The organism is Litorimonas sp. (genome assembly GCA_029936425.1).
Lineage (GTDB): Bacteria > Pseudomonadota > Alphaproteobacteria > Caulobacterales > Maricaulaceae > Litorimonas.
The window spans coordinates 1-57,671 of the sequence record JAPYSU010000012.1 but is presented as its reverse complement, the minus strand read 5'-3'; the positions used below and the strand labels follow the sequence as shown (position 1 = coordinate 57,671).

Here is a 57,671-nt window from a genome sequence, read left to right as displayed (position 1 = left end):
GCTCGAGCGGCTCGAGGCGTTTAAAATGGCGGGAGAGAGAATGTTCTGGCCCATCATGTCGTCAACGGCGACGACCCTCGCCGCGTTTCTCCCTCTGCTTTTCTGGGATACGCTCACGGGTAAATTCATGGCCTATTTTCCGCGCACCATGATTTATGTCCTCTCGGCCTCGACCCTTATGGCGCTTATTTTTCTTCCGACATTGGGCGCCAAAATCGGCTTCAGACCGAAGCAGAAGAAAAATCAAAACGCCGCGCTTCTGGCCGCTGGCGAAGGCGACCCAGGAAAGCTGACAGGGATTACAGGCGTCTATGTTAGAATTATTCAAAAACTTGTGCGGTTTCCGCTTGCCGTTTTCGGAGGCATGATCGCAACGGCGGTGCTTATCGTTTTTGCCTTTGGCGCCAGCATGCAGGGCCCGCCGCCCAAACCCGTCGAGTTTTTTACTCAGACCCCCTCCGATCAGCTCTTTATTCTGGCCCGGGCCCGCGGAAATACGACACCTCAACAAGTGCTGACCATCGGCAAAGATATTGAAAACCGGATCAAGGACATTCCGGGAATCGAGTCCGTTTACACGGTTGCCGGAGACGGCGCGATTGGACGCGGGGGCGGAAGCGCCCTGACCGGACCCGCCAATGTGCCCTCCGATACGGTCGTGAAAGTCTACACAGAACTCCTGCCCTTTGCAGAGCGGCGCAGCGTCACCGACATCGTCAATGATCTGGAACGCGCCACCACGGGCATTCCGGGCGTCATTACCGAAGTCACCGCTATTGATCAGGGCCCGCCCATCGGGAAAGATATCGGCATTCAGATTTCTACTGAAGATAAACAAGCTCTCGTCGAAGTGACCAAACAGGTTCGCGAAAAACTGGAAAGCATTGAAGGCGTTGTCGATATCGAAGACAGTTTGCCTTTGCCCGGCGTTGACTGGGAAATTGTTGTAGATCGGGCAGAAGCGGGGCGCTTAGGTCTGGATATAGGGCGCATTGGCGCCGCCGTTCAATTCATAACCGAAGGCGCCCTTGTCGGACAATATCGTCCTTTGGACGCCGAAGAAGAGGTCGATATCCGCCTGCGCTACCCGGCATCTGAAAGAGATCTCTCGGCCTTGGACACTCTTCGGATACAAACGCCGGCGGGGGCATTGCCACTTTCGACCGTGGTGACCCGCGTCGCAAAACAGAGGCAGGACCAGATCGAACGCCGGGATTTGCTACCCTTCTATGTCGTGCAGGGAAACACCCAGTCAGGCTACGCCACCAATATTCAGGTCGAAGAGCTCACGCGCTGGTTTGAGGAAGAAGCGGATTTGCCGCCAAATGTGAAATGGAAATTCCTGGGACAACAGGAAGAAAACGCCGAAGCCGGGCAATTCGCGGCCGCCGCTATGCTCGCCATTCTATTCATGATGAGCGTTATTCTTCTGCTGCAGTTTAATAGTTTCTACCATGTGTTCCTGACGCTCATGGCCGTTATTCTTTCTGTTTTCGGCGTGCTTTTGGGACTTATCTTCTATCCGTACATTTCCATGATCCTGACCCTGACGGGCGTCATCGCTCTGGCCGGAATCGTTGTGAATAATAACATTGTTCTGATTGATGCTTATCAGCGCTTTCGAGAGCACGGTTATGAACCTGTCGATGCCGCCGTCCGCACGGCGGCTCAACGTCTGCGGCCTGTCTTTCTCACGACTCTGACCACCGTCGTAGGCCTTATGCCGCTTATCCTGGGCTGGGGCGCAAATATTTTCACGGGCGAACTGGATACAAGAGGGACGAGCACCTCTGAAATCTGGGCGCCCATTTCCTTCGTTGTGGCCAGTGGATTAGGGTTTGCGACTATCCTGACGCTTGTTGTCACGCCCGTCCTCCTGGCGGCGCCCAGCGTATTGAGCGAGAGAGCCGAGCGGATTTACAAGCGATATAAATCAGGGCTGCGCCCAGAAACCTCCGCAGAAGCCGCCGAATAGCGGTCTTATTCCTCGGGAGGAAGAAGCGCGGCCGCTTCCCGAGGCGCAAAGATTACAGTGTTCTGAGCTCCGCCGCCCAGCAAAGCCCGGCGGATCTGCCACCGAAACGGCTCAAACCTGACCCTGGGAATATTGGCCTGATCCATCTCGACGGGTGGAAGGCGTTCAAACGGAACTGTCACTTGTACGCGTTCAGCGTCTGGACGGATTAGTTCGGCCCTTACATCATACTCCCCCATTGGTAGCATACGGCCCGCGATGAAATTCCAGCGCCCGCCGGCTCCGACACGCGTTTCGCCAATAGCCGCTTCGCCTGCATAAAGACGGACGCGGCCGGCTTCACTGGTTGTGCCTGAAAATATAACGCCCCCGGCATCATCATAGTCGATTGGCCCCATAGTAAGAGGCCCTTCTGTCGGACTACCGCCGAAAGGCGATGTCACAATGCGGGTCGGCCCGCCCGGAACGCTGACCATGATAAGGGTCGGTCTGGCCTTGGGTTCTTTTTCAGGGGGCTCGGCGTCTTCTTCGTTCTCTGTTTCGTTAGTTTCGATGTTTTCCTCAGGCGCTTCGGGCAGAACAATTCGATAAATGGTTTCATCCCCGCGAACCGTCACATCAGAGTCGGTATATAGAACGGCTTCCAGCACCATGGGCTGCTCATCCACGGCGTCCAGTGTCACCATCCAATTTCCATTCGCATCGGATTTTATCTGGCGCTCTCTTTGCCCGCGATTAGAAATAATCACGACCGTATTGGGCTGAGCCGTGCCGGACAGGCGCAGTTTCTTGACGCCGTTTTGTTCATATTCGCTGATATCCTGAAACAAGGTCGGAGCGAGTCCAAGCGGGTCGGCCGTTTCGGCTATTACAGGCGGAGGGTTTTGCGCATCGCCGCCTTCGAGACGCGAGAGAACGTCCAGCATCTGTAGAATGACCACAAGCGCCACGGCCAGAAGCAGTCCTCCTACTATGATCCAGATGATACGGGCCTTGAACATGATTTTTTACAAATCTCCTTTTGCGAGCGCTTGATTGGCGCTTCATTCAAGGCATAAGGGGAGGTGATGACAAATAAAACTGAAAAATCCGACAGCGCTGAAAAAACGGGCGCTCTAACTCTCTGCGTCTTTTGCGGCGCAAGTCCGGGTAAGGATCCGAGACATATGGTTCTGGCCAGAAATCTGGGAACTGAAATCGCCCGCAGGGGCCACAAACTTGTTTATGGGGGCGGCGGGTTAGGCCTGATGGGAGCTGTCGCAAGAGCCGCGCATCAGGGCGGCGCCCCGGTCACAGGGGTCATGCCAAATTTTCTAAAGGAAGCAGAGAAGACCGTTTCTGGCGTAGAACATGAATTCGTCGAGACCATGCATGAGCGCAAAATCTCCATGTTTGAGCAGGCCGATGCTTTCATCGTTCTGCCCGGCGGAATCGGCACTCTGGAAGAAGCTGTCGAGATATTATCGTGGCTGCGTCTGAACCTTCATGTGAAGCCCGTTATTTTTTTGAGTGATACGGGATATTGGGAAACTCTCCTTGCAACATTTCACCATGTCGTCGATTCCGGATTTGCGAGTGAGTCGACCCGGGATGACCTTCTCTCGGCCTCTTCGATAGAAGAAGCTTTTACTATCGCCGAGAGAGAAATAACGGAGCCTCGTTATCGGGAGCCGCTTAAATTGAGTAAGACGGAAGAGTTGAAAAAACGGGTTTAATTGCTGTCTATATGTGCAAAATAGCCGCGATGGCTTCCAAGCCTTTTTGATCTTCCGCATCGAATGAATTGAGCGATGTGCTGTCCACATCCAAAACAGCCGCAAGCTCGCCGTCTTTATCAAGAACGGGAACGACAATTTCGGAATTGGTTTGACTGTCACAGGCAATGTGGCCGGGAAAGGCATGAACATCCTCGACTATGATTGTCTTTTTCTGTGTCGCACAAGCCCCGCACACACCCCGCGAAAACGGAATCCGCAGGCAACCCAATGTGCCTTGATAAGGCCCCACGACAAGCTCATCATTTTTGAGCGGATCAACCTCGTAAAACCCGGTCCAGAAAAAGTAATCAAAGCGTTGCGCCAACAGGCAAGACGCCGTGGCATATCGAGCGGTCATAGACGTTTCGCCCTCTATCACGGCTTTGATTTCTTCCAGTACTTCCTGGTATGTTTGTGCTTTGGTCATGACGGCGCAGATAGGCCTTTGGCCGCAGACTTACAAGGCGCGCTATCCTTCTTTTTGAAGAATGTGATCGGCCACAGCAAAACCTGACAGAGCGGCGCCCTCGACGCGGCCGCCTTGGCACCAATCGCCGATCACGAAAAGCTTCTTGTCAGGATCACATAAAAACAGTTTTTCAGGAGAATTTGCGACACTCGCATAGAGCCAGCGGTGCAGGCTGACATGCTCCGGCTGAGTTAAATCGAGGCGGGTGAGAGCCGCGGTGATTTCCATCATAGTCGCTTGCACCTCATCCCGGTTGGAGTCGATATTATTGTTAGACCACTCGCCAGACGCGTGGGCCACAATAGTCCCCATATTATCTGCCCTGTTCGGCTTGGCGCTGTTTACCGCCAGCCACGTGACAGGCAGGTCACTCACGCGCAGGCTCTCCCATCCGGGATCAATTGGGCCCGTTAGCCCGATCATCAGAGCATAGCACGCCTCCATTTTGGCGGCTTTCAAACTCTCAATATCTGCAAAATCATTGGGTAAGAGAGCCAAAGCCTGCTTTGGCGGGGTCGTGCAAATGACGCTGTCAAACCCACTTCTATCCTGGGAAGTCCCGTTTTCACTTTCTTCAAAGCCCAGAGTCCATAATCCATCATCGTCGCGCTTCAATGACGATACCCTGTGATGAGTGACAATATTCAAGCCATCGGCGAGGAATTTCGCAAAACTGTTCATACGGGGCGTTCCGACCCACCTTTCTCCTCCCGTATCTGAGGTCAACAGTCCTGTTTTCAAATAGAGGGCGCGCCCCGCCCACCGGGAAACGGCGCCATTTGTTTCAGCTTTATCTACGAGAGCACGAAAGCGATCATCTTTCACCGTAAAATATTGCGCTCCGTGGTCATATTCGTAAGGGCCGGCGTATCGTGTCGATAAACGGCCCCCAACCCCTCGGGATTTTTCAAACAGCGTCACACTGTAGCCAGCTTTATTTAGTTCCTGCGCCGCGCACAGTCCTGAGACGCCGGCTCCGATAATTGCAATTCTCATTTTATCCCTCTTCCAGAAGCCAGTCAGAATTTAAATGTCACAACACAAGCACATTTTTTAATCGTTTCGCCTTTTTTCAAGGCAAAGACATAAAAGCGCTCATTTCTTCAACGCCCGTTCGACTCTTCCCGCGCTTCAAGACTTACTACAATGGAACTAGCCTTGACATATTTGACCTCATATAGTGGAACAAAATACAGTTTCGGACATAAAATCCATTCAATTGCTGACAGCGCTGTCAGGACAATATATTGCGTGCAATAACGAATCTGAAAATTTTATCACGATTTCGCACCTAAAAAGGAAATAGTATGACCACTCGCCTCGCTATCAACGGTTTTGGACGCATTGGCCGCAATGTGCTGCGCGCCCTGTATGAGCAAGGCCGCGATGACCTTCAGGTTGTTGCCATTAACGATCTGTCTTCAACCGATAATCTAGCGCATCTATTGAAATATGACTCAGTTCACGGGCGTTTTCCCGGCACGATAAAAGCTTCGGAAGACAGCCTGGACATAGGTCACGGCCCGATACAGGTTACGTCTGTCCGTAATCTGGAAGATCAGAACTGGGCGGATAATCAGGTAGATATCGTTCTGGAATGTACAGGAATTTTTACCTCACGAGACGCCGCGGCTAAACATCTAGACGCCGGAGCCAAGCGCGTTCTGATTTCAGCGCCGGGCGCCAATGCGGATAAAACCATTGTTTACGGCGTAAATCACGACACCCTTACAAAAGACGATGTCGTTGTCTCAAACGGCTCCTGCACAACCAATGCGTTAGCCCCCCTCGCTAAAACGCTTAATGACGCTTTCGGGATTGAATCCGGCTTCATGACGACAGTACATGCCTATACTGGGGATCAGCCGACGCTGGATACGATACATCGCAAAGATTATAATCGCGGACGCGCGGCGGCCCTGTCTATGATCCCGACTTCTACTGGCGCAGCAAAAGCGATAGGTCTGGTTATGCCGGAACTGGAAGGGAAACTCGACGGCAAAGCCATACGCGTTCCGACCCCGAATGTATCCGTTGTCGATTTGGTCGTGAATACAACCAAGTCTGCCTCTGTTGACGACGTAAACGCCGCCTTTGCCAAAGCCGCCAATGGCGCGTTGAAGGGCGTTATGCAAGTTATAGAGGACCAGACTGTTTCAATTGACTTTAACCACGATCCACATTCCTCCAGCTTTTTGAACGGCGAAACCGTCGTCATGCATGACAAAATGATCCGCGTGCTTAGCTGGTATGACAATGAATGGGGCTTTTCCAACCGCATGCTCGATACAGCCGCGGAAATCGCCAAACACTTATAGGACTTATGACAATTACACGCGCAATTAAATCCGATGAACTTCTGGAACGTCTGCAAAAGCGGCTTTCAGAACATAAAAAAGATATGGATCAGGATCCGCAGGCCAATGCGGTCAAGGTGCTGGCTTATGATATTTCCAAAGATGTGGAGGAACGTAAACTCGCCTTCCGCCATATCGAAGAACTTGTCAAACAGCTTTCAGACAGAGGCGCTATAGAGCGTATTCGGCGCCTGCGGCGGCGCTCGGGGCTGGAACAGGTTGAAGCGCTTGAAGCCAAAGTTACCGAGATTGCCAAGGCGCAAGCCAGTAAAGGCTGGGAAAGTTTTAAAGCCTGGGCGGAGACACCTGGCTTGGGAATTGTGCTGACCGCCCATCCCACTTTTTCCCTCTCCCGCGATATCCGAAATTGTCTTGGAGCCTTGGCTTCAAAAAAAGACGGTGAGTTTGACGAAGAAGCTGAAGAACTAAAATCCTATCCCTATCTGCCGAAACGCGCGCCAACTCTGTTGGAAGAGCATGAGGATACACAAGCGACATTGGAGCGCATTCAAGAGTCTTTAAATCGTATAAACACCAAAATACTCGATGTGGCTCAGAAAAACTTTGAAAAGAACTGGACAGAGCTGACACCTCATCTCGCCGATGCCTATAGCTGGGTGGGATATGATATTGATGGCCGAACCGATATTTCCTGGGGAGACGCCCTCCGTCTTCGCCTGACCGAAAAGCATATGCAATTGGGGCGCTATCTCAAAACGGCGCAGGCTCTGCAAACCAAAGGAAACCTCGAAGCCAAAAGTGAAGAGGCTCTAGAGACGCTGATTGACAAGCTTTCCGATGCCCAATCCAGCGCTAAACGCGATCTGACGCTGTTCGAAAAAGATATTACCCAGCCCGAAAATTTGGTCGCTGCAGCAAATAATCTAACGCGGGATTCCACACGGCGTTTCACAAATCTCGACTTGGCAATTGAGCTCATTGGCAAAGCCATTGAGGGGGCAGATGAAAGTCTGACATCCAGTCTGATTGTTTTACGGGCGCAAATGGTCGCTTTTGGCTTGGGGACCGCGCGGATTCACTTCCGCTTGAATGCCCGTCATGTTCTGTCCGCAATTCGTCCTATTTTCGGCATGGATCAGCAATCTTCCGACAATCGGACCTTACTCAATAAAGCGACCAAGCTGACGAAATCGGTGAAAGCCCAGCCGGTAAATTTTGCGTCTCTCGCTCTGGAAAAAAGCACTGCGCATGAGAAAATGATCCTTTCGGCGCAAATGCATAAATATATCGACGACAAGACTCCTATACGCTTATTGATCGCAGAGACCGAAGACAGCCTTGTTCCGCTTGGCGTACTTTATCTGGCGCGTCTCTACGGGCTGGAAAACCATCTGGATATTTCTCCGCTGTTTGAGACGGCAGACGCGCTCAATAATGGCGGGCGGATTATCGGTAAAATGCTGAGCAATCCGGTTTATAAGGACTATGTGAAATCCCGCGGCGTGTTCGCCATACAGACCGGCTTCTCCGATGCCGGGCGTTTTATGGGACAAATTCCGGCCACGCTCGCCATTGAGCGACTTCATTCTCATTTCGCCCATCAGATGGAAAAGAATGAAATGCAGGACGTGACCGCGCTTGTTTTTAACACTCACGGCGAAGGGCTAGGACGCGGAGGTCACCCCGGGAATATTCAGGAACGCGTTGATTACGCGATGAGCCCCTGGGCGATTCATCAATTTGAAAAACGCGGCGTACATTTATGCCATGAAGTGAGTTTTCAGGGCGGAGACGGATTTCTCTGGTTCCAGACGCCTTCCCTTTCTGGTGCCACCACTCACTCTTTGGTCGCGGCGCGATATGCGGACCGAAGCGAGGCGGAAGATGACAGCTTTTACACTGAGAATGATTTCTCCTGGGATATTTTCCGAACTATCGGGTCAGAACAGGACAGCCTTTATAGAGACCCGAATTATATCACCCTCCTAGGCGGATTTGGTCAGAACCTCTTGATCCCAACCGGGTCACGCGCCGTTAAACGGGCGTCCCCTGGCAGCGGCGCGGATATGTTCAATCCCCGGCAGCTACGCGCTATCCCTCACAATGCAATTTTGCAGCAATTCGGAACGCCGGCGAATATCATCTTCGGTATCGGCCGAGCCGCGGCGATTGATAGCGAAAAATTCGAGAATTTGCTCGAAACCTCGGCCAGAGCGCGCAGTATTTTCCGCCTCGCGGCTACCTCTATGGGCCGGACCCAGTTTTCAGCCCTGACGGCTTATGGCCGATTGTTTGATCCGGGATTCTGGATCAGCCGCGCCCTTTCTGGGAATGAGCCTGTCTTGGCGGAGCGTTCTTTAATTGTCGCGGACACACTCAGCCAGTCCAATTGGCGTTCCCAAATTATGGATTTGGCAAACCGCCTTCGCATGGATCAGTATAATGCACAGGCGACATTGGGCCAAAGTGATCTGGCCTGTACGGATTGTGACCCGGAGACTCTCAAGATTTTACATGCGCTGCGTCTCGCAATCGTGATGAAAATGATGATTATTGTCACGGACCTTCCCGCCATCGGCGACGAAAATACGTCGCAGATGAATGTTCTGCAGAGACTTCAGACCTTTCAGATTGATTCTATTCTGGAAGATTTGCGCCAGCGTTATCCGGAGAAACGCGACGCTCTCAGCTGGACAGAAGATCTGGTGGAAAAATCAGGTGTGAAAGTGGGCGGCTCAGGCGGATATCCGCATATTTCAGGCACCATCATCAAACCTCTTCAAAGGGCGTCTGAATTGGTCCGCCAAATCACCATCGCGATTACACACCATTACGACGCCTACGGGTAGGTTATTCTAATAAGGTAGGTTTTTCTAAAATGCGTCTTTCCAAGCGTTTGATTTGCTTGGAAGGGCGTGTCAGATATTTGCGTGTCTGAAATTTTACAAAGGCCTGATATGTCAGTTTCCCGTCGCACCCTCCTTCAAACCTCTGCGGCGGCCGCCGCAACCTCTGCCTTGGCCTTTACCGGATGCGCCACGCAATCCACTGGAGCGGCGCCGCAGTCCGATATGGATTTGATGGATCAGGCGACAGACCTTCTTCTGAACGCCTACCCCGAGACAGCGTCGAGCGCCGGAATTGATACGGGTAAATATCGTTATCTTAAATCTCAATTGACCGACAGGTCGCCCGCCGGACAAGCGGCGATTGAAAGTGATGTGCGGGCTATGCTCGCCAAATTGAATCAAGTCGATACGGCGGCGATGCCCGAAGATGAGGCGCTGACTTTTGATGTGGTTCGGTCCGTTTTTGAGACGGCAGCAGAAGGGTTTGATCTGCCATATGGCGACGTCGCTTTGCTGAATTCAAACTGGTCTTATCGAAATAGTCCTTATGTTGTTGCGCAAAATACCGGGGCCTTTGTCGAAATTCCCAGCTTTTTGGACTCGTCCCATTCTATCGAAGAGCATTCGGATGCCGACAGCTACCTTCTGCGGATGGAAGCCTATGCCCGGCAACTTGACGGAGAAACCGCGCGCGTGCGCGAAAATGGGGAGAAAGGCGTTATCCTGCCGGACTTCCTCATGGAAAAAACACTCGGTCAGTTGAAGGGCGCGGATGCAAAACCTGCAGAAGACTGGGGTATTGTCAAAACGCTTGCGACGAAAACCGCAGAATTCGGCACGCCCTTCGGGGAAAGAGCAGCGCTTTTGGCAGAGCAAAAAATCCGGCCCGCTATCAAACGCCAAATCGCGGCTCTGGAAACACTTGCCCCGCGTGCAACATCCAATGCGGGCGTTTGGGCTCTTCCGGAGGGTGACGCCTATTATGACTGGGCGCTGAAAGCCGGGACCACCACCAATATGTCGCCTGACGATGTGCATCAAATGGGCTTGGACGAGCTTGCAGATCTCCATGCGGAGATGGACCCCATTCTTCGTTCTGCGGGTTACACCAACGGGTCAGTTGGAGAGAGAATGACGGCCTTGTCCAAAGACCCGCGTTACCAATTTTCCGAAGGCGATAAGGGCCGGGCCGAAATCATGGCCTTTATTGAAGAAACGCTTACGGACATTCGCGGACGTATGCCGCAAGCTTTCGAAACCCTTGTTCCGGGTTTTCTGGAGGTCACGCGGATTGCCCCCGAAGTCGAAGCCGGCGCGCCGGGCGCTTACGGCGGCGCCGGATCAATTGACGGAAAAAGCCCCGGTCATTTCTGGATCAATCTGCGCACGACAGATCTGCACAGCAAATTCAGCCTACCCGATTTGACCTATCATGAAGCTATTCCCGGCCATGTCTGGCAGGGCGAATATACGTTCAAACAGCCGCTCATTCGATCTCTCCTGGCCTTTAATGCCTATTCCGAAGGTTGGGCGCTTTACGCCGAACAAATTGCTGATGAGCTTGGCGTATATGAGGACTTCCCGATTGGAAGACTTGGCTATCTGCAGTCGCTGGCCTTCCGGGCTTGCCGCCTAGTGGTTGATACAGGCCTTCATGCCAAACGCTGGACACGGGAAGAAGCCATTGAGTGGTTTGTCACAAATAATGGATCAAACCCCGAAGAAGTCCGGAGCGAAGTCGATCGTTACTGCGCGTGGCCGGGGCAAGCCTGCGGGTACAAAGTCGGGCATAGCGCTATTGTCGGGCTACGCGCCAAAGCAAAAGCCGAATTGCGCGACAAGTTTGACTATAGACGTTTCAATGATGCGGTCGTGCTGGGCGGCAGTGTCCCGATGACCGTGCTCGGCGAAGTCATCGATAAATATATTGAACGGGAAAAGCGCGCTTAATTCATTCAGCGCGTCAGATCCCGACAATCTTTTGCACAACTTTCGGGATCCAGCTTTTCATGACCAGCGGACCTTCTGTCATCACAAGACAGATGCAGTCTTCACCTTCATCAATGTGAGGGGCATGGGTGACTGTGTCGTCTTCGATATGCAGGTCCCCGCGGCGATAGGTTTTATCCCCGATAGTATAGCTCCCGGTCAGGATCAGAGACCACTCATCCCCTTTATGAGAATGCTCCGGCATCTTCATCCCGCCCTTGGCTTTGAGAAGGTAAAGCCTTTCGCCTTCTTCGTAACGGCGATTTCCCAGAACGTCATGAACGGCGACACCCGGAACCATGGAGCGCCATTTCATATCTTGCAGGCCATGCCCTAAAACAGATCTCAGGGTTTTCGGAGCCAAGCCCTGACCAAAAGGCCGAGCGTCTTCATCGCTCTCGTCTTGTGGTAGCTTTTCCAACACGCCCCCCAAAAAGTGAGGTGATAAAGAAACAGATTCTGTTTCATCCAAAAAGGTTGTGGCAATTTCTTCCTGAAAAGAAACTGCGTCAGCAACCTTTTCGGAGATCTCGCTTTGGCAAGCCATTATTATATGTTTAGCGGGGCTGAGATTACCCAAGGCATAATCCGTAATGGATGCCTCGGAAGTCACCACGTCATTTTCCAAATGCAAGCTCATCGCATATTCCCTATCTGTCGAGCCATATTCGATTTTAAAAGTTGAATAGCGCTTCGGATACGTGTTTTCACAGTACCCAGCGGGATACCGATTTCCGACGCAATCTCTTTATGTGTCTTAAATTCCATATAGGCCATACGGATGGCTGTTTGTTGTGGTTTAGACAAACGCGCAATTTGTTCTCTTAAAATGTCTGAATTTTCCTGTGACATGAAGTTTTGTTCCGCTGACGGAACTTCATCATCTGCGATAATCTTCATGAGTTCAGGGTCACGAACATCCATGCGCCCATGTTTGCGTTTGTGATCTATCCAACGATTTCGGGTCATTCTGTAAACCCAAGTCGCAAAACTGGCTTTGGAAGGGTCAAATTTATGGGCTTTCGTCCAAACCTTTATCATGATGTCCTGAACAATATCCTCAGCTGTGCCGTCTCCAACGCCTCTGGCCATAAGCCAGCCTTTGAGTTTGGGGCCATAAATTTCGAACAGGTCTGAAAGAGCTTTCGCGTCTTTTCTTTCGGCAATATTATGCAGCCACTGTGCATCCCGGCGCGCAGCGCTGATACTCTTTTTAGAAACTGTCCGGCCATAATTCTGGCCGGGTCCGGGGGTGGGCATGTAAGTCTCTTCTGCCTTTGGTGGTTCTGAAGTCTTATCTTCCACAATCGACAAAGTCATGACAAATCCAAGCTGACAAATTGAAACACTCTACAATATTACGCTTGGCATTGGTGTGTGGATTTTTCTTTTTGTGTCCTATTTCAAATTTATTGACCTCCGAGCCGCATATAGCCACCTTGCCAAAGCTGTCTCCATAGCCATATTGGAGCCATGGCGAATGTCACCCAGCTCCATCCGGAACAAAATCTGTCCATGTGGCAGCCCCACCGTCCCGACAGACCGGATAAATCCGAAGGCGGGAAGCGGTTTCGGCTTGTCTCAGAGTATGAACCCAAGGGCGATCAACCGAAAGCGATTGAAGAGCTCTGCGATGGGTTGAACTCGATAGAACGGGATCAGGTTCTGCTCGGCGTCACGGGCTCCGGTAAAACCTTCACCATGGCCAAGATTATTGAGGCGACCCAGCGCCCTGCCCTGATCATGGCGCCGAATAAAACGCTTGCGGCCCAGCTTTATTCCGAATTTAAGAGTTTTTTCCCGGATAATGCGGTCGAATATTTCGTCTCATACTATGATTACTATCAGCCCGAGGCCTATGTCCCGCGCACCGACACATTTATTGAGAAAGATAGTTCCGTAAACGAACAAATCGACCGGATGCGCCACGCCGCGACCCGCGCCATTTTGGAACGCGATGACTGTATCATCGTCGCCTCGGTCTCCTGTATTTACGGTATTGGGTCGGTTGAGACCTATACAGCGATGACAGTGGATCTGAAAAAGGGCGACGAAATGGATCCCCGCACTCTCATGGCGCAATTTGTCGAGCTGCAATATCAGCGCAATGATCTGGCCTTCCAGCGCGGCTCGTTCCGCGTTCGGGGCGATACGATTGAACTTTTCCCGGCTCACTATGATGATACGGCCTGGCGGTTCGACTTCTTCGGAGACGAAATAGACACCATAATGGAGTTTGATCCTCTGACGGGGAAAACCAAGCGCGACATTAACAATGTCCGTGTTTATGCCAATTCGCATTATGTGACCCCCCGCCCGACCGTGCAAAGCGCGATGAAGGGTATCAAGAAGGAACTCGGCGAAACGCTCAAGAGATTTGAGGCCGAGGGAAAATTACTCGAAGCCCAGCGTATTGCCCAGCGCACCGAATTTGATCTGGAAATGATGGCGGCCAGCGGATTTTGCAACGGCATTGAAAACTACTCCCGTTATCTCACAGGCCGCGCGCCGGGCGAGCCGCCGCCCACATTATTTGAATATCTCCCCGAAGACGCGCTATTGTTCATGGATGAAAGCCATGTCTCCGTGCCGCAAATCGGCGCGATGAGTAAGGGCGACTTCAGCCGAAAATCCACATTGGCCGAACATGGTTTCCGCCTGCCAAGCTGTATCGATAACCGCCCGCTGAAATTCGAAGAATGGGACGCAATGCGCCCTCAGACCGTGCATGTGTCCGCCACGCCAAGCGATTGGGAAATGGAACGCACAGGCGGCGTGTTTGTCGAACAGGTTATTCGCCCCACCGGATTGATTGATCCACCCGTTGAAATTCGCCCTGTTGCCAAAGACGGCGCCAATCAGGTCGATGACGTGATTGATGAAGTTCAGAAGGTCGCCGCCCGCGGTTATCGGTCTCTGGTCACAACCCTCACCAAGAAAATGGCCGAAGACCTGACCGAATATATGAACGACCAGGGCATCCGCGTCCGATACATGCATAGCGATGTGGATACGCTTGAGCGGATCGAAATTATCCGCGATCTGCGCCTCGGCAAATTTGATGTGCTCATCGGTATCAACCTCCTCCGCGAGGGGCTCGACATTCCCGAATGTGCCTTTGTCGGTATTTTGGATGCAGATAAGGAAGGCTTTCTTCGATCCGAGACATCTCTTATCCAGACCATTGGCCGGGCCGCGCGGAACAGCGAAGCCAAGGTCGTCCTCTATGCGGATAAAATTACCGGCTCTATGGAACGGGCGATTAATGAGACGGATCGCCGTCGGGACATCCAAGTCGCTCATAATGAGAAACACGGAATTGTTCCGAAAACCGTTCTTCGCGGTGTGGCCGATATAGTCGGTGACAGTGAAGCCGCCGGAAAAATCAAGGATGACGCCAATAAATACACGCCGAGTGGCCAGATTAAAAAGAAATATCTCGAAGCGGCCGAGGGCGAGCAGGAAGCCTATATGGGCGGTAATATGACCGCCGTTATGGCCGACCTCGAAAAACGCATGTTTGAAGCCGCCGAGAACTTGGAATTTGAAGAAGCGGCGAGATTGCGGGATGAAATGGCGCAGTTGAAAAAGGCAGTCGACGCGGCGGAATAATGTTCAGATTTACACTATCGATATTCTTCGGCGTCTTCCTGTCCTCCTTTTCCGAATTTTCGGTAGCCGAAGAAAAGGAGAATAAGGCGCTTCACAAAGCGCATGTGTCTATCGTGAAGGATCACCGCACTGTTCGGCACATCGGCGTAAAGTCGGCCGCAGAGTTAGATACCAAGGACACCTTATTCTTTGATGTTCGGGAGAAAAAAGAATTTGATGTCAGCCATATTATCAATAGCAAACACGTCGACCCCGAGCTGTCCGCTTCGGATTTCATGGCGCAATTTGATCAGGACTGGACTGGTAAAACGCTCGTCTTTTACTGCTCGGTTGGCCGTCGGTCTTCTATTTTAGCTGAAAAAGTTCAAGCCGAATTAAAAGCAGCCGGCGCAAAAGACGTCTATAATCTGAAAGAAGGAGTATTTGCCTGGCATAATGCGGGGCTTCCCCTCGAGAACGCCGCAGGTCCAACGGAGCTCGTGCATCCCTTCAACGCCTTTTGGGGCCGTATGATTAACCGCAAGGATTTGGTGGCTTATAAAGCGGCGGATTAAACCAACCCCTTATCCGTCCCGCAGACCTTATCCCAGAATCGGAAATATAATCCGTAATTCCCTTTGAATTTTGTGTGATGCAGATTGTGGTGACTGGCCGTGATGATGTGACGGCCCCACCACCCTTTGACCCATTTATCCGGATAGACTTCCCACCCTGCGTGATTGAACACGGCGTTGATCGTCATCACCATGAGCAGAGCGAGCGCAACGCCCACATGAAGCGGGATAAACAGCGCCATCACAGGAAGCAGCCACGCTGCGCTGACCGCCTCAATCGGGTCGAACGAAAAGCTTGCCCAGGGCGTCGGCTGGACAGAGCGGTGATGGCCTTCATGCGTGTATTTAAATAATTTGCGATGGTGCATCAGACGGTGGGTGAAATAAAACCACGTGTCCTGCGCGAAGAGATAAATCGCGGCGGAGACAAAGATATAGCTCCACCCCAAGACACTTTCCGGCATGGCGCTATAGAGCGCCGTCCCGCCGGCTTTCCACATCTCTAGAACGATGGCGGCGGGCAGCGCATAAATAAAGGCGCTGATCGTCGAGAGCCGAATCTCATTGCGGACCGTCGCGCGGGTCGGCTCTCGTTTTGACAGGCGGCGCGCCTTTCTCGGCGCGCGTTTCCACAGCGCCCAGTGGATAGGGCCAACAATGATGAAATACCGCGCAATAATAATGGCCGTGAACGCCAAATAGGTTACAAGGGTTTGCCCCAAAGGTATCGGCCATCCATCCATACAATCGGTATAGGCGGAGTTTCTCGGGGTGGCTATATCACTTTTATTCTGTCATTCCGCACAAGTCCGTAGGACGCAGATGCGGAAGGCCGAGAGGTTGAAAACCTTCGTCCAGATTTCTCACAAACTCTCGACCTTCCGCGTCTTCGCGCGGAATGACAGGAATAGAGTTCTTTGTCTTATAAATTGACCTGAGCCCCCTCGCCTCATTACACTTACCCAATGAGCACAGTTATCCTCTCCATAGACCAAGGCACGACGTCTTCCCGGACTCTTGTCTTTTCTCCGCGTGGACGCATCCTATTCACAGCGCAGGAAGAATTTCCGCAAATCTATCCTCAAGACGGTTGGGTGGAGCATGATCCGGAAACCATTTGGGATACGGTGTTCAAAACCCTAAAAAAAGCCTGGCAGTTTGCCGAGGAAAATGACCATGACATTGCGGGTATCGGCATCACCAATCAAAGGGAGACAACCCTCGTCTGGAATAAGGAAACCGGGGACTGTCTTTATAACGCCATTGTCTGGCAGGATCGGCGAACGGCGGCGGCCTGTCGTGAAATGGCAAAAAAAATGCCCGCCGAGGAGCTCAACGCCAAATCCGGCCTCATCCATGATCCCTATTTCAGCGGAAGCAAGATCGCCTGGATATTGGACAATGTGGACGGCGCGCGGGATCTCGCCAAAGCAGAGAAGCTTGCTTTTGGGACTGTGGATTGCTTCCTCATCTGGCGCCTGACGGAAGGAAAAACCCACGCTACAGACGCTACAAATGCCAGCCGGACTAATTTATTCAATATCCATACGCAGGAATGGGATGAGGCCCTGTTAGAGCTTTTCGACGTGCCGCGCTCCGGCCTTCCAGAGGTGAAAGACTGCGTCGATGACTTCGGGACCTGTTCTCTTTTAGGCAAAGACATTCCGATTTTGGGTGTCGCAGGCGATCAACAGGCCGCCGCTATAGGGCAGGCCTGTTTTGAAGAAGGCGATATAAAATCCACCTATGGCACAGGGTGTTTTGTTATCCTGAATACGGGGGAAACCTGCGTCACGTCAGAGAATCGCTTGCTGTCCACTATTTGCTATCGGCTCGACGGGAAAGTCACCTACGCCTTGGAGGGCTCCATATTTATCGCGGGGGCCGCCGTTCAATGGCTTCGTGATGAAGTCAAAATCATTGACCACGCCAAAGACACGGAAAAGCTCTGCAGGAGCCTGGATAGCAATAAAGGGGTCTATCTTGTCCCGGCCTTTACGGGGTTGGGCGCGCCGCATTGGGATCCGGACGCGCGCGGCGGGTTATTTGGCCTGACCCGCGATACGGGCCGGGCCGAGATTGTCCGCGCGACGATTGAGAGCGTTTGTTACCAGACCTATGATTTGTTCAAAGCCATGGCGCAGGACGGGGTCAAACCAAAAATCCTTCGGGTAGATGGCGGCATGGTCGCCAATGACTGGATGGTGCAATATCTTGCGGGCGTGCTGAACATTCCGGTGGAACGGCCCAAAGTTTTGGAGACGACCGCATTCGGCGCTGCCGCCCTCGCCGCTATCGGCGCCGGATTATTTCCGTCTCTGGAAACTATCAAAGATGTCTGGACGCTGGATACTGATTTCGAACCTGACATGGATACGAAAACCCGAGAATCTGTTTTGGCGGGGTGGAAAGCCTCCGTGCAAAAAGTCCTGACAGATTGAGTAAAGAGGCTTTTCACAACGGTTCTCTATCGTTATAGCGGACGCCCTATGGACAAGTGTGAAATGGGGGGATAGCTCAGTTGGTTAGAGCCACCCGCTCATAACGGGTTGGTCGGGGGTTCAAGTCCCTCTCCCCCTACCATTTCACGCCCATTCGACTGAATCCTCCGGGGCGCTATTTCCGGAAGACAGAAATAAGAGGGATGAATTTGCCGCTGCGGTTTAGTACTTTTCGACATTCTCTTCTCGGTTCAGAGAAGCTCTCCCATCGGAAGTCTTTTTCAGGGTAAAACATTGAAGCCATATTAAAACTCCAAACGTAAAATTCTTCAGAAAAATCCTTTCTTGGCCAGATGAGATTCTGGTTATGGCTGGTTCTGCAATCATTTTAATTATCGTTGAGATTTGGTTGAAATGGAAGGTTCTTTTCTCCAATAGTTTTATCTTGGACGATGCCTTCATGTTTGAAAGAGCCTTATATGATAGGCCATTCAACGATCTCTCAAAATTCCTTTCCTCCTTTCAAAATACAAATTTTGACGGATATCTGGTTACAGCGGTTTACCGGTCACTCGTCGTTATGGCCGGTGATATCGTAACTTTGCGTCTGATTTTTCTGGTACTCTTCGCCGTAGCCACAGCTTTATTTTCGCTTCTGATCTACAGGGTCACAAAGGATCGCATCTTTAGTATCTTGGCGGGGACTTTCTCATTACTTACCCCCTTTTCCCTATTCTTCGTTCTTTTCACGAGTGGATCTTATTATTTAACTTTTTTCATCATTTTTGCTGCCGGCCTAATTTGCGGCACTTATATCGATCCCCACAGGCCCTTCTCTCAAACAGGGCCTCTAATCGTGGCGATGACCAGCTTATTTGCTCTCTCAGCTGCTCTGTTGGGAACAGGATCACTGCTTTGTCTCTCCGCCTTAATATGGATTTTTTATCATACCAGGTCATTCACCAAACCAAACCTTAGACGACTTTTCTATCTATGCGGCGTAATATTGGTAGCTCAGACAGTATGGACTATTTTAACTCTGCGTTCGCCCTATGAGGATATTCCAGGACGGGTCAATTACGATTTTTTCTCAATGTTTATAAATGGATTGAGAATTATTAATCGTTCAGTTTCAAGTTATCTTTTTCCAAACATTTCAACTGGAACACTGACGCGCCAGCCTAGCTTGTGGATCGCCGGGACCTTCATAATATTCATTTTAGGTCTGCATTTTTGGTTGATAAAAAAATTTATGAGAGAACGCATCAGGCTTTTATCCCTGCCCATAGAATATAGTCTTTCGCTTTTTTTAGGCGTGTCTGCCGTCTTGGCAATTGGGCCTTATTCGTTATTAACCCATACCCACCCTTGGCACTATTTTTCTCCGCTTATCTTTTTAGGCAGCATGACTTTTCTATTAATCTATTTGGCTTTGGGAAAGCGGATTGCCTGTTTTACAATCTTTCTGGCGGCTGTTTTCACGATTGAAAGTCATTCAAACAAAACCCCTGATTTTGTGGAAGCGAGCAAACAACAAGCTCAATTCGCGAATTTCATACGGGCAGAAAGTGAACTATGGAGCTCCAGTGACCGGATTTATCTCATATTGACTCAGGCACCGGCTTTGCAGGGATTTAATGTGCCTTTTAGGAGTACAGGCTTCAATAGATATATATCTGAAAACCCTAATGCTCCTTATTTGAGTATATGCTATAAAACTATACCCGAAGGGGAACTCAATACTACAGAGCCTGGCGCCGTATTTCTTTATGAAATGAATAAATCCGGCGATTACAAACGCATTAATTAACCCTATCAGAATTTGTCTGGCTCTTATAAATGCTTTCAACGATAACGTCCGGCCGCCTTTTGACTTCACGAAAAACTTGAAGCAGATAAAACCCTATTACGCCTAGAGCCAGTAGAATAACCCCTCCGATGGCACCAATAGCTGTCAAAATTACATATATATCGTCAGCTTGCTTCCCTTGGCTCACCGATTTTAACGCGAGATAGACACCAGAAAAGAAGGAGCTGAACGAGATTATTGCACCAGAATAAAGAATAGCTCTTAGCGGAAAATCAGAAAATCTGATGAATGAACCCAAGGCCAATTCAACGCGGTTTCGAAAGCTGTAAGACGTTTTTCCCTTATCCCCTTTTTTTCTAACAAGCGTTACTTGCTTGAAACCGGAATAAGCAAATAGACCCGGAAGGAAACTCACCTGCTCTGAATATCCCGTCAGAACGTCAACAAAGCGCCGCGTCATAAGCCGAGCAACCATCGCATTGGGAACCACTTTTAAGTCGGATGCCCGATTGAATAGCTTATAAAATATGGCGCCCGTCGCTCTTTCGAAGAACTTTCCTTTTCGAATATCTTGCACCGCGCAAACGACATCGGCTTCTTCCTTTTGCATCTTTTCGTAAAATGCACCGAGCCAGGCAGGATCTTCTTCCAAGTCTGAATCAAGTACAAAGACAAAGTCTCCGCGAGAATAGGCCAGCCCTTTCATCAGTGCTTTGTGATGACCAAAATTTCGGGATAAATTAATAATTGTAATGTCTTGCTGCTCGGCGGCTAGCTCACACGTTTTTTTTAAAGTGTTATCAGTCGATCCGTCATTAACTATGATGATTTCATAGTCTCCCCCAAACTGATTGGCTTGCTTGCGTACTCTAGAGATAAAATTCTCTACATAGTCTTGGGATTGATAAAAGGACGAGACAACTGAGAGCTTCACCATCACAAGAAACCTAAAGCATCATCAGTTAAAGGAGACGATTTGAACGTCCAATATTTTTGAACCAAAAAGGAAATCAAAACGACAAATGGCATTGTGAGGCAGTAACTAGATATTTCCGAAACGCCCAAACTAACAAATATCCCAATAAACGCAGTCGCGACAATAAATTGCAGGCTGATAACCACGAAGTAACGCCACGACTCTGATGTCATTGTTCTGTTACTTCTCTTAAATACAAACTTTCGATTGAGTATATAACCTATTGTAACGCTCGTTATAAAGGCTGCAAAATTAGCTTCCCAGAAGGATGTAAAGAATACCAGTATGAACACTCCATATGTGCCAAGACAAATCGCCGTATTTATTACCCCCACAAGTAGATAGGCAAATAATTGCTTTCCCTCAACGACGCAGCTCCGCGGCCCGATTGTTTTTTCGAGTATCAACATAGTCATAAATATTGGGCTTTAATTGTCGGAGGTTTTAACCAGATATGGTGAATATCCTGCCTGTCAACCAACTGCCACCCCATTCTTTTATAACAATTGCAAGCAAGCTTGTTCTTACTCTGAGTTGTTATACGGGCCGTTTTCACCCCTCTTTGTTTCAACCAGGACATACATGACAGAACGAAGCTTCGGCCCAGTCCCTGTCCCGTCATTTTTTTATCTACTGCCATTAAGGTTGGTACGCCTATTCCATCAGCATCAATGCGTCCCGCCCCAATTCCGGCGATTTCTCCTTCCTTGTCGCGAGTTACGAAAACAACATCTGCCATATCTTTTGCCAGAGAGGCCCGCATCCACATTTTATATAACGCAATGGCCGCCTGTTCTGGAAAATTAGGGTCCGTAAAAAATCGGGAATGCCCGCCCGCGATAATAGCCAAGGCTTCAAGCCTATCATTACTCTCCGAACTCTCATAAATTTCTATGGACTCAGGCCCACTTGCAAGCTTTTTTAAATCAGAGGCTTCCAGATCAAATTCAAAGATATGACGTCTATCAGCTAAAACCGTTACTTCATCACACAGAAATTGAGTGTGAGCCGGGGTCGTATAAACCAAGAGGCAGACCTCTTCGTCTTTCGCCGAATCTATAGCTGATTTCAGTACTTCCCCGTCAAAATCTGTTTGTCTGTATTCAGCAACTTTAAAGCCGAAAAAATGACTGTCCCAGTCTTTGATCTCTATCATATCCAGATTACTGCCAATGCTCTAAACAAAGTTCGGAGTGCATACGCAAAAACTCACAATATTATCAGAAATATGGATCGTTTTTCGCATTGTCTTTGGCGCCCCTATCTTTGGTTTACTATCGAATATGCTATTGTTTTTGGCAAGAGCTTACTCTAACAGTTTCCCCGGATTAACTGGCGCAACCTTTGAAATTCCTTTTTACTATAAATTTCAAAGACATCCAATTTTGGCTTTCTGTCGGTTTTCTTTCGGGTATTATCTGACGAGTGAAACTCGTCATGGTTTATCCGGCAGATAGAGATGGATGAGTAAGTTCCTTTGGGGGAAGGCATGTTTCAAGATATTGAAAATCAGAACTTCATATCAGCCCCAATATGGATAAAATTCATATATATCTGTCGACATCTTGCGAACACCCAAAACATTTTTTTAGAATGGGAAAGACGCTGTCTCTCCAAACTGCATGAAAAATATCAAGATTTACCGGACGGTGAAACCCTAGATATTCCAGAGTTTACAGTTGAAAATTTTGATTATGACGCATTCAAAGCGGCCGGACGAGACATCAGGCCTTTCGTCATAAGGAATTTTTGTGATCCCTCTATTTTAAGCTGGGATTCTCTAAAGTCCGAGTATGGCGGGACACGCGTTCCCACCCACCCAAACGCTGAGCCCAACAAAGATTTCACATATCACACAGTCCAATATACGACACTCCGTGACACAATTGAAAAAATGGAAAGAGATGACCCTGCTTACGTCATTGGATCAAGTCAGCTCTTTCTGGATCACCCTGAGTTGGCAGATAGTTTTCCGTCCGGCAAAATAAGTAAATTCTTCAAACGAGAAATTATCCGGAAAGAGGTCTTTATCGGCGGGCCAAAGGTGGGGTCGAGCTTTCATTGTGCAGGAGGCGACAATATATTTTTTATGGCGCATGGACGTAAAAAGTGGTTATTTGTGAGCCCCAAAAATTATATGGCAATGTATCCGACATATGGGCGCGATCGAGAATCCTATGTACACACCTCTGAACTAGATTCTCATAATTATGACGCATTACAAAAGGAAAGATTTCCCCTGTTTTCCAAAATCAACAAATATAGTGTGACGCTTGAGCCTGGCGATTTGCTTTTCAATCCGACAATGTGGTGGCATGAGGTTCGTAATCTAGACCGAACGATAGGCGTCCCGCACAGAACAATTTCGACTGCAGGAAGAAATGAACTTCCTTCCTGGCTCAATCTTGCTAAGAAAAATGCTCTGGAATTTCTTGTTACAAGTCTTGTTGGACGTTTTACAGGGAAAACGGCTTCTATTGATAATTCAGATGAAATGATTATCGCGACCTATGGCGGCTCTCGGAAAGTCGTGTCGATCAAATGAATCCAATTATTCCCTTTAATCGCCCATTTATGTCAGGGGGAGAAACTGACAATTTAGAGCGCGCTTACAGGAATGGCGTACTGTCTGGGGAGGGGATGTTTTCCAAACAGTGTCAAAAGTGGCTGGAAAACACTCATAATGTCCCTAAAGCTTTGCTGACCCATTCCTGTTCAGGGGCCTTGGACATGGCAGCTTTGTTAATTGACCTGAAACCAGGCGATGAAGTTATCATGCCGTCATTTACCTTCGTTTCAACGGCAAATTCTGTGGTCTTACGTGGCGGTGTTCCTGTTTTTGTTGATATAAAATCTGCTACGCAGAACATTGATGAAAACCTCATTGAAGATGCAATCACGCCTAAAACCAGGGCCATTTGTGTCGTTCATTATGGCGGGGTCGCCTGTGAAATGGATGAAATTTTGGCGATCGCCAGAAAGCATAAGTTGCTTGTCATAGAAGATGCCGCGCATTCCATAGGTGCATCTTTCAAACGACATCCATTGGGAGGTCTTGGAGACATAGGAACTTTGAGTTTTCATGAAACCAAAAATGTGAGCTGCGGACATGGCGGTGCCCTATTAATCCGTGATCCAGACCGAATTTCTCTGGCTAATATGATTCATAATAAAGGTACGGACAGGGTTAAGTTTGCAAACGGGGAAGTTGATAAATATACTTGGCAAACCCTAGGTTCTTCTTTTTTACTCGGAGAATTGTCAGCCGCCATACTCGCGGCTCAGTTTGAAGCCATAGATTTTATAAATTCCAAACGAATGGCTCTCTGGAGTTTATATCACCAAGCTTTAGAGCCTCTTGAAGCTAAGGGACTGATAAAACGGCCTCACATCCCTGAATATTGTCAACATAACGCCCACCTTTATTATATTATTCTTTCTTCTGAGCACGACAGAAAGAAGGTATTAGAAAAACTCAAAATGGCAGGCATTTATGCCGTTTTCCACTACGTTCCTTTACATTCCTCTCCGGCCGGTAAACGTTTCGGGAGGTCCAGCGGAAACTTATCCGTGACAGATAACAGCGCGGCAAATCTGATCCGCTTGCCTTTATGGACAGAATTAAAGTCTCAGCAAGTAGAGCGCGTTATAAAAGTTCTCCAGAACGCTTTGCGGCAGTAAACCTAGTGACGAATCGAACATGGGCAGACGAAATGGAAGTTTTCCGACCCAAGAACTGTCCAAGCGATCAATTTTTTAATACATGGATATCAGAGGCCTTATTCGGATGGGCAGAAATTTCTCCATTTACAGGCAACCAATCAAGAGGGCTCGAAATCGGCGCCGGGTCGGGTTTGCTTGCGGCACGAATGAGTAAAAGTCTCGAAGAAATTATTGCGCTAGAACCAACTTCAGACACATTCTCAATAAACGAAACCATTTTAAATAAGATCAAAGAGGCCTCTTATAATAACTTGATAATAAGTCGAATGCCGCTCGAGGACTTTGAAGATGAAACAGGGTTTGATCTGATCTGGTCTATCAATGTTTTTGAGCATCTCAATGACTGGAAAGCCGGATTGCTGAAAACGCATTCCTTGTTACGCCCAGGAGGACGCGCCATCATATTATGTCCCAATTATGACATTCCTTATGAGTCTCATTTTGGACTACCTGTCTTGGGCACTAAAAAAATTACGCAAAGAGTTTTTAAGAAGAAAATAGACAAATTTGAACGTAAATACTCCTGTGTCGGGTTATGGAAAACTCTGAATTTCATTCGCATTTCGCAAATCATAAAATTTGCTCATGAAAACAATCTAGAAATAAAAACTGATAAAACCATAACGGATCGTTTGTTTGACCGTGTAACCACAGATATGGAATTTGCTAAAAGACATGAATATATAAGCCCAGTTATCAGGTTAGTGCGGAAAACCAGACTACTGAATATATGGACTCGCTTGCCCGCCAAAGTGCAGCCATATATTGCACTTCACATATTCGCCGACAAGAAAGCTTAAAATTTTATGGCGCTCCGGAAGCTATTCACGGCCTAGCATAAACTTCTAACCTCCCAAGTCCGAGAAGGTTAAAAAAGAGTAATTTTAACTTTGCTTTTTTTGAAAAACTTGTCACGATACAGCTATCTTTTTTATGAGGGCTGACGGCGTTTCTTGGCTGTTGGATGCAATTGGGGCAAATAAGATGAATTCAAAGCGTAATTTCGGATGGGAATTTTTTAGAAAATCTCTCACTTTTTTCGCCCTCCTGCTCGCCGCATCAGGAATTGCAACTAGCGCTTCTGCTCAAGTCGGGTTTTCCAAAAGCTTTTCCCCGAATACAGTGGGACCGAATAGCACTGCAAAATTAATCTTTACAATTGATAACTCTACTGGTGGAACCAGTGCAACTTCCCTGAATTTTACCGATAACCTTCCTGCCACGCCAGGAGCCATGACCATAGCGACACCTGCGAATGCCGTTACAACCTGCTCTGGCGGCGTGTTATCTGCACCATCCGGAGGCACAAGCATCAGCTATTCGGCAGGAAGCCTTGGAGCCGGATCCAGCTGTACTATCAGTGTTGATGTAACAACTGACGCAACAGGAACCTATACAAATATATCTGGAGATTTGACATCATCGACTGGCAACAGCGGAACTGCAAACGCAGATTTGAATGTTGTGGCGACACTTCCCGGTTTTTCAAAATCTTTTTCCCCTTCAACTGTTTCCTTCGGATCTCCGTCTACGCTGACTTATGTCATTGATAATTCGGCCAACACTCAAAATATTGGAAATTTAGATTTTTCAGAAAGTTTTGCCACAGGCATCGAAATTGCTACGCCGTCCAATGCCAGCACAAGCTGTATTGGTAATTTCAATGATACAGTTTTAACCGCCCCTGAGGGCGGAACCACCATAACTCTGGATGCCAACGGAGCTAATTTTAGTGGATTTCAGGTTCTGGATGCCGGAGCAAGCTGCACTGTAACTGTTGATGTCATTGGCCAAGCCGTAGGCGCTCTGACAACTACTTCTGATGATCTTCTTGTAGATTTCACAAGAGCAGGTACAGCAACAGCAACGCTTAATGTCACAACCACTCCTCTCTTGCTGACTAAGAGCTTCACAACCGATCCGGCAACGCCTGGTGGAACTGTTGATCTTGAATTTACCATTCGAAATCAAAATAGATCACAGCAAGCCACGAATATTAGTTTTACTGATGATCTCGACGCAGTGTTGAGTGGGTTAACTGCAACAACTATGCCCTCTTCAAATATTTGTGGCGCTGGCTCTACACTATCTGGAACAAACGTATTGACTCTGGCAGGCGGATCTCTTGGACCAGGAGCCTCTTGTACATTTTCCGCGACGCTTCAAATCCCTTCAGGAGCTTCAACTGGTACATACCGAAATTCAACCAGCTCGGTTACAGCAAGCATTGGAGGCAATCCGTCTACAGGAGCTCCGGCAGCGGATAATTTACGGATAGAAGCGGATCTACCAAGTTTTACAAAGAGCTTCACGAATGATCCCGTCGGTACAGGGAGTACAGTCTCTTTGGAATATACTATTTCAAATACGAGTGGGGGAAGTGCTCTGACGAACCTCTCCTTTCGAGATGAATTCTCATTTTTACCGGCACCTATCACTTTCGCAGGAAATACAACGGATGTTTGCGGAAGCGGCTCGAGCCTTAATTTAAATTCGGGGTCCAATACCTCCGGAGGATTTGGAAACCCAGGCTTTATTACTCTATCCGGTGGCAATCTTGCATCATCTACTTTCTGTACATTTACTGTCGACATAACAATACCTGACGATGTACCGGGAGGTACTTATTCAAGCACATCAGGCACTTTATCGGGCGCGTCAGGAGGATCAAATTTTTCTGGTCCCACAGCTAGTGATAATCTCCAGGTTACGGATGGCGGATCAGTTTTATTTACAAAAGAATTTATAGATGACCCGGTTTCTAGTGGTGATGCCGTAACTTTGGAATTCACAATTACCAATCCGTCAGAGTCCACAGCCACTTTAACAAGCCTGGCTTTTACGGATGATTTAAATGCGGTCTTACCCGGCCTTACAGCGACAGGCCTCCCCCTCTCAAATGTTTGTGGAGCGGGCTCTATGATATCCGGGACAACCAATTTGTCATTTTCTGGAGGCAGCCTTGCTTCGGGCGAGAGTTGTAATTTTAGTGTTTCCACACAAGTTCCTGCCGCTGCCAATCCCGGTACATATACGAATACTACAAGCAATTTGACAGGGTCGGCTTCCGGAACATCTTTTTCCACGACAGGTGCGAGTAATGACCTTGTAGTTAGTGGTTTAGAATTCTCAAAAGAGTTTTCCGATGATCCGGTTTCTCCTGGTGAGGATGTTACCCTGCGATATACAATCGCTAATACTGGCTCATCAGATGCAACGATTTCATTTTTTAGCGACAATCTAAACTCTACCCTCTCAGGACTTTCGGCATCCGGTGGCGCATTAACCAACACTTGCGGCGGAACTTTATCCGGCACCTCTAATCTAACTTATTCCGGCGGCAGTTTAATGGCAGGAAACTCATGCGAAATAGAAACACTCGTAAGTGTTCCTAGTGGGGCAGCGCCCGGAACCTACGCCAGTTCAAGCAGTAATTTATCTGCCAATTATGGCGGAAACGCGATTACAGTCCCCCCTGCGTCCGACGCCCTGTCGATAGAGTCTGCGACAGCCAATGTAATTTTATCTAAAGACTTCCCAGACGGTTCAGTTGAACCTGGTCAAACAACGACCCTCGAATTCACAATCGAGAACTCAGGGACGTTGACGGCCACTAACATCAATTTCCTAGACGATTTGGACGCAATGCTGTCAGGCGCACAGCTTTCAGCAACGAATTCCAATAGCTGTAACGCGACAATATCAGGGACCAGCCTTATCAATATATCCAACATCACTTTGGCGGCGACGAGTGTGTGTACTATAAATGTGGACATCAGCGTTCCTTCTGGAGCAACGCCCGGCACCTACGCCAATACAACATCTAATGGCTTCGCAACAGTCAATGGCGTTTCAGCTCCTTTAAATACAGCCTCGGCGGACCTCGTTGTTACGGCTGGCTCGGCAACATTCACAAAAGCCTTTACAGCTCCCGGAGGGCCTGGTGGGACAACTTCTCTTGAATTCACAATTACTAACACGAGTAGCGGTGCGCTAAGTAATCTACGATTTACAGATGATTTAAATGCGGCCCTCCCAGGGTTGGTCGCTTCTGGTCTGCCTACAAACAACATTTGCGGAACAGGCTCACAGATTTCTGGCACAAGCAATTTGACTTTCTCAGGCGGCAATCTGGGCGTTGGGGAGAGTTGTAATTTTTCAGTTATTATTGATATCCCCGGCTCTGCTTCCCCCGGGAGTTATGCAAACACAACTACCAATCTTGTTTCGGGCGTTTCTGTTATCTCGCCTCCCGCTACAGCTAATCTCGAAATTGAAGTGCCTCCCAGCTTTGCAAAAGTTTTTGCTCCAAATCCGGTCAGTGTTTCTACTCCTTCCACACTGACCTTTACGATAGACAATAGCGCCTCTGCTCTGAGCGCAACGTCTTTGGACTTTACGGATAATTTACCCGCCGGTCTCATCATTGCAACGCCTCCAAATGTCAGTACGACCTGTATAGGCGGAACACTTACAGCTGTCGCTGGTTCTGGAGTTTTTTCTTATTCAGGCGGCTCTGTTGCCGCTGGCGCAAGCTGTACAGCTACAGTTGATACAGTTGCCTCAGCTCCTGCGTCTTACACGAATGTATCGGGTAATTTGACATCCTCCTCAGGTAATAGCGGTACGGCTTCGGACACTTTGACAGTCAATGCCGCAGCCGATTTGTCCATCACGCTTACTGATGGAAATGATCCGGCCAATGTTGGCAGTAGTTTGACCTATACAGCAGAAATTGAAAACCTTGGTCCGAGCGCGGCAACATCTGTTGTAGCGACAACAGCTTTACCTGCAGGGGTAACTTTTGTGTCCACATCAGGATGTGCCGAAGACCCTACGGGCGTTCCAACTTGTTCATTAGGCACAATTGCGTCAGGGAACACAGCTTCCTTTACAATAAACGTGACAATTGACCCAGGTACGAGCGGTACATTGACGAACAACGTTTCTATCACAAGTGCCGTTCCTGATGGAATAGCTGCAAATAATAGTGCCAGTGAAAATACAATCGTTAACAGGCTTCCTACAGCAAATGCCGGTCCTGACCAAACGGCTATTGCCGAAGCTACAGTCGTCACGCTAGACGGCTCGGGCTCTTCCGACCCTGACGGCACTCCGTTAACATATGCCTGGACCCAAACCTCTGGAACCGCCGTAACCCTCTCAGATGCTAGTGCCGTTTCACCTACTTTTACAGCTCCGACTTTGAGTTCGAACACAGATGAAACCTTGACATTTTCCCTTACTGTTAATGACGGAACAGCCGACTCCGCGGCGGACAGTGTTGATATTATTATTACCAATGTGAACAGCGCTCCCGTTGCAGATGCTGGTCCTGATCAACCTGCTGTAGCGGAAGGAAGCACCATCACTCTTGATGGAAGCGGCTCGTCCGATGCTGATGGTGATACTCTGACTTATGCTTGGGCTCAAACGGACGGCATCACGGTGACTCTTTCAGATCCATCAGCTGTTTCTCCTACTTTCACAGCTCCTGCTCTCAGCTCCAACGCCTCGGAAACTCTAACGTTCTCTCTTATCGTCAATGACGGTACGACCAACTCAACCGCTGACATGGTTGACATTACAGTTTCCAATCAGAACGTCATGCCTGTCGCCAATGCCGGACCGGATCAGCCTTCTGTCTCAGAAGGGGCAACCGTTTCTCTGGACGGTTCTGCGTCGTCCGATCCTGACGCTGACATATTGACTTATGCCTGGAGTCAGACGTCAGGGAGGAGCGTAACACTCTCTGACGCCTCGGCCGTCTCTCCGACCTTTACGGCACCAGAGCTGAATTCAAACACGTCTGAGACGCTTACATTTTCGCTTATCGTTAATGATGGCAGTGTTGATTCTCTCGCGGATACTGTCGACATCACAATAACCAATGTAAACTCTGCGCCCATCGCAGACGCAGGGCCAGACCAGACTAATGTCACAGAAGAAACAGTTGTCACGCTTGATGGTTCAGCATCGACCGATTCCGACGCCGACACTCTGACATATATTTGGACGCAAACCTCAGGTACAAATGTTGCACTTTCCGACGCCACGTCAGTTTCACCCAGCTTTACTGCGCCCGCGCTTAATAGTAGCGCGCCCGAAACTTTGACATTCTCTTTGATTGTCAATGACGGGACTTTGGACTCCGCTGCTGATGCAGTCAGCGTGACAATTACAAATGTAAATGAAATGCCAATTGCAGAAGCGGGCCCAAATCAGTCGGACGTCATTGAAACATCTTCTGTAACTCTAAATGGAAGTGGCTCTTTTGACCCAGATGGAGATGCTCTGACCTATAGCTGGACACAGACAGCCGGAACAAATGTCACACTCTCGGACGCCTCAGCTGTTTCGCCGAGCTTCACTGCTCCTACGCTAGACTCCAACACACCCGAGTCTCTGACCTTCTCGCTCATCGTCAATGACGGCACGGTGGACTCTGCGGCCGACACAGTCGAGGTGACTGTGGCCAATGTAAACGGCACACCTCTTGCGGATGCGGGGCCGGATCAAACGGCTGTCATTGAAAATACATCCATCACGCTTGACGGCTCTGCCTCCAGCGACCCTGACGGCGACACACTCACCTATAGCTGGACACAGACAGCCGGAACAAATGTTACACTCTCGGACGCCTCAGCTGTTTCGCCGAGCTTCACTGCTCCAACGCTAGACTCCAACACTCCAGAGACTCTGACCTTCTCGCTCATCGTCAATGACGGCACGGTGGATTCTGTTGCTGATACAGTCGATGTAATTGTAACCAATGTAAATAAAGCACCCGTTGCCAATGCCGGGTCGGATCAATCTGATATTATCCACGGAACTACCGTTATCTTAAATGCTGAAAATTCATCAGATCCCGATGGAGATGAATTGAGCTTTAGATGGACTCAGTCAGCCGGCCCAATTGTTACTCTATCTGACACAACGGCAATATCTCCATCCTTCACCGCACCTGACTTGCAAGAAACCACTATTCTTACTTTCAACTTGGTCGCGAATGATGGTCAAGTTGATTCAGAGACGGATCAAGTTGATATAATTGTTTTGGAAAACGCCCCTCCAACTCTTACCATTTCAGGTGTGCCGGAAACTATCGACGGACCGTTCACAGTCACCTTCAACTTTAGCGAAGAAGTCATAGGCTTTACTCTGGAGGACATTACCGTAACCAATGGAACAGCTTCCAACCTACAAAACACAAGTGGAGGGAACGGGGCTGCTAAATCCGGTGAACCGAAACAAGAAACAATGGAGACTCCATCAATTTACACGGCTTTGATTTCGCCAGTAGGAGAAGGTAGACTGACTATAACTGTTTCCGCCGGGGTTTTGACTGACATGGCCGGCAATCCAATTGAAGCCACAACAGTTGCTGCGACTGTCATTGATACGACTAGCCCATCGGTTTCTATTGCGGCTTTGCCAGAAGAGGTAAGAGGCCCCTTTACAATTCAAGTCAATTTTAGTGAAGCTGTCACAGGCTTTACGGCGAATGATTTAACGCTTGATAACGCATCAGCCTCCGAATTTATTTCCCTTAATGCACAGAGCTATTCAGTTCTCATTACGCCTCTCATTCAGGGCACAGTTTCCATCGATATCAATGCGAATGTGGCTCAGGATGGCGCCGGAAACGGAAACACAGCGGCTGATACAGCTACCACAGAATTTATTGATGAGGATTTTGTGCGTACCCGGACAATGGCCGCCATCAGTAACTTCCTGATTCGCCGGGCGGATCAAATTACTCTCAATGATCCAGACCTTGCCTTTAGACTCTTAAATAGCAGAACCGAAGGAAAAATAACCGGCTCTGCAGATGACAACAGAGCGCAGGTAAACTTCAATGCTTCTGCAAGCGGTGAAGACGCAAATCTCTACAAGATTGTAGGGGCTGATGCCGCCGCTCGAATTAATCTTTGGACAGAAGTCAACTTCTCCCGACTCAAGTCCGAAACCGCCCAAAATAGCATGGCGCTTGCTTTTGCGGGTATTGATTACCGGTTGAATGAAAAGACAATTCTCGGATTTATGGGTCAGTATGATTGGGCAGATGAAGAAGATGATCGGGAAGATGTTTCTGTCTCGGGGCAAGGCTGGATGGTCGGGCCCTATATTGTCTCCCGATTAACGGATAATCTGGTCTTCGACGGACGCGGGGCTTGGGGACAGTCAGATAATGATATTAGTCCCTTCCGCACTTACACAGATGAATTCGAGACAGACAGATGGCTCCTAAAAGGTCAATTTACCGGAGACTTCGATATTGATGCCTGGAAAATCTATCCGAGCCTGGCTGTTATTTATTTTGAAGAAAATCAACAAGCTTATACCGACTCTCTGGATATTGAGATCGGGTCTCAAAAAGTTAAATTGGGACGGGCCACTTTTGGACCAAGAATCAGTAAAACTTTTGCGTACAATGAAAAAGTTAGTTTCATTCCTAATTTGAGCGTACGCGGTATTTGGGATTTTACCAGAACAGATATATTAAACATAAATACGGGCTTCGCTTCAGAAACGGATAAGTTACGGGCAAGAACTGAGGCTGGTTTTACGGCCCTCTTTGAAAGTGGTACGAGCCTGCGACTTGATGGTTTTTACGATGGTATCGGCGCAGAAAGTTTTGAAGCCTATGGCGTCAAGATTAATGTGAGCTTTGAGCTGGATTAGATAAGTTTTTCTTCTTTATGAGACTTACATGACGTTAAAATACATCTCATTCTCTTTATTGATGGCCGGAACGCTTTTGGGAGGGTGTTCCGAGCAGGACAGGCAAAATACCGCCATTTTTGACTCCGCAAAGCAAGCCTATAACAATCAGAATTATGAGGAAGCTTTTTCCTCGTTAAAACCCTTGGCAGAGGATGGGGATGCGGCGGCGCAATTACTTGTGGGAGATATGTATGCAAGTGGCCAAGGTATTGAAACTGATTTGGACAAGTCTATCAAATGGGTTGAACAAGCAGCGGAGTCCGGACTAAAGGAAGCACAATATAGTTTGGGTGTCTCCTATCTTGTGGGCCGCGGCATTCCACAGGATTATTCGAGTGCCTATGAATGGTTCAAAAAGTCGGCCGATCAGAATTATGCAAAAGCTCAGTTTCAGGTCGGGTTAATGCTGGAAAGCGGATCAGGGATTGAACAAAATCTTGATCAAGCCCTAAAATATTTCCGCGATGCGGCCGAACAGGGAAATGTTGAAGCCCAGAACACCATAGGCATGATTTATCTAGAAGGGAAATCCGTCCCTCAAAATGTCGAAACAGCTTTCCAGTATCTGAACAGTGCGGCAGAAGGCGGCGATAAAAGAGCGCAATATTTAGTTGGCTTCCAACTTCTTCAGAAGCCAGACCCTACGCCGCAAGAAATGGAGCGTGGTGTAAACTTTTTGAAATCAGCAAGCGCTCAAGGATATGATAAAGCTCAACTTATTCTGGGGTTTCTCTACTTTCACGGAAAAGGTGTAGAGCAAAATGAACAAAAGGCCGCCGAACTTTATTACTTGGCAGCCGAGCAAGGAAATGAGCAAGCAGCAGAGCGGTATAAACGCCTTGCCGAAGAAAGTAGCCCCGAAAATTTGTGGAAATTAGGCAAACTTTACGCCGGCGGAGTTGGTCTCCAGCAGGATGATGAAAAAGCCTCAGCTATTTATCTGCTCGCGGCGGAACAGGGCTCTGCGTTAGCTCAATACGCAATTGGCCGGGCTTTCGCGATGGGCAGAGGTGTAGAACAGGATTATGTCAAAGCACATATGTGGACGAACTTATCTGCTGCGAGTGGTGTGGACAAAGCTATTGAGGACCGAGAGACATATTCCCGATTGATGACACCCGAACAAATAGCGAGCGCTCAAAAAATGGCTCGGGAGTGGATAAATCGGCAAAATCCAAATTCCAAATGAAGCTAAGGATCGGAATTAATGTGAGCTTGGTTCTCTCGCTTACTTTCCTCTTGAATTACGGTTTATCTGGACCAGTTCTTGCCCAATCGAGCACAAAAAGCCTCTCTGCCCCTTCACCTGGAACGGCAGGTGAATTGCCAGTATCCCTCCAAAATTTAGCGGGAACAGGAAATTCTCAGGCTCAATTCGAAATAGCAACTCGATATACACATGGGTATGGGGTCCCCCAAAATTACAAACTTGCCGCCATGTGGTTTTTAAGAGCGGCGGAACAGGGCCATGTTGAATCATCCCGGTTGTTAGGTGATCTGCATGCGACCGGATATGGTGTGACGCAGGATTATAATGAGGCGGCCCTGAGATATGAATTTGCTGCAATTAACGGGAACATGTTCGCACAGCATTCTCTAGCTTTACTGCATGAAAAAGGGCTCATTCCCCAAGCAGAAGGTAAAAAGGCGTTCCGATATTACAAGCTGGCAGCACAGCAAGGCTATGCCGACTCTCAAACAAATCTTGGGGTACTCTATCAGGAAGGCAAGATTGTACCGCAGGATTACAAAAAGGCTCATCAATGGTATCTCCGGGCAGCAACTCAAAATGACAGCCGGGCGCAGAATAACCTTGGGACGCTCTATGCGAAAGCGCTCGGGGTGCAGCAAGATTACTCACAAGCCGCCAAGTGGTATAAGTTGGCAGCGAATAATGGCCTCGCCAACGCCATGACCAATTTGGGTGTCCTTTATGAAAACGGTTTCGGAGTAAGGCTCGACGAAGAAGAAGCAAAAAAATGGTACAGGAAAGCCGGAAATTTAAGTGATCTGAAGTCTAATTCAGGGCAAAAATCAAGCCCTTCTGACTCACTTTCATCCATAGAAAGTGAAGCAAATTCAGGAAACCCTTCTGCCCAATATAAACTGGGCCAACTCTATATTGAAGGACGGTCGGTTCCTCAAGATTTTGTCATTGCTTATAAATGGATAAATCTGGCAGCCTTCAGAAACTGGGCCGATTCTAGAGAGTTGAGAGACCAGCTTACAAAAAAAATGACTCCTGATCAGGTCAACGAAGCGCAGGCGCTTTCAATAAAAAGCTTAAATATAGTAGAACCCTAAGCCTTAGAAGGTTTCACGCGTGACAATATAGGTAGCCCCTGTTTTTAGCGGCTCATCAATCACTGATGAACTTCCATCAACCCAATCTATTTCAACTCTTGAGATTGTTTTGTTTGCTCCTAAGCCGAAATGGACATCACTTGAGTCGAAAGACTGAAACCCACCGCCGGATTGAATTTCCCGGCGCTGATGTTTATTGCCATCCGGACCGTAATAAACTTTGATCTTGGCTCCCAGACCATATCTATTCCCAATCTTGTCTCGTAGCCGAAAGCCGATTGCCTGCCCCATCTGTTCATTATTTATATAAGCTTGTACCGGGCCGTTAACTGGCACTGTCAGAATGTCCAGATCTCCGTCATGATCAATATCCATACGCAAAGCCGCCGCTGTCATTAAGTAGTCTTCAAGTCCATATTCAACCGCTTTTTCCGAAAATCCGGCGGCGCCATCATTTAAATAAAACATGTTTGACGGTGTAAAATCATTCGGAACCCAAGTTCCGTTGACAATAAAAACATCAGACCACTCATCATTATTGAAATCTGCTATTTTTGTATCCCAACTCCACCCCCCAACTCCGAGCCCGTATTTATTCGTTACTTCGTCATACCGCCCGTCGGCTTTACGTTTTAACAGCACATTCTGTTTTTTAACTTGAAGAAGGTTTTGGGTAAGATCCTCTACCGTCAATTTTCTGGACGGCTTAAAGTGAATATTACAGAACGATTTAATAATGCTCTGATCCAATTTTATCAGCTCGCATAATTCCGGATCCTGGGCTTGAATAGCCAAATCCTTTATGAGCATCGCTTTACATTCCGCCATATAAACCGGATCAAGCTCCAGACATTTCTTGGCGTAAGATGGGTTGAAGTTGTTCCCGGATTTATACCAACTCTTTATGTCCATATTTTTCTGACAAAGATCTTTCTGGACTTTGCTTTTAATCGAAGCACAATAATTCTCTATAGGCTGCATATTTAATCGGTCAGAAATTCCGGAAGCCCGTCCTGCAATTTGGACGCTGTAAATTTCAGGAATTAAATCATTATCCAGATCGTGGGTCTTAATCCCCATTGTTGTGTTGGTCGTAAACGGGATAACATTATCATTTCTGAAAATTTGGGAAAATTCCCCCTGGCCGTCACCATAATAATAGAAGTCCGGAACCTCAAAATCGTTTCCTACTAAAAGATCTAAATTAGCATCTCCATTTATATCGCTTAATAATATCGAAAGCGTTTCGCCCGGAAGACCTGGTAAATCAGTATATTGATCGCCGCTCATACGCCCCTTGTCATTTATAATGAGACGGTTTCGCGACTCCTCGCCTGGAATACGGCGATACCAGCCGGCCGCCCAGTTTCCGATAGCGGAATCAATATATCCATCTTTATCAACGTCGCCAAAACTCAACGCCAAGGACAGCAAGGCATCGGGGTTATTCTTCACAGCGGTCAATTTAGTTTCAGAAAAAAGGCCTTCTTGGTTCCAGAGAATATAATTTCCCTTTTGATAGGTTGTCAGGAAAATATCCAACCAGCCATCGTTATTGAAATCCACTAGAGCAGCATTGAATATAGGCCAATCAGAAATTTTGCCTAAATTAACATCATGTTTTTCAAATTTACCCTGTCCATCGTTTTTATAAAAATATAGACCGTTTACCGTAGAGGCCAGAACTAGGTCATTATCTCCATCAAGATCGATATCACCGCCAGAAATACTCCGCCCCTCCCAAAAAGGTGGCCACATATCTCTAATAGAAAATTCTATCGGCTGACTTATTCCAATTTCCTGAGCTTCCAACCTTGTGAATGGCTTTTCCCCGGATTTTGATCTGGAATTAAAAGCTACAGACTCAATTATAATTTCAGCATCAATGGTCGGAAGAGTTGCCGATAGAGTATCGCTATCGGCATCATTGTTTGCCAACAGGACCGAAGCCCGATCAACAGGTGAATTTAAAGGAAGGGCTTCAGATTGCAAAATTTCCAAAGCGTTTTCTGTTTGGCTCGCATGCCAGTGGCTAACCGCAAACCCTGAGCCTGCCCCTATCAAAATGATGGCCGCCCCTAGCAGACCCGCAATTTTAACTGAAACCGACTGTCCCACGATGAAAAAGGAGTAAATACTGAAAATCCCTAAGGTAAACAATAGGGTCATTACCGATCCAACAGCCAGGCCCCCTGCTAATAATGCCCCGCATATAACAACATCGAAAGCAATCGGAACGGGTAGAAAGGTTCCAATCAAAGCAATAATCAAGAGACCTAATAGGCCAAATTTGAGGTTATTCAACATTTCCAACGGAATTAAAGTGGCAACGATAGCCCCAAGAAAACCCGCTAAAATCATAAGTGGTAAGGTGAGTTTAATGATGTACCAAAGATCGGATATATAATCGCGTGTAAAACCAACGACAGATGATCCCAAGCTTTCCTGCCTTAAATTAACCTCACAAGACATGTTCACATCGCCGCGTTGATTTAAGACAGGCAATTGCCGTTCATCCTCCCGAAGCCAAAAACATAGCGTCGGGACAACAATCAATATCACGACAAAACACAGAACTAACTTGGTAATCGCTAAATAGAACGGCAGAATACTAAACAGCATCGTTAAGACAACTATGTTTAAAGTTGGCGACGCAATCATTGCTGCCAACATTGTCTCAACCCTGGCTCCTCCTTTATATAGTCCCTTTGCAATTGGAGCGGCACAATTTACGCAAACACCTAAGGGTGCACCCAAAAACATACCTAAAAATGCATTGGTATACGCGTTTTTGAAACTCATTCTGGCCAAATAACGCATCAGAGTTAGAAAGGCGGATCCGATCAGAATGCCGAAAAACATACCTTTCCGGTTCGTATGAATCCAATTTCCGGTTGTGTAGATGATTTTTTTCCAGATTGGAAAGTCAGGATCAACAGTCCAGTGAGCCTCAAAACTCAACGGGTCTTCAAGGTGAATCTCTCCGGCCATCATGGCTTTGTCATCAAGAGCAGGATATCGTGAAGACGTCCAGAAAAAGTAAGTTATTAAGGCAAGCAACAGAAACGCCAATATAAAACGTATTCCCGTTCCTTTTTTAATAAAGGAATGCATCCCCTCGCCCCTCTAACTATTGCAAGTCGTTTTACACAGTTCTTTTTTCAAGGCAATCATACTTAAACCAGTAAAGGCTTAGATAAATCTATTGAGTTTTACGTTATGGGCCTAGCTTAAGCAAATACTCAATAGAGCCGCCTTAACTTTTTAAATTGTTGACAAAACGTAATAGTTAGATATGTCTTTTAGCGGATATATTTGGCTAATATGTTATGAATGTTATCCTAGGGGGCAGGATAAATTCTTAAATTTGCATAGTCCCTCGTAAGCCAGAATTTTAAGTGCATTGGCACCGAAAATATGGGATGTGTAACATGAAATCTTTCACCAGTTTTACAGGGGTCGTTTTTACAACTCTCTTACTCTCTTCCGGATTGGCTACTGCTGCGGATCCCATTTTCGGAGCCAATAGCTTGCAGATTCAAACTTCTACTAAACTCTCAAATATGACAATTGTGGTATCCGGACCAGATGGATATTACACTAAAGAACATGCTGAATATGGCTCTCCTTTTATTGCTCTATCTAAAAAAGGAAATCTGCAGGATGGTCTATATAAGTGGGAAATGACGGGCTCTACAAATGAGCGTGTACGCGCCAATCCAATGGGATTAAATAATGGCCGAGGGGATAGGCAACCTGAATTTATAAACAAATCCACGACAGAATCGGGCACTTTTCAAGTTTTGAACGGCTCTATCGTAGCCCCCGATTCTATCCAAGAAGAACAAACCGAAACGAACAGGCCCAATCGGTCTTTCCTAGAGTTTTTTGACAAATAAAGGGCAGACTGATGACATCTATTAATAGACTTAAGGTATCCGTAGGCATTTTCTCAGTATTGGCAGCTGGCTCTATGGCCATGCCCGCACAAACGGACATCCTGCATAATGATGACACAATCATTAGCTTTAGCCTTTGCGTTGGAAATGACTGTGTGAATGGTGAAAATTTTGGGTTTGATACGGTTAGACTTAAGGAAAACAACCTTCGCATCCATTTCGATGACACAAGCAATTCCGCAAGTTTTCCGAGCAATGATTGGCGTATCACTATAAATGATACAAATAACGGCGGGGCGAGTTATTTCAGCATTGAAGATGCAACTGCAGGACGACGTCCCTTCACGATAGAGGCTGGTGCAGCGGCCAATTCACTGTATGTAGAAAATGACGGGGATGTGGGTTTAGGGACGTCAAACCCAGTGGTCGAACTGCACGTAGTCGACGGCGACTCTCCAACCATAAGACTTGAACAAAATGGCTCTTCAGGTTTTACACCGCAAACTTATGACATCGCGTCTAACGAAGCAAATTTCTTCATTCGTGATGTAACCAATTCAAGCCAACTCTTTTTTAGGTCAAAACCCGGCGCCCCAGAGAATTCACTTTTTATTGATTCCGAAGGCGATATCGGGCTGGGAACAGACGCACCAGCCGCTGACCTCCATATCAAAGGCCAACAAGTAAGATTGGAAAATTCCGGGCCTATCGCTGCTTTTCGTTTGGATGAGTCCGGATCTACTTTTGGAGCTGGTCTACAACTCCAAAGCAATAATCTATTCTTGGCCTTTGACGATTCAACTATGCCAGAATTTAGAATTGATACTGGAGGCAATGTGACACTTGAAGGCTCTATTACGACGGCGGGTGGAACTTGTGGATCAGGGTGTGACGCTGTTTTCGACCCAGATTATGATCTTCAGACCATTCAAGAGCATGCAGAAGAAATGTTTTCTAAAAAGTTTTTACCGAATGTGGGACCAACAGAAGAAAATAAACCCATTAATCTGACTGATAAATTAGGCCGTATGCTCAACGAACTTGAAAAAGCTCATATTTATATTGCGCAATTGAATGACGAAAAGAGAGCATTACAATCCCGGGTAGAGGCTCAGGAGGCCCGTCTTGAAAAATTGGAAAGATTAGTTACGCAATAGTTCCTTCAGAAAAAGACTACTCATTCTAAGGCATTCTACTAAAAAGTAGGGTGCCTTTTTAGTATGGAAAGAAATATTACAAGATATCGTTATCCGGTAATATTGAGTGACCAATCATAATCGTAATCTTCTATCTCACTTGCTTGTTCGAGCGCGGCTTTCTTATCGCCCTCTGCGTAGGTTGCGAGATAGGTAATGATGTCCGCTTCGCTCTGACCAAAATCTTCTTTGTACCATTTGAAAATGCTTGAGACGGTAATATCGCCGTTGGCTTCAATGCTCACGCCACGCGCGCTTAATATGTAATCTTTTGCCGCTTGGGTGAGATCGGCGTCTAGAGTCTGCGCTTCCCATGCCGTTTTTTTCAGATTTGGGCACCCGATAGACGCGCAGTTAAAAGCGAAGTGAACGCGCGGCTCGTCATAGGTTTTTCGAACAATATCGTGTTCAATATTATTAAGGCTCATCTCCTGGCCTCTGACAGTCAGAATATCCTTATCCCAAGGTCCCGTCAGAAAACCAATTTTACGTATGGATTTAATGGGATAGTTATCAAGAATAAGATCTAAAGTTTTAGCATTATAGAGGTTAAACCAATAAGCCAATATCTGCTCTCTCGAGAATTCCGAAATATCTGTCTGAGAGAGTTTTTCGATATAACTCTCTAATAAACGCTCATCATCGTCTGTTACTTTGTCATAAGCGACGAGGTTTATGCCGTCTTTTTGCGAAACATATTTCGCCAGAAATTGATTATAAGGTGCATTCACTTCAGTTTCCGCACCTTTTGTTTCACTTTCTTGGGGCATTTTTTCAGACGCTATATTGTTTTGGGCTAAGGCATGAGATGGCCAGAGTGAAAAAAACATGGACGCCGTTATAAGCGTCATTGCGGCTATATTTGAAAATTTTATCATTATCTCACTTCGAGTTAAATCTTACTTTTCTCATTACCAAAACTTACGTCAGCTGCGAATCAAGTGTTGGACACGAATGAGTGAGCCGAAGTCGCGGCATTAAAAAACCCGCCATTTGAGCGGGTTTTCATTTCCATTATTTTGCGACGTTGAGTGACCAGTCATACTCGTAATCACTTATATCATTTGCATTTTGCATCGCGGATTTTTTCTCTCCCGTGGCAAATTGTGAAAGATATGTCAGGACTTCTTCTTCATCGGCGCCGAAATCCTCCTCATACCAATCAAATATACTAGAGGCTTGGATATCGTCGCCATTAATCATTATTCCGCGTGAACTGGCAATATAATCCCTCGCGGCTTGATCTAAATCTGTCTCGAGTGTCTCCGCTTCCCAGGCTGTCTGCTTAAGATTGGGACACCCAATTGAAGCACAATTCACGGCAAAATGAATGCGCGGTTCATCATAATTTTCCCGTAAAGTGTCATGTTCAATTTCATCAAGACTCATTGTTGCGCCTCTCACATTGACCAGTTTCTGGCCCCAAGGGTCATCAATATCTTTGATGGAGTCGATGGGATAATTGTCCAGAATAAGATCCAAAGTCACAGCATTGTAGAGGTTAAACCAATACGCCATTTTTTCGTCTTCGGAGAACGTACTGATATCGGTGTTTGCAAGGTTTTCAATATATCCTTGTAAAGCCGCGGCATCGGCTTCTGTCACATCCGCATATGCGACTAGATTCACACCATTTGACGGTATCACATAGGATTGTAGGAACTCATTATAAGCCTGCTTCATCTCGGAGCTACTAGCGGAGCTAGCCTGTTGCGCTTCTGCCGGATCCCCCTCTTCCGTCATAGAAGATGTTTCTGACGTCTCAGTCTCAGCTTCTGAGATATTTGTGGCCATGCTCTCTGCATTTAGACTGTCAGGAGGCGTTTCCTGCTCAGTCTGCCCTCCACAGGCGGCAAGCGTTAAACCTGCTGTAGCGGCTAATAAAACTAGTTTAAACGAACGGGTCATATAGGACTCCTGATTGAAATATATATTATAAACGAAGCATTGGAGTTAATCGTTCCCCCCTCGTTTTTCCGTTCACATATTTTAGAAGTCAAAATGAGTTTATTGCACAATAAAAAACCCGCCTCTAAGGACGGGTTTTTAAATTCGTATAGAGTTAAGACGACAGTTTACGCGTCTTCGACCTCGGCCATGCGTTCCCGGTCGACCTTGCCCTTTGCCTCAACGTCGCGGTCCACAAATTCGATTACGGCCATAGGCGCGTTATCGCCATAGCGGAAACCGGCTTTCATGATACGGATATATCCGCCCTGACGGTCCGCATAACGGGGTCCGAGGACGTCAAAAAGCTTTTTAGACTGCTCTTTATTCCGAGTGCGAGCAATCGCAATACGGCGGCTGTTCAAGTCACCTTTTTTGGCAAGCGTCACAAGCTTCTCAACGAAAGGGCGAAGTTCTTTCGCCTTAGGAAGCGTTGTCACGATCTGCTCATGCTCGATGAGGCTGGATGACATATTAGCGAACATAGCTTTGCGGTGGCTCGCAGTGCGGTTCAGTTTACGATGGGCCATTTTATGACGCATGGCTTTATCCTCTTAGTGTTCAGGGCGACCTAAATGTGGTCGTCATATTTCTTGGCAAGGTCTTCAATATTTTCCGGCGGCCAATTTGGCGCATCCATTCCGAGGTGCAGACCCATGGCGGCAAGCACTTCTTTGATCTCGTTCAGAGACTTACGACCAAAGTTCGGTGTGCGTAGCATTTCGGCTTCGGACTTTTGAATCAGATCGCCGATATAAACGATATTGTCATTTTTCAGACAGTTGGCAGAGCGGACAGAAAGTTCAAGCTCGTCAACCTTACGCAATAGCGCAGGATTGAAGTCGAGTTCTGGTTTTTCTTCGCCGCGGGACATGTCTTCTGGATCGTCAAAGTTGACGAAGACCTGAAACTGGTCTTGCAAAATGCGGGCGGCAACAGCGACAGCATCTTCAGGCGTCACGGCGGCGTTGGTTTCAATATCGATAATCAGTTTATCGTAATCCAGAACCTGACCTTCCCGAGTATCTTCAACGCGGTAAGCCACGCGTTTGACGGGAGAGTAAAGCGCATCAATGGAAATCAAACCAATTGGCGCATCTTCTGGGCGGCTTTCAGCGGCAGGGACGTAACCTTTACCGGTTGTGACCGTCAATTCCATACGGATGTCTGCACCTTCATCGGCCGTGCAGATGATGTGGTCTTTGTTGAGAATTTCAACATCAGCCGTTTCTTCGATGTCTGCGCCTGTGACAGGACCTGCGCCCGTCTTACGAAGCAAAAGCTTTTTAGGGCCTTCAACATGCATACGCACCGCCAAACCTTTTAGGTTTAGCACGACATTGGTGACATCTTCGCGGACACCCGGGATAGATGTAAATTCATGGACAATCCCGTCAATCTGAACAGCAGAGACAGCGGCTCCCTGTAAAGAGGACAGAAGAACGCGGCGAAGCGCGTTCCCAAGCGTCATACCAAAGCCACGCTCCAGCGGTTCAGCGGTGACGATTGCTTTACGCTCTGGATCACGACCGGGTTCAATCTCTGGATTGATCGGGCGGATAAGTTCTTGCCAATTTTTCTCAATCACAATTTTTGCCTTTTGTTATCAGTGTCGGTGCGTCGGTGTCGGCCCTGAATGAGCAGACGTCGCGCCGGAAAGGCCTGTCTGAAAGGACAGGCCGGCTTGGCCCAGGTTAAACGCGGCGACGTTTAGGGGGGCGGCAGCCATTATGGGGGATAGGCGTTACGTCACGAATTGTCGTGATCGTAAATCCAGCAGCCTGCAAAGCACGAACTGCACTTTCGCGACCGGAACCAGGACCGTTCACATTGACTTCCAATGTTGTCATGCCGTGGTCAGCAGCCTTACGGCCTGCTTCTTCTGCAGCGACCTGAGCCGCATAAGGAGTGGATTTACGTGAGCCCTTAAAGCCCATGCCACCAGCAGAACACCACGCCACGGTATTGCCTTGGGCATCCGTGATAGTGATCATTGTATTGTTGAAAGTCGAGTTCACATGCGCAACGCCAGACGTAATATTTTTACGTTGGGCGCGGCGGATACGGGCGGGTTCTTTTGCCATCTGAGCTTACCTACTTCTTCTTGCCGGCAATGGCCTTTGCAGGGCCTTTGCGTGTACGAGCATTTGTGTGTGTGCGCTGACCGCGAACCGGCAGACCACGACGATGACGGAGACCGCGATAGTTACCCATATCCATCAAGCGCTTAATGTTTTGGGAACGCTCACGACGCAGATCACCTTCAACCTGATAGGTTGAGTCAATTGTTTCACGGATTTGAAGGATCTCCTGATCCGTCAGGTCATGCACACGACGGTCGTGCGCAATGCCGACTTTTTCGCAGATTTCAGCCGCCGTTGAGGGACCGATGCCGTGAATGTAACGCAGAGCAATTTCTACGCGCTTATTAGTCGGGATATTTACCCCAGCAATACGAGCCACTTTTGGCCTCCTAATCAATCCTGCGTGCGGTAGGTCCTGAACGCTTAGCTCACCCCATAGCAAAAGGGGCGAGCGATAATCGAACCGTCCGCGAAAGCGGGTTACTTAGTCTTAACCCCTCCTGCCGTCAAGCAGGAGCAGCCATAGTTTCATGAGATTCTTCAGCCATTTCCCGCTATGAGAAGAGGCGAGCGAGGAATCCCTTCTTTTTTGGGGCTTTTGCCCCCTCATCCGCGAGTAAGACGCGGTTAATGTTTGACGACACCGTTTCAATGTCCGCCATACCGTCAACTTCGCTCAGTTTTCCCTGAGCCGCATAGTAAGGCAGGAGCGGTGCTGTCTGTTTATTGTAGTTTTCAAGCCGAATCGAAAAACTCTCCGGATTGTCATCCTTGCGACCTTCTTCGGCAAAACGCTTGGTGATTCTGTCCATCAAAGCCTGGTCATCAACGCGAAGGCGAATAACCCGGTCAACGGCATGGCCCCGTTTTTCAAGCGCCGCATCAAGAGCCTTGGCCTGCTCAACAGTTCTTGGAAAACCGTCAAAAATAAAACCTTTAGCGTCTGGATGGGCGTCAAGCTGCTCTTCAATCAAGGCGACAACGATTTCATCTGAAACCAGATCGCCGCGATCCATAATGCCGGCAACTTTTTTTCCAAGCTCTGTGCCGGACGCGCGAGCCGCGCGGAGCATGTCGCCTGTGGAAAGCTGAATCAATCCGCGTTCCTGTACCAGACGTTTGGATTGAGTGCCTTTTCCTGCAGCAGGAGGACCAAAGAGAACCAGATTCATCATAGCGCTGACCTACCGATTCCGCCGGCGCATACGGGACTTCTTGATCAATCCCTCATATTGGTGAGCCACCAGATGCGATTGGATTTGAGCCACAGTATCAAGTGTCACTGAGACAATAATCAACAAGCTCATACCGCCGATCAACATCGCAACAGAAGGCGGGATTGCGCCGCCCTGACGTGCAATAATCAATTCAGGCAACACACAGACAAAGGCCACATAGACAGCGCCGATAAAGGTTAAGCGGGAAAGGACATATGAAAGATAGTCAGCAGTCCGCTTACCCGGACGGATACCCGGAAGGAATCCGCCATTCTTGCGAAGATTGTCTGCTACATCATCCGGCTTGAAGACATAAGGTACATAAAAGAAACAGAAGAAGATGATCAGAATGCCATATAGCGTCAGATAAAGTGGTGACCCATAGGATATAAAGGCCAATATCGTACCAACGACACCCGTACCCTGCTCGCCGCCGCTATTCATCATGATAGGACCGAGCGTTGCTGGAAGGAGCAAAAGAGAACTGGCGAAAATTGGAGGGATAACGCCGGCCGTATTCAGCTTGAGCGGCATGAAGGAGCTCTCGCCGCCAAAGGTTTTTCCGCCCGCCATTTGTCGCTTAGGATATTGTACCAATAATCGTCTTTGCGCTCTTTCCACATAGACAATCAACATTGAGAGACCGATAAACAGGACAATAAGGAAAAGTAAGAGCAGTTCAGAGACTGTACCTTGCTGGTTTAACTCAAACGCTTGGAAAATCGCTTTTGGTAATTCTGCGACGATCCCGGCGAAAATAATCAGTGAAACCCCGTTACCGACGCCTCTCGCCGTTACCTGCTCGCCCATCCACATGAGGAACATAGTGCCTCCAACTAGGGTAATAACTGTCGACGCTTGAAAGAAAAGCCCAGGATTAATAACCGCGTCAGGCGTTCCCTGCAGAGCCCGCGCAATACCGAAGGCCTGAAAAGCGGCCAGGAAGACGGTCAGGTAACGCGTATACTGGTTGATTTGCTTACGGCCTTGTTCGCCGTCTTTATCAAGCTCTTTCAATGAAGGGATGGACCCCTTCATCAGCGTCATAATAATAGACGCAGAAATGTAAGGCATCACGTTGAGCGCGAAAATCGCCATTCTTTCGACCGCGCCGCCCGCAAACATATTAAGACGCGTAAGAAGACCGCCCCCGCCAGAGGAGAAAGCCGTCTGAAAGGCATCCATATCCATACCCGGAATCGGAACAAACGTCCCGATACGGTAAACAATCAGAATTCCGAGTGTGAAGAGCAGTCTTTGCTGCAGTTCTTTCGCCTTGGCAAATACGCCAAGATTCATGTTAGCTGCTAATTGTTCTGACGCTGATGCCATTGAACGTCTCCCGCCTTCTGAAGAAAATTAAACCCTATCCGTTACAGATAGGGTCTTGATGAAGGCGTTTAAAGGTCGCCGAGCTTGCCTTCGTTTTTCGCGAGCAGATAATAGAAGGTAACACGGTTTTTCATGCGTGTCGGCTTCATTGTTTCGCAAACGGCTTTGACTTTTTCCAGAGCCTCATCTTTGTCTTCGACGCCGAGTTTCTTCTTCATGAAGCCTTTGACAATCGTATCAAGTTCGGTTTCATCCGAACAGGAAACATATTTGCTGTCGCGGTTAGATAGTGACGCTCCGAGATATTTTTCAATCTTGGTTACGTCGGCATTGTCCGCCTTGGTGTCATATTCCTGTGTCGGCTCAAGATAATCTGACACGTCATCAGATTTTTCAGCCTTCTTCGCCGGCTCTTTTTTAGCCGCGGCTTTTTTAGCAGGCTTTTTCGCAGCAGGTTTCTTTTCTTCTTTAGCCGGAGCCGCAGAAGCTTTCGCTGCTTTTTTATCAGCCTTAGAAACCTTAGAAGATCTGTCAGCTTTGACGCCTTTTTCGCGGCGTTCCATTTTATCTTCGACAACAGTGACAGAGCCTTTGGCATCTTCAACAGCTTTTGTCGCAGCAGGTGTTGCGCCAGAAACTGTCAATTTGACGGCCTTGGACAATTTGCCCTTACCGATAAGGCGAACGCCGTCGAATGAACGGCGAAGAACGCCGGCTTCAACAAGGGCGGCTGCATCCATATCTGATTTGCCGTCAATTTTACCGGACTCAATAGCGCGGTTCAGGCTGGCAATAGAAAGCTCTGCAAAACGCTTACGGTTTGGCTTATTAAAGCCGCGCTTAGGCAGACGCATGTGGATAGGCATTTGACCGCCTTCAAAGCCTTTAATCGCCACACCGGAGCGTGACTTCTGACCTTTGACACCACGGCCACCTGTTTTGCCGGTACCGGAACCGATACCACGGCCAACCCGCTTACGCTCTTTAGTGGCGCCGGGATTATCTGAGAGTTCGTTCAAACGCATTTGTTTTCTCCAAGAGGTTTCATCTACCCAACAGGGCAGAAGACTACTCTTCTACAATTTTCACCATGTGAGCGACCTTGGCAATCATGCCGCGAACGCTAGGTGTATTTTCCAATGTACGGCTTTTGCCGATGCGGCCAAGGCCGAGACCGACAAGGGTCGCACGCTGATCCGGCTTACGGCGAGTGGCCGAACCGGTCTGACGGACAGTCAATGTTGTTTTCTTCGCCATGATCTTTGTCCTTAAGCTTCGAGCGCTTCAGGTGCTGACGCACCATCTTTACGGCGCTCGACAATCTCGGCGACTTTTTTGCCGCGCTTATTGGCGATTGTCCGCGGGCTCTCCATACGCTTCAGCGCATCGAAAGTCGCCCGCACCATGTTGTATGGGTTAGACGTGCCAACAGATTTACCAACCACGTCCTGAACGCCTAGACATTCCAAAACAGCCCGCATTGGACCGCCGGCAATAACACCGGTTCCGGGAGGCGCTGAGCGCATGACAATTTTGCCGGCGCCGTGGCGACCGCGAACGTCATGATGCAAAGTGCGGCCTTCACGAAGAGGAACGCGGATCATTGTCTTTTTAGCTTCTTCAGACGCCTTGCGAATGGCCTCAGGCACCTCACGGGCTTTACCCTTACCAAAACCAACACGGCCTTTTTCGTCGCCCACGATTACGAGAGCGGCAAATGACATATTGCGTCCGCCTTTTACGGTTTTCGCAACGCGGTTAATATGGACCAAGCGGTCGACGAATTCATTATCTTGATCGTCGTCGCGGCCACGGCGATTGTCGTTATTACGTGCCATCATCGATCCCTTAGAATTTCAGTCCGGCTTCGCGAGCCGCTTCGGCCAGAGCTTTCACCCGGCCGTGATAAAGATAAGCGCCTCGGTCAAAAATGACGTCGCCAACCTTGGCTTTATTAGCCCGTTCAGCAATCAGCTTCCCGATACGGGCAGCCGCTTTGACATCCGAGCCTTTTTTCGATTTATCTTCGAGTGTGGACGCAGAGGCGAGAGTTGTGCCTGTCGTGTCATCGATGATCTGAACAGAAATATTCTTGTCAGACCGGAACACAGACAAACGCGGACGCCCTTGGGCGTGTTTTTTGAGGCGGCGACGAACACGTTCGGCGCGGCGCATCATTGATTTGCGAGCAGATTTCATGACTACTTCTTCTTACCTTCCTTGCTGCGTACAAATTCGCCCAGATAACGAACGCCCTTGCCTTTATAAGGCTCTGGAGTCCGAAATCCGCGAATTTTCGCGGCAACTTGACCGACTTGCTGCTTATCAATGCCAGACACGATAACCTGTGTCGGCTTTGGCGCTTCGATTTTAATGCCCTCAGGCGGTGTAAAATCAACATCGTGAGAGAAGCCGAGCTGCATAGACAAATCATTGCCTTTCATCGACGCTCTGTACCCAACGCCGCGAAGCTCAAGCTCTTTCGAAAAGCCGTTCGTAACACCTTGGATCATATTTTCAACCATAGTGCGGCTCATGCCCCACATGGCACTGGCGTTTTTAGCGCCCTCAACTGTTGTAAGTGTATACTCACCATCTTTCAGAGAGCCCTTAACGGCTTCTGGAAGTGTGAAGCTTAGCTCACCCTTTGGGCCTTTGACGGAAACAAGCTGACCCTTTGAAGTCAGATCTACACCATCAACAACCTTGACCGGTCTTTTACCAATACGTGACATAAAACTCTCCTATGACACCTGGCAAAGAACTTCGCCGCCGACATTGTTTTCACGAGCCGCCGCGTCACTCATAACGCCTTTAGGGGTGGACAGGATGGCAATACCAAGCCCGTTACGGACCTGGGGAAGTGTCTTCACGGAAGAATAAACGCGACGTCCAGGTTTGGAGATACGCTTAATTTCGCGAATAACGGCTTCGCCTTCAAAATATTTCAACTCAACATTAAACGCCCGGAAACCGGCTTCGTCTGTTGTTTCTTCATAGCTACGAATAAAGCCTTCATCGGCCAGCACGTCGAGGACGCGGCCACGCAAATTAGACGCAGGAGTCATAACGGAGGACCGATTACGCAAGATAGCGTTACGGATACGCGTCAGCATATCTCCGAGAGGATCTGAAAATGACATCGGGTCTCTCCTCTACCAGCTAGATTTTACAAGGCCGGGAATAAGGCCCATGGAGCCCAAATCGCGAAGCGCAATACGGGACATTTTCATTTTACGATAATACCCACGCGGACGACCGGTGACCTGGCAACGGTTGCGGATACGGGTTTCGGCAGAATTACGGGGCAGAGCCGCGAGTTTCAGCTGCGCCTGAAAGCGCTCTTCAACCGGCAGATCCTTGTTGCGGGCGATATCTTTGAGCAGAGCGCGCTTGGCGGCATATTTTGCCACAAGACGCTGACGCTTAAGATTGCGCTCGACTGAGCTTACTTTAGCCATTTAATAGTCTCCTGTTTGCAAAGACCTAGACTTGATTGCCTAGCGTCCCGCTTTGCTTACTGCGTTCGCTCTAATTCCGTTCAGATCAGTTTCTGAAAGGGAATGAGAACGCGGCCAGTAATGCCTTGGCTTCTTCATCTGTTGGGGCGCTTGTTTGCACCACGATGTCCATTCCGCGAACGGAATCAACTTTATCATAATCGATTTCCGGGAAAACGATGTGCTCTTTTAGGCCCATGGCATAGTTACCATGACCGTCAAAGCTTTTACCGTTCAGGCCCCGGAAGTCTCGTACACGTGGCAACGCAATGTTGACCAGACGATCGAGAAATTCATACATCTTATCGCGGCGTAAAGTCACTTTGGTGCCAATCACCATTCCGTCACGAAGCTTGAAGCCGGCAATCGACTTTTTCGCAACGCAGGGAACAGGTTTTTGACCGGAGATCAATTCAAGCTCTTCCATTGCGGCCTGAACTTTTTTCTTATCTCCAACACCTTCGCCAATGCCCATGTTCAACACGATCTTTTCGATGCGCGGAACTTGCATTTCGGACGTGTAACCGAACTGTTCTTTCATCTTCGCACGGACTTCATCACGATAGACCGCCGCGAGGCGTGGTTCATACGGTTTAGCCATCGATGACTTCCCCTGACTTTCTGGCAACGCGAACTTTTTTACCGTCTTTCAACGTCTTAAAGCCCACGCGCGTGGGTTTATCTTCTTTCGGATCGAGATGCGCCACGTTGGAAACGTGAATCGGCGCTTCGAATTCTTTGATGCCGCCATCCGGATCCATCTGGCTTGGGCGCACATGACGCTTGACCATACGGATGCCTTTTACGACGACTTTCTCGTCTTTCGGCGAGACCTTGAGGACTTCGCCCTTACGGCCTTTATCCTTACCGGCGATAACGACGACATAGTCGCCTTTTTTAATCTTCGCAGCCATGGTTAGAGTACCTCTGGAGCCAGAGAGACGATCTTCATGTGGTTTTTAGCGCGAAGTTCACGAGGAACCGGGCCAAAAATCCGTGTGCCGATCGGCTCACCATTATTATTGATGATGACAGCCGCATTGCCGTCAAAGCGGATAACTGATCCGTCGCGGCGCTGTATATCTTTCCGCACGCGAACGACAATAGCTTTCCGCACATCGCCTTTTTTAACTTTGCCGCGCGGAATGGCTTCTTTGACCGAAACCACAATCGTATCGCCGACATGTGCATAACGGCGCTTGGAACCGCCAAGCACTTTGATGCACTGAACGCGGCGGGCGCCGGAGTTATCGGCCACTTCTAGGTTTGTCTGCATTTGAATCATGAGACGTCTCCGTGTTTATATGAGAGGGGTCAACGAGAGGCGAAAAGCCTTACGCTGAGACCACTTCCCACCGCTTTAATTTTGACTTTGGCGCACATTCGCTGATGCGAACAATGTCACCGTTCTTGTGAGCATTCTTTTCGTCATGCGCATGGTAGCGCTTTGAACGACGAATCGTCTTTTTCAACAGAGGGTGCAAATAGGCGCGCTCAACTCTGACCACAACCGTCTTTTCACCTTTATCTGACACTACTGTGCCCTGAAGTACGCGTTTTGGCATCTCGACCTACCTTAAGCCTTCTTAGCGGATTTATTTTCCGCCATGATTGTTTTGACCCGCGCAATGTCGCGGCGCACTTGGCGCACGCGGGCGGTCTTTTCTAATTGGCCGGTTGCATCTTGAAAACGCAGATTGAACTGCTCTTTCTTCAGCTTCAGCAACTCATCATTGAGCTGATCGGCACTCATGGCTCTGACGTCAGTAGCTTTCATCATCGCCTCCTATTGCTCGCCTGGGCGTGTGACGATTTTCGTCTTCACAGGCAATTTGGCCGCTCCGAGACGCAGCGCTTCGCGCGCAACATCATCCGGCACACCATCAATTTCAAACATGATCCGACCCGGACGCACTTTGGCCGCCCAGAATTCTACGGACCCTTTACCCTTACCCATCCGAACTTCGGTTGGTTTCTTCGTCACTGGGACGTCCGGGAAAATCCGGATCCAAACACGACCGGCCCGCTTCATGTGACGTGTGATCGCCCGGCGAGTGGCCTCGATCTGACGGGCGGTAACGCGCTCAGGTTCCATGGCTTTCAAGCCGTAAGACCCGAAATTCAAAGCCGAACCACCTTTGGCAAGACCTTTAATCCGGCCCTTATGGGCTTTCCGGAATTTTGTACGTTTTGGCTGTAACATTGTGTTCCGCCTCTATCTTAATTGGCGCGTGCCGGACGACGTCCGCCACGATCACCACGATCATTGCCGCCGCGAGAGCGCGTATCGCCCTGCTGAGACATGCGTTTTTCATGTGCATATGGGTCATGCTCCATGATTTCGCCTTTATTGATCCAAACTTTAATACCGATAATACCCATGGCCGTCATCGCGCGTGCTACGCCGTAATCAATATCAGCGCGCATTGTATGAAGCGGCACGGAGCCTTCTTGATACTGTTCAACCCGAGCAATTTCTGCGCCGCCAAGACGACCGCCAACTTTAATCTTGCAGCCTTCTGCGCCCATACGCATCGCGGATTGCATGGAACGCTTCATTGCGCGGCGGAAAGAGACCCGGCGCTCAAGCTGTTGGGCAATCCCGTCAGCGACAAGGTTCGCATCGACTTCAGGCTTGCGAACTTCAACGAGGTTGATGAACACTTCGCCGTCAACCATAGACGCGACTTTCTTACGAAGCACTTCGATGTCCGCGCCTTTTTTACCGATCACAACACCCGGACGGGCCGTGTAAATTGTGATGCGGCATGTCTTGTGTGGACGTTCGATAACAACACGGGAAACAGACGCGTTTTTCAGCTCTGACGCCAAAAATGCACGAATGGCCAAATCCTGATGCAACAGATCGCCATATTCGGACGTGTTTGCGTACCAGCGAGATGACCAAGTCCGGTTAATACCGAGGCGAAGGCCAATTGGATTAATCTTCTGACCCATTACGCAGCCTTCTCTTTTGTCTTCTCGGCCTTTTTAGGCGCGTCTTTCTTCTCAGCCTTCTTCTCAGATTTCGGCTCAGCCTTTTTGGCGGCCTTCTTCTCTGGCTTCGGCGCGACTTCCGCGACCTCTTCATCCTGCTCACGCACGACGATTGTCAGTTCGGAAAACGGCTTCAAAATACGAGCGCCGCGGCCACGGGCCCGAGCGCGAAAACGCTTCATCACAAAGTTCTTACCGACATAGGCCTCTGAAACGACAAGAGAGTCGATATCAAGACCGTGATTGTTTTCGGCATTCGCAATGGCGCTCTCGAGAACCTTTTTAACCTCACCGGAAATCCGCTTATGCGAAAATTCCAGATCAGCCAAAGCTGTCTCGACTTTTTTGCCCCGAATAAGCTGAGCCACCAGGTTCAGCTTGATAGGGCTGATCCGGATCATGCGCAGCTTGGCGCGTGCCTCTTTGTCGCCAACGCGACGTGGATTTTTTTCTTTTGCCATGGCTATCTACTTCCGTTTGGCTTTTTTATCGGCCGTGTGACCGTAATAAGTACGCGTCGGCGCAAATTCGCCGAGCTTGTGCCCCACCATGTCCTCGTCAATGAGGACAGGAATAAATTTCTGGCCGTTATGAACCTGAAATGTCAGGCCCACAAAATTCGGCATGATTGTTGATCGACGTGACCAAGTCTTGATTGGTTTATGACGACCCTCTGCGCGAGAGGCTTCGGCTTTTTTAAGCAGATACCCGTCAACAAACGGGCCTTTCCAGACTGAACGTGGCATACTCCGCGCTCCCTAACGTTTTTTCTTCGCGTGACGCGAACGAATGATGAATTTGTCAGTCGCTTTATTCGAGCGAGTACGCGCGCCTTTAGTTGGCTTACCCCAAGGCGTCACTGGGTGACGACCCCCGGAAGTACGGCCTTCACCACCACCGTGCGGGTGATCTACCGGGTTCATGGCAACGCCGCGAACCGCAGGACGTTTACCGAGCCAGCGCTTGCGACCCGCCTTACCAAGGTTGATGTTCATGTGATCCGGATTGGATACCGCCCCAACGGTTGCCATGCAGGACTGGTGAACCATGCGCATTTCGCCAGACTTCAGACGAATTTGAGCATAACCTTCAGAACGACCAACAAGCTGGGCATAAGCACCGGCGGAGCGAGCCATTTGGCCCCCCTTGCCAGGTTTCAGTTCAACATTGTGAATAATTGTTCCAACAGGCATAGCGCGCAAAGGCATGGCATTTCCTGGCTTCACGTCACCTTTGGCAGAAGAGAGAATCTTATCTCCTTCAGACAGGCGTTGCGGCGCAAGGATATATGCTTTTTCACCGTCTTTATACTCAACGAGCGCGATGAAAGCCGTACGGTTAGGATCATATTCCAAACGCAGAACAGTCGCTTCCATATCCATCTTGTTACGCTTGAAGTCGATAACACGATAGAGACGTTTGTGACCACCGCCCTGACGACGAGATGTGATACGACCTGTATTGTTACGGCCACCTGTTTTCGTCAGACCTTCGGTCAGTGACTTTTCGGGGCGACCTTTGTGTAACTCTTCACGGTCGACACGAACAAGGTGACGGCGTGAAGGGCTGGTCGGATTAAATGTCTTTAAAGCCATTTTCTTGTCCTACAGTCCGGTTGCGATGTCGATGCTGTCGCCGTCTTTCAACGTTACAACAGCCTTTTTGACATCATTGCGACGACCGGGGCGTCCCCGGAAGCGTTTGGTTTTACCTTTAACGCGAAGCGTGTTCACAGCCGTTACAGAAACTTTGAACAATTGCTCAATAGCTTCTTTGATGTCCGGCTTGGACGCGTTCAGCGGCACTTCGAAAACAACCTGGTTGTTTTCCGAAATGATTGTTGTCTTCTCTGTGATGATCGGAGAGACCACCGTATCATAATGGCGGGCAGCTACACTCATTTTAGACGAGCCTCCAAATCTGCGACAGCCTGCTTTGTCAACACGAGTGTGTGACGCTTCAGAATGTCATATACGTTAGCGCCTTGGCTTGGCAGCACATCCAGGTTTGGAATGTTGCGCGCCGCTTTGGCGAAGTTTTCTTCAATCTCGCTTCCGCTGACGATCAGGGCGTTTGTCGCTCCGAGCGCCGCAAGCTGCTTGCGCAGTTCAGCCGTCTTGGAAGACTTCAACGTCGCGTCATCAATAATGATGAGCTCTTTGGCGCCGGCCTTGGCAGACAAAGCATGACGCAAAGCCAGTGCGCGAAGCTTTTTCGGCAAAGCATGAGCATGTGACCGAACGCGAGGGCCGTGCGCTTTTGCACCGCCGCGGAACTGGGATACAGAGCCGTTACCGTGACGCGCCGTACCGCCGCCCTTTTGGCGACCAATACGTTTTTTACGCTTGGAAACGTCACCGCGCTCCTGAACTTCATGCGTACCAGCCTGACGACGCGCTAATTGATAGCGAACCATACGGTGGAGAATGTCTTTTCTGGGCTCATTGGCGAAAATGGCATCGTCGAGATCGACGGAGCCGGAAGCCTTACCCGCAAGTGTTTGGACGTCGAGTTTCATTTAGCCTTCTCCGCCATCTTCATCAGTTGTGGCCGCCATGGCTGCCGCTTGCTCTTCTGCAACGCGCTTGGCTTCTGCTTCCGCTTCCGCCAGGGCCGCTGCTTCGGCTTCGTCTGCCGCTTTCAGAGCCTCTTTACGATCTGTCATCGTCGCTGCCGGGAAGATAAGACCTTCCGGTTGCGGCTTTTTCACAGCATCACGAACTTCGAGCCATGTCCCTTTTGCGCCCGGTGTTGCGCCTTTAATAAGAAGCAAACCATCTTCAATTTCGATACGGGCAATTTCCAAATTCTGGTTTGTCCGGCGAACGGCGCCCATATGGCCCGCCATTTTCTTGCCTTTAAAGACCTTACCCGGATCCTGACACTGACCGGTAGAGCCATGCGATCTGTGAGAGATAGACACACCATGTGTGGCGCGAAGGCCACCAAAATTGTGGCGTTTCATCGCACCAGCAAACCCCTTACCCACAGTGACGCCGGAGACGTCAACATATTGACCAGGCAAGAAGTGACCGGCGATTAGCTCTTCACCAACCTCAACCAGATTTTCTGCATCAACTCGGAATTCGACGAGCTTTTTCTTGGGCGTCACAGACGCTTTGGCAAAACGCTCACGTTCTGCTTTGGAGACGCGCTTAGGTTTCGCTTCACCCGACCCAAGCTGAATAGCTGTGTAGCCATCCCGCTCTTGTGTTTTTTGAGCCACGACCTGACAGCCCTCTAGAGCAAGGACAGTTACAGGCACGTGATTACCCAAATCGTCATAGACGCGGGTCATACCCAGTTTTTTTGCTAATAGACCTGTACGTAACATGTCTATGCTCCCAATTTGATTTCAACATCAACACCGGCCGCGAGGTCGAGCTTCATCAGCGCGTCCACGGTTTGTGGTGTTGGGTCCACGATATCGAGCATACGCTTATGCGTACGGATCTCGAATTGCTCGCGAGATTTCTTATTAACATGTGGTGAGCGGTTTACAGTAAAACGCTCAATCCGGGTTGGCAGCGGAATGGGCCCGCGCACGGTAGCACCGGTGCGCTTAGCCGTAGAGACGATCTCCTTGGTAGAAGTATCGAGAATACGGTGGTCGAAGGCTTTCAACCGGATGCGAATATTTTGACGATCCATAACAGGGCCTAATCTTTACGCTTCAAACAACGAACCCGGCGCCGCCTTGGTGGCACCGGACAAATGAGTTACTTAACTGACTTAATCAGTAATCTTAGAGACGACGCCGGCGCCGACGGTGCGTCCGCCTTCACGGATAGCGAAGCGGAGCTTCTCTTCCATGGCGATTGGCACGATAAGCTCAACGTCAATGTTCACATTGTCGCCCGGCATAACCATCTCTGTCCCTGACTTAAGGCTTACAACACCGGTCACATCCGTTGTCCGGAAGTAAAATTGTGGACGGTAATTGTTGAAGAACGGCGTATGACGCCCGCCTTCTTCCTTCGTCAGGATATAAGCTT

At 48.7% G+C, this 57,671-nt stretch carries 55 protein-coding genes, 1 tRNA gene and 2 pseudogenes (1 of these 58 running past the window's edge); 18 read left to right on the top strand and 40 right to left on the bottom strand.

Annotation, left to right across the window (positions count from 1 at the left end; genetic code table 11):
- A protein-coding gene (locus tag ACN0IC_RS10940) for an efflux RND transporter permease subunit (protein WP_416878815.1) crosses the window boundary here: on the top strand, positions 1-1,975 show its 3' portion. The gene continues 1,319 nt to the left of window position 1, outside the view; only the last 1,975 of its 3,294 coding nucleotides appear in the window; the start codon falls outside the window, past its left edge; it ends in the stop codon at positions 1,973-1,975.
- A 5-nt stretch (positions 1,976-1,980) separates the two neighbouring features.
- On the opposite strand, the gene ACN0IC_RS10935 is transcribed toward ACN0IC_RS10940, so the two are convergent.
- The gene (locus ACN0IC_RS10935) at positions 1,981-2,976 is read right to left on the bottom strand and encodes a hypothetical protein (RefSeq protein ID WP_416878814.1); all 996 of its coding nucleotides are present in this window, start codon (positions 2,974-2,976) and stop codon (positions 1,981-1,983) included.
- A gap of 66 nt (positions 2,977-3,042) precedes the next feature.
- On the opposite strand from ACN0IC_RS10935, the gene ACN0IC_RS10930 reads away from it, so the two are divergent.
- Complete coding sequence (locus ACN0IC_RS10930) at positions 3,043-3,690, top strand: TIGR00730 family Rossman fold protein (RefSeq protein ID WP_416878813.1); 648 nt, start codon at positions 3,043-3,045, stop codon at positions 3,688-3,690.
- 7 nt (positions 3,691-3,697) lie between these two features.
- Here ACN0IC_RS10930 and ACN0IC_RS10925 read toward each other — a convergent pair whose 3' ends face one another.
- Together ACN0IC_RS10925 and ACN0IC_RS10920 are read right to left on the bottom strand one after the other, a co-directional pair.
- Entirely contained in the window at positions 3,698-4,159 is a 462-nt protein-coding gene (locus tag ACN0IC_RS10925; protein ID WP_416878812.1) for a GAF domain-containing protein, read from the bottom strand.
- 42 nt (positions 4,160-4,201) lie between these two features.
- The gene (locus ACN0IC_RS10920; RefSeq protein WP_416878811.1) at positions 4,202-5,197 is read right to left on the bottom strand and encodes an NAD(P)/FAD-dependent oxidoreductase; all 996 of its coding nucleotides are present in this window, start codon (positions 5,195-5,197) and stop codon (positions 4,202-4,204) included.
- 311 nt (positions 5,198-5,508) lie between these two features.
- On the opposite strand from ACN0IC_RS10920, the gene gap reads away from it, so the two are divergent.
- From gap to ACN0IC_RS10905, 3 genes are all read left to right on the top strand, one after another.
- On the top strand, positions 5,509-6,519 hold the full coding sequence (gene gap / locus ACN0IC_RS10915) for a type I glyceraldehyde-3-phosphate dehydrogenase (protein ID WP_416878810.1): 1,011 nt from the start codon (positions 5,509-5,511) through the stop codon (positions 6,517-6,519).
- A gap of 5 nt (positions 6,520-6,524) precedes the next feature.
- A complete protein-coding gene (locus tag ACN0IC_RS10910) occupies positions 6,525-9,368 on the top strand; it encodes a phosphoenolpyruvate carboxylase (RefSeq protein ID WP_416878809.1) in 2,844 nt (947 codons plus the stop codon).
- Positions 9,369-9,476: 108 nt separating this feature from the next.
- Entirely contained in the window at positions 9,477-11,318 is a 1,842-nt protein-coding gene (locus ACN0IC_RS10905) for a DUF885 domain-containing protein (RefSeq protein ID WP_416878808.1), read from the top strand.
- Between the two features lie 13 nt (positions 11,319-11,331).
- On the opposite strand, the gene ACN0IC_RS10900 is transcribed toward ACN0IC_RS10905, so the two are convergent.
- Together ACN0IC_RS10900 and ACN0IC_RS10895 are read right to left on the bottom strand one after the other, a co-directional pair.
- Positions 11,332-11,997 carry a ChrR family anti-sigma-E factor gene (locus ACN0IC_RS10900; RefSeq protein ID WP_416878807.1) on the bottom strand — a complete coding sequence of 222 codons (666 nt, stop codon included), beginning with the start codon at positions 11,995-11,997 and terminating at the stop codon, positions 11,332-11,334.
- A complete protein-coding gene (locus tag ACN0IC_RS10895) occupies positions 11,994-12,677 on the bottom strand; it encodes an RNA polymerase sigma factor (RefSeq protein WP_416878806.1) in 684 nt (227 codons plus the stop codon). Before ACN0IC_RS10895 ends, ACN0IC_RS10900 begins: the two co-directional genes overlap by 4 nt.
- Positions 12,678-12,830: 153 nt before the next feature.
- Between ACN0IC_RS10895 and uvrB the strand changes: the two genes are divergently transcribed.
- Together uvrB and ACN0IC_RS10885 are read left to right on the top strand one after the other, a co-directional pair.
- Positions 12,831-14,969, top strand: a complete 2,139-nt coding sequence (uvrB, locus tag ACN0IC_RS10890) for an excinuclease ABC subunit UvrB (protein ID WP_416878805.1) — start codon at positions 12,831-12,833, stop codon at positions 14,967-14,969.
- Positions 14,969-15,523, top strand: a complete 555-nt coding sequence (locus tag ACN0IC_RS10885; RefSeq protein ID WP_416878804.1) for a rhodanese-like domain-containing protein — start codon at positions 14,969-14,971, stop codon at positions 15,521-15,523. The genes uvrB and ACN0IC_RS10885 overlap by 1 nt, the downstream gene beginning before the upstream one ends.
- On the opposite strand, the gene ACN0IC_RS10880 is transcribed toward ACN0IC_RS10885, so the two are convergent.
- Positions 15,520-16,266, bottom strand: a complete 747-nt coding sequence (locus ACN0IC_RS10880; protein ID WP_416878803.1) for a sterol desaturase family protein — start codon at positions 16,264-16,266, stop codon at positions 15,520-15,522. The genes ACN0IC_RS10885 and ACN0IC_RS10880 overlap by 4 nt on opposite strands.
- A 222-nt stretch (positions 16,267-16,488) precedes the next feature.
- Here ACN0IC_RS10880 and glpK point away from each other — a divergent pair, with 222 nt between their 5' ends.
- From glpK to ACN0IC_RS10865, 3 genes are all read left to right on the top strand, one after another.
- Positions 16,489-17,964, top strand: coding sequence for a glycerol kinase GlpK (gene glpK, locus ACN0IC_RS10875; RefSeq protein ID WP_416878802.1), 1,476 nt, complete (start codon positions 16,489-16,491; stop codon positions 17,962-17,964).
- A gap of 65 nt (positions 17,965-18,029) precedes the next feature.
- A tRNA-Ile gene (locus ACN0IC_RS10870) sits at positions 18,030-18,106 on the top strand.
- A 225-nt stretch (positions 18,107-18,331) separates the two neighbouring features.
- Positions 18,332-19,774: a hypothetical protein gene (locus ACN0IC_RS10865; RefSeq protein ID WP_416878801.1), complete on the top strand. Its 1,443-nt coding sequence runs from the start codon at positions 18,332-18,334 to the stop codon at positions 19,772-19,774.
- On the opposite strand, the gene ACN0IC_RS10860 is transcribed toward ACN0IC_RS10865, so the two are convergent.
- The 3 genes from ACN0IC_RS10860 to ACN0IC_RS10850 are packed head-to-tail and all read right to left on the bottom strand — an operon-like array spanning position 19,767 to position 21,906.
- Positions 19,767-20,711 (bottom strand): glycosyltransferase family 2 protein, encoded by a 945-nt coding sequence (locus ACN0IC_RS10860; protein ID WP_416878800.1) that lies wholly within the window; start codon positions 20,709-20,711, stop codon positions 19,767-19,769. The two genes, ACN0IC_RS10865 and ACN0IC_RS10860, sit on opposite strands and share 8 nt — an antisense overlap.
- The gene (locus ACN0IC_RS10855; protein ID WP_416878799.1) at positions 20,711-21,160 is read right to left on the bottom strand and encodes a GtrA family protein; all 450 of its coding nucleotides are present in this window, start codon (positions 21,158-21,160) and stop codon (positions 20,711-20,713) included. Before ACN0IC_RS10855 ends, ACN0IC_RS10860 begins: the two co-directional genes overlap by 1 nt.
- Before the next feature lie 2 nt (positions 21,161-21,162).
- The gene (locus ACN0IC_RS10850; RefSeq protein WP_416878798.1) at positions 21,163-21,906 is read right to left on the bottom strand and encodes a GNAT family N-acetyltransferase; all 744 of its coding nucleotides are present in this window, start codon (positions 21,904-21,906) and stop codon (positions 21,163-21,165) included.
- A gap of 333 nt (positions 21,907-22,239) precedes the next feature.
- Here ACN0IC_RS10850 and ACN0IC_RS10845 point away from each other — a divergent pair, with 333 nt between their 5' ends.
- The 6 genes from ACN0IC_RS10845 (at position 22,240) to ACN0IC_RS10820 (ending at position 35,504) form a co-directional block, all read left to right on the top strand.
- Positions 22,240-23,295, top strand: coding sequence for a cupin-like domain-containing protein (locus ACN0IC_RS10845; RefSeq protein WP_416878797.1), 1,056 nt, complete (start codon positions 22,240-22,242; stop codon positions 23,293-23,295).
- The gene (gene rffA / locus ACN0IC_RS10840) at positions 23,292-24,431 is read left to right on the top strand and encodes a dTDP-4-amino-4,6-dideoxygalactose transaminase (RefSeq protein WP_416878796.1); all 1,140 of its coding nucleotides are present in this window, start codon (positions 23,292-23,294) and stop codon (positions 24,429-24,431) included. The genes ACN0IC_RS10845 and rffA overlap by 4 nt, the downstream gene beginning before the upstream one ends.
- Before the next feature lie 32 nt (positions 24,432-24,463).
- Complete coding sequence (locus ACN0IC_RS10835; RefSeq protein ID WP_416878795.1) at positions 24,464-25,273, top strand: class I SAM-dependent methyltransferase; 810 nt, start codon at positions 24,464-24,466, stop codon at positions 25,271-25,273.
- A gap of 184 nt (positions 25,274-25,457) precedes the next feature.
- Complete coding sequence (locus ACN0IC_RS10830) at positions 25,458-33,158, top strand: PKD domain-containing protein (RefSeq protein ID WP_416878794.1); 7,701 nt, start codon at positions 25,458-25,460, stop codon at positions 33,156-33,158.
- 28 nt (positions 33,159-33,186) lie between these two features.
- Entirely contained in the window at positions 33,187-34,389 is a 1,203-nt protein-coding gene (locus tag ACN0IC_RS10825) for a tetratricopeptide repeat protein (protein WP_416878793.1), read from the top strand.
- Positions 34,356-35,504, top strand: coding sequence for an SEL1-like repeat protein (locus tag ACN0IC_RS10820; RefSeq protein ID WP_416878792.1), 1,149 nt, complete (start codon positions 34,356-34,358; stop codon positions 35,502-35,504). Before ACN0IC_RS10825 ends, ACN0IC_RS10820 begins: the two co-directional genes overlap by 34 nt.
- Before the next feature lie 3 nt (positions 35,505-35,507).
- Here the strand turns inward: ACN0IC_RS10820 and ACN0IC_RS10815 are convergent, their stop codons facing one another.
- A complete protein-coding gene (locus ACN0IC_RS10815) occupies positions 35,508-38,618 on the bottom strand; it encodes an FG-GAP-like repeat-containing protein (protein ID WP_416878791.1) in 3,111 nt (1,036 codons plus the stop codon).
- A gap of 317 nt (positions 38,619-38,935) precedes the next feature.
- On the opposite strand from ACN0IC_RS10815, the gene ACN0IC_RS10810 reads away from it, so the two are divergent.
- Both ACN0IC_RS10810 and ACN0IC_RS10805 read left to right on the top strand, forming a co-directional pair.
- A complete protein-coding gene (locus ACN0IC_RS10810) occupies positions 38,936-39,403 on the top strand; it encodes a hypothetical protein (RefSeq protein WP_416878790.1) in 468 nt (155 codons plus the stop codon).
- Between the two features lie 11 nt (positions 39,404-39,414).
- Positions 39,415-40,560 (top strand): hypothetical protein, encoded by a 1,146-nt coding sequence (locus ACN0IC_RS10805; RefSeq protein WP_416878789.1) that lies wholly within the window; start codon positions 39,415-39,417, stop codon positions 40,558-40,560.
- An 89-nt stretch (positions 40,561-40,649) separates the two neighbouring features.
- Here ACN0IC_RS10805 and ACN0IC_RS10800 read toward each other — a convergent pair whose 3' ends face one another.
- From ACN0IC_RS10800 to tuf, 30 genes and pseudogenes are all read right to left on the bottom strand, one after another.
- Positions 40,650-41,477: a DUF547 domain-containing protein gene (locus ACN0IC_RS10800; RefSeq protein WP_416878788.1), complete on the bottom strand. Its 828-nt coding sequence runs from the start codon at positions 41,475-41,477 to the stop codon at positions 40,650-40,652.
- A gap of 136 nt (positions 41,478-41,613) precedes the next feature.
- Positions 41,614-42,507, bottom strand: a complete 894-nt coding sequence (locus ACN0IC_RS10795; RefSeq protein ID WP_416878787.1) for a DUF547 domain-containing protein — start codon at positions 42,505-42,507, stop codon at positions 41,614-41,616.
- Positions 42,508-42,674: 167 nt separating this feature from the next.
- Entirely contained in the window at positions 42,675-43,088 is a 414-nt protein-coding gene (gene rplQ, locus ACN0IC_RS10790) for a 50S ribosomal protein L17 (protein ID WP_416878786.1), read from the bottom strand.
- Between the two features lie 29 nt (positions 43,089-43,117).
- Entirely contained in the window at positions 43,118-44,134 is a 1,017-nt protein-coding gene (locus ACN0IC_RS10785) for a DNA-directed RNA polymerase subunit alpha (RefSeq protein ID WP_416878785.1), read from the bottom strand.
- A 106-nt stretch (positions 44,135-44,240) separates the two neighbouring features.
- Positions 44,241-44,630 carry a 30S ribosomal protein S11 gene (rpsK, locus tag ACN0IC_RS10780; protein ID WP_415809862.1) on the bottom strand — a complete coding sequence of 130 codons (390 nt, stop codon included), beginning with the start codon at positions 44,628-44,630 and terminating at the stop codon, positions 44,241-44,243.
- A 10-nt stretch (positions 44,631-44,640) separates the two neighbouring features.
- The gene (gene rpsM, locus ACN0IC_RS10775; RefSeq protein WP_416878784.1) at positions 44,641-45,009 is read right to left on the bottom strand and encodes a 30S ribosomal protein S13; all 369 of its coding nucleotides are present in this window, start codon (positions 45,007-45,009) and stop codon (positions 44,641-44,643) included.
- Positions 45,010-45,184: 175 nt separating this feature from the next.
- On the bottom strand, positions 45,185-45,802 hold the full coding sequence (locus ACN0IC_RS10770; protein ID WP_416878828.1) for an adenylate kinase: 618 nt from the start codon (positions 45,800-45,802) through the stop codon (positions 45,185-45,187).
- Positions 45,803-45,814: 12 nt separating this feature from the next.
- The gene (gene secY / locus ACN0IC_RS10765; RefSeq protein ID WP_416878783.1) at positions 45,815-47,179 is read right to left on the bottom strand and encodes a preprotein translocase subunit SecY; all 1,365 of its coding nucleotides are present in this window, start codon (positions 47,177-47,179) and stop codon (positions 45,815-45,817) included.
- A gap of 68 nt (positions 47,180-47,247) precedes the next feature.
- Positions 47,248-48,204 carry a 50S ribosomal protein L15 gene (gene rplO / locus ACN0IC_RS10760; protein WP_416878782.1) on the bottom strand — a complete coding sequence of 319 codons (957 nt, stop codon included), beginning with the start codon at positions 48,202-48,204 and terminating at the stop codon, positions 47,248-47,250.
- A 43-nt stretch (positions 48,205-48,247) separates the two neighbouring features.
- Entirely contained in the window at positions 48,248-48,436 is a 189-nt protein-coding gene (gene rpmD, locus ACN0IC_RS10755; RefSeq protein WP_416878781.1) for a 50S ribosomal protein L30, read from the bottom strand.
- Positions 48,437-48,447: 11 nt separating this feature from the next.
- The gene (gene rpsE, locus ACN0IC_RS10750) at positions 48,448-49,017 is read right to left on the bottom strand and encodes a 30S ribosomal protein S5 (protein WP_415809866.1); all 570 of its coding nucleotides are present in this window, start codon (positions 49,015-49,017) and stop codon (positions 48,448-48,450) included.
- A 10-nt stretch (positions 49,018-49,027) separates the two neighbouring features.
- On the bottom strand, positions 49,028-49,378 hold the full coding sequence (rplR, locus tag ACN0IC_RS10745) for a 50S ribosomal protein L18 (RefSeq protein WP_416878780.1): 351 nt from the start codon (positions 49,376-49,378) through the stop codon (positions 49,028-49,030).
- 2 nt (positions 49,379-49,380) lie between these two features.
- The gene (gene rplF / locus ACN0IC_RS10740) at positions 49,381-49,914 is read right to left on the bottom strand and encodes a 50S ribosomal protein L6 (protein WP_416878779.1); all 534 of its coding nucleotides are present in this window, start codon (positions 49,912-49,914) and stop codon (positions 49,381-49,383) included.
- A gap of 9 nt (positions 49,915-49,923) precedes the next feature.
- Positions 49,924-50,322, bottom strand: a complete 399-nt coding sequence (gene rpsH, locus ACN0IC_RS10735) for a 30S ribosomal protein S8 (RefSeq protein WP_416878778.1) — start codon at positions 50,320-50,322, stop codon at positions 49,924-49,926.
- 12 nt (positions 50,323-50,334) lie between these two features.
- Positions 50,335-50,640 carry a 30S ribosomal protein S14 gene (gene rpsN, locus ACN0IC_RS10730; protein ID WP_416878777.1) on the bottom strand — a complete coding sequence of 102 codons (306 nt, stop codon included), beginning with the start codon at positions 50,638-50,640 and terminating at the stop codon, positions 50,335-50,337.
- Positions 50,641-50,725: 85 nt separating this feature from the next.
- Positions 50,726-51,280 carry a 50S ribosomal protein L5 gene (gene rplE / locus ACN0IC_RS10725; RefSeq protein ID WP_416878776.1) on the bottom strand — a complete coding sequence of 185 codons (555 nt, stop codon included), beginning with the start codon at positions 51,278-51,280 and terminating at the stop codon, positions 50,726-50,728.
- The gene (gene rplX, locus ACN0IC_RS10720; protein ID WP_416878775.1) at positions 51,273-51,593 is read right to left on the bottom strand and encodes a 50S ribosomal protein L24; all 321 of its coding nucleotides are present in this window, start codon (positions 51,591-51,593) and stop codon (positions 51,273-51,275) included. The genes rplE and rplX overlap by 8 nt, the downstream gene beginning before the upstream one ends.
- A 2-nt stretch (positions 51,594-51,595) precedes the next feature.
- A complete protein-coding gene (gene rplN, locus ACN0IC_RS10715) occupies positions 51,596-51,964 on the bottom strand; it encodes a 50S ribosomal protein L14 (RefSeq protein WP_121100254.1) in 369 nt (122 codons plus the stop codon).
- A gap of 49 nt (positions 51,965-52,013) precedes the next feature.
- Positions 52,014-52,244: a 30S ribosomal protein S17 gene (rpsQ, locus tag ACN0IC_RS10710; protein WP_416878774.1), complete on the bottom strand. Its 231-nt coding sequence runs from the start codon at positions 52,242-52,244 to the stop codon at positions 52,014-52,016.
- Between the two features lie 11 nt (positions 52,245-52,255).
- Positions 52,256-52,456: a 50S ribosomal protein L29 gene (gene rpmC, locus ACN0IC_RS10705; protein ID WP_416878773.1), complete on the bottom strand. Its 201-nt coding sequence runs from the start codon at positions 52,454-52,456 to the stop codon at positions 52,256-52,258.
- Between the two features lie 9 nt (positions 52,457-52,465).
- The gene (rplP, locus tag ACN0IC_RS10700; protein ID WP_415809875.1) at positions 52,466-52,882 is read right to left on the bottom strand and encodes a 50S ribosomal protein L16; all 417 of its coding nucleotides are present in this window, start codon (positions 52,880-52,882) and stop codon (positions 52,466-52,468) included.
- A 17-nt stretch (positions 52,883-52,899) separates the two neighbouring features.
- Positions 52,900-53,637, bottom strand: coding sequence for a 30S ribosomal protein S3 (gene rpsC, locus ACN0IC_RS10695; RefSeq protein ID WP_416878772.1), 738 nt, complete (start codon positions 53,635-53,637; stop codon positions 52,900-52,902).
- Between the two features lie 125 nt (positions 53,638-53,762).
- A pseudogene (gene rplV, locus ACN0IC_RS10690) lies at positions 53,763-54,137 on the bottom strand (50S ribosomal protein L22); the annotation flags it as partial.
- 6 nt (positions 54,138-54,143) lie between these two features.
- Positions 54,144-54,422 (bottom strand): 30S ribosomal protein S19, encoded by a 279-nt coding sequence (gene rpsS / locus ACN0IC_RS10685; RefSeq protein ID WP_416878771.1) that lies wholly within the window; start codon positions 54,420-54,422, stop codon positions 54,144-54,146.
- Between the two features lie 12 nt (positions 54,423-54,434).
- Positions 54,435-55,271 carry a 50S ribosomal protein L2 gene (rplB, locus tag ACN0IC_RS10680; protein ID WP_416878770.1) on the bottom strand — a complete coding sequence of 279 codons (837 nt, stop codon included), beginning with the start codon at positions 55,269-55,271 and terminating at the stop codon, positions 54,435-54,437.
- 9 nt (positions 55,272-55,280) lie between these two features.
- Positions 55,281-55,577, bottom strand: a complete 297-nt coding sequence (locus ACN0IC_RS10675; protein WP_416878769.1) for a 50S ribosomal protein L23 — start codon at positions 55,575-55,577, stop codon at positions 55,281-55,283.
- Complete coding sequence (gene rplD, locus ACN0IC_RS10670) at positions 55,574-56,194, bottom strand: 50S ribosomal protein L4 (RefSeq protein ID WP_416878768.1); 621 nt, start codon at positions 56,192-56,194, stop codon at positions 55,574-55,576. Before rplD ends, ACN0IC_RS10675 begins: the two co-directional genes overlap by 4 nt.
- Positions 56,195-57,010 (bottom strand): 50S ribosomal protein L3, encoded by an 816-nt coding sequence (gene rplC / locus ACN0IC_RS10665; protein ID WP_416878767.1) that lies wholly within the window; start codon positions 57,008-57,010, stop codon positions 56,195-56,197.
- Between the two features lie 2 nt (positions 57,011-57,012).
- The gene (gene rpsJ / locus ACN0IC_RS10660) at positions 57,013-57,327 is read right to left on the bottom strand and encodes a 30S ribosomal protein S10 (RefSeq protein WP_271558963.1); all 315 of its coding nucleotides are present in this window, start codon (positions 57,325-57,327) and stop codon (positions 57,013-57,015) included.
- A gap of 81 nt (positions 57,328-57,408) precedes the next feature.
- Positions 57,409-57,671, bottom strand: a pseudogene (gene tuf / locus ACN0IC_RS10655) (elongation factor Tu); the annotation flags it as partial.

Bases quoted from the DNA above. Each gene is read 5' to 3' on its own strand.
- ACN0IC_RS10885 (WP_416878804.1), top strand. From the start codon at position 14,969: ATGTTCAGATTTACACTATCGATATTCTTCGGCGTCTTCCTGTCCTCC.
- ACN0IC_RS10835 (WP_416878795.1), top strand. From the start codon at position 24,464: ATGGAAGTTTTCCGACCCAAGAACTGTCCAAGCGATCAATTTTTTAAT.
- rpmC (WP_416878773.1), bottom strand. From the start codon at position 52,456: ATGAAAGCTACTGACGTCAGAGCCATGAGTGCCGATCAGCTCAATGAT.
- ACN0IC_RS10850 (WP_416878798.1), bottom strand. From the start codon at position 21,906: ATGATAGAGATCAAAGACTGGGACAGTCATTTTTTCGGCTTTAAAGTT.
- rplF (WP_416878779.1), bottom strand. From the start codon at position 49,914: ATGTCACGTATTGGTAAAAGACCGGTCAAGGTTGTTGATGGTGTAGAT.
- rpsJ (WP_271558963.1), bottom strand. From the start codon at position 57,327: ATGGATCGTCAAAATATTCGCATCCGGTTGAAAGCCTTCGACCACCGT.
- rpsN (WP_416878777.1), bottom strand. From the start codon at position 50,640: ATGGCTAAAGTAAGCTCAGTCGAGCGCAATCTTAAGCGTCAGCGTCTT.
- rpmD (WP_416878781.1), bottom strand. From the start codon at position 48,436: ATGGCGAAGAAAACAACATTGACTGTCCGTCAGACCGGTTCGGCCACT.
- ACN0IC_RS10930 (WP_416878813.1), top strand. From the start codon at position 3,043: ATGACAAATAAAACTGAAAAATCCGACAGCGCTGAAAAAACGGGCGCT.
- rpsC (WP_416878772.1), bottom strand. From the start codon at position 53,637: ATGGGTCAGAAGATTAATCCAATTGGCCTTCGCCTCGGTATTAACCGG.
- glpK (WP_416878802.1), top strand. From the start codon at position 16,489: ATGAGCACAGTTATCCTCTCCATAGACCAAGGCACGACGTCTTCCCGG.
- ACN0IC_RS10795 (WP_416878787.1), bottom strand. From the start codon at position 42,507: ATGACCCGTTCGTTTAAACTAGTTTTATTAGCCGCTACAGCAGGTTTA.
- ACN0IC_RS10920 (WP_416878811.1), bottom strand. From the start codon at position 5,197: ATGAGAATTGCAATTATCGGAGCCGGCGTCTCAGGACTGTGCGCGGCG.
- ACN0IC_RS10900 (WP_416878807.1), bottom strand. From the start codon at position 11,997: ATGAGCTTGCATTTGGAAAATGACGTGGTGACTTCCGAGGCATCCATT.
- ACN0IC_RS10845 (WP_416878797.1), top strand. From the start codon at position 22,240: ATGTTTCAAGATATTGAAAATCAGAACTTCATATCAGCCCCAATATGG.
- ACN0IC_RS10925 (WP_416878812.1), bottom strand. From the start codon at position 4,159: ATGACCAAAGCACAAACATACCAGGAAGTACTGGAAGAAATCAAAGCC.
- ACN0IC_RS10675 (WP_416878769.1), bottom strand. From the start codon at position 55,577: ATGAGTGTAGCTGCCCGCCATTATGATACGGTGGTCTCTCCGATCATC.
- rpsH (WP_416878778.1), bottom strand. From the start codon at position 50,322: ATGTCATTTTCAGATCCTCTCGGAGATATGCTGACGCGTATCCGTAAC.
- rplP (WP_415809875.1), bottom strand. From the start codon at position 52,882: ATGTTACAGCCAAAACGTACAAAATTCCGGAAAGCCCATAAGGGCCGG.
- ACN0IC_RS10770 (WP_416878828.1), bottom strand. From the start codon at position 45,802: ATGAATCTGGTTCTCTTTGGTCCTCCTGCTGCAGGAAAAGGCACTCAA.
- ACN0IC_RS10935 (WP_416878814.1), bottom strand. From the start codon at position 2,976: ATGTTCAAGGCCCGTATCATCTGGATCATAGTAGGAGGACTGCTTCTG.
- rplD (WP_416878768.1), bottom strand. From the start codon at position 56,194: ATGAAACTCGACGTCCAAACACTTGCGGGTAAGGCTTCCGGCTCCGTC.
- rplQ (WP_416878786.1), bottom strand. From the start codon at position 43,088: ATGCGTCATAAAATGGCCCATCGTAAACTGAACCGCACTGCGAGCCAC.
- ACN0IC_RS10905 (WP_416878808.1), top strand. From the start codon at position 9,477: ATGTCAGTTTCCCGTCGCACCCTCCTTCAAACCTCTGCGGCGGCCGCC.
- rplB (WP_416878770.1), bottom strand. From the start codon at position 55,271: ATGGCTTTAAAGACATTTAATCCGACCAGCCCTTCACGCCGTCACCTT.
- ACN0IC_RS10910 (WP_416878809.1), top strand. From the start codon at position 6,525: ATGACAATTACACGCGCAATTAAATCCGATGAACTTCTGGAACGTCTG.
- rplE (WP_416878776.1), bottom strand. From the start codon at position 51,280: ATGGCTAAACCGTATGAACCACGCCTCGCGGCGGTCTATCGTGATGAA.
- ACN0IC_RS10825 (WP_416878793.1), top strand. From the start codon at position 33,187: ATGACGTTAAAATACATCTCATTCTCTTTATTGATGGCCGGAACGCTT.
- ACN0IC_RS10865 (WP_416878801.1), top strand. From the start codon at position 18,332: ATGGCTGGTTCTGCAATCATTTTAATTATCGTTGAGATTTGGTTGAAA.
- ACN0IC_RS10860 (WP_416878800.1), bottom strand. From the start codon at position 20,711: ATGGTGAAGCTCTCAGTTGTCTCGTCCTTTTATCAATCCCAAGACTAT.
- rpsS (WP_416878771.1), bottom strand. From the start codon at position 54,422: ATGCCACGTTCAGTCTGGAAAGGCCCGTTTGTTGACGGGTATCTGCTT.
- ACN0IC_RS10855 (WP_416878799.1), bottom strand. From the start codon at position 21,160: ATGTTGATACTCGAAAAAACAATCGGGCCGCGGAGCTGCGTCGTTGAG.
- uvrB (WP_416878805.1), top strand. From the start codon at position 12,831: ATGGCGAATGTCACCCAGCTCCATCCGGAACAAAATCTGTCCATGTGG.
- ACN0IC_RS10810 (WP_416878790.1), top strand. From the start codon at position 38,936: ATGAAATCTTTCACCAGTTTTACAGGGGTCGTTTTTACAACTCTCTTA.
- rpsE (WP_415809866.1), bottom strand. From the start codon at position 49,017: ATGGCACGTAATAACGACAATCGCCGTGGCCGCGACGACGATCAAGAT.
- secY (WP_416878783.1), bottom strand. From the start codon at position 47,179: ATGGCATCAGCGTCAGAACAATTAGCAGCTAACATGAATCTTGGCGTA.
- ACN0IC_RS10815 (WP_416878791.1), bottom strand. From the start codon at position 38,618: ATGCATTCCTTTATTAAAAAAGGAACGGGAATACGTTTTATATTGGCG.
- gap (WP_416878810.1), top strand. From the start codon at position 5,509: ATGACCACTCGCCTCGCTATCAACGGTTTTGGACGCATTGGCCGCAAT.
- rplR (WP_416878780.1), bottom strand. From the start codon at position 49,378: ATGAAATCTGCTCGCAAATCAATGATGCGCCGCGCCGAACGTGTTCGT.
- ACN0IC_RS10880 (WP_416878803.1), bottom strand. From the start codon at position 16,266: ATGGATGGATGGCCGATACCTTTGGGGCAAACCCTTGTAACCTATTTG.
- rpsK (WP_415809862.1), bottom strand. From the start codon at position 44,630: ATGGCAAAAGAACCCGCCCGTATCCGCCGCGCCCAACGTAAAAATATT.
- ACN0IC_RS10800 (WP_416878788.1), bottom strand. From the start codon at position 41,477: ATGATAAAATTTTCAAATATAGCCGCAATGACGCTTATAACGGCGTCC.
- rplX (WP_416878775.1), bottom strand. From the start codon at position 51,593: ATGGCTGCGAAGATTAAAAAAGGCGACTATGTCGTCGTTATCGCCGGT.
- rffA (WP_416878796.1), top strand. From the start codon at position 23,292: ATGAATCCAATTATTCCCTTTAATCGCCCATTTATGTCAGGGGGAGAA.
- rpsQ (WP_416878774.1), bottom strand. From the start codon at position 52,244: ATGCCAAAACGCGTACTTCAGGGCACAGTAGTGTCAGATAAAGGTGAA.
- rplC (WP_416878767.1), bottom strand. From the start codon at position 57,010: ATGTTACGTACAGGTCTATTAGCAAAAAAACTGGGTATGACCCGCGTC.
- rplN (WP_121100254.1), bottom strand. From the start codon at position 51,964: ATGATTCAAATGCAGACAAACCTAGAAGTGGCCGATAACTCCGGCGCC.
- rplO (WP_416878782.1), bottom strand. From the start codon at position 48,204: ATGCGTTTGAACGAACTCTCAGATAATCCCGGCGCCACTAAAGAGCGT.
- ACN0IC_RS10895 (WP_416878806.1), bottom strand. From the start codon at position 12,677: ATGACTTTGTCGATTGTGGAAGATAAGACTTCAGAACCACCAAAGGCA.
- ACN0IC_RS10805 (WP_416878789.1), top strand. From the start codon at position 39,415: ATGACATCTATTAATAGACTTAAGGTATCCGTAGGCATTTTCTCAGTA.
- ACN0IC_RS10830 (WP_416878794.1), top strand. From the start codon at position 25,458: ATGAATTCAAAGCGTAATTTCGGATGGGAATTTTTTAGAAAATCTCTC.